Raw genomic sequence first — 41,197 nt, forward strand, 5'->3', positions numbered from 1 at the left:
GGGTCGCTCCAATTGGTTGTTTGCAGGCTCACTGCGCGCCGGTCAACGCGCGGCTGCCGTCATGAGCCTGATCCAATCGGCCAAGCTCAACGGGCACGATCCCTACGCCTATCTGAAAGACGTCCTCACGCGACTGCCGACCCACAAGGCGGCCGACATCGCCGAACTGCTCCCGCATCGCTGGACGCCCAGCGCCACCTAGCTGGCAAGACGGGTTCACCGGGTGCTTACGAACCTCGTTCAGCAAGCCAGTCGCGAACCGAGCCTCCAAAAACAAACACCCCAGCTCTGTGTAAGAGCTGGGGTGTTGGAGGGGAGAGCCTGGCGATGACCTACTTTCACACGGGAATCCGCACTATCATCGGCGCGGAGTCGTTTCACGGTCCTGTTCGGGATGGGAAGGGGTGGTACCGACTCGCTATGGTCACCAGGCTATGACTTGTTGTCACGTTGACGAGGTCAACGGGACCAATATGGGAATGTAGATTTGGGGTTGTGAGTTGTGTGTATCAGGCACAAGGCGGACCCAGCCGGAAACATACCGGTTATAGGATCAAGCCGCACGGGCAATTAGTACTGGTTAGCTGAACGCATTACTGCGCTTCCACACCCAGCCTATCAACGTCCTGGTCTCGAACGACCCTTCAGGGAGATCAAGTCTCCAGGGAATCCTCATCTTCAGGCAAGTTTCCCGCTTAGATGCTTTCAGCGGTTATCTCTTCCGTACATAGCTACCCTGCGATGCCTCTGGCGAGACAACAGGTACACCAGCGGTACGTCCACTCCGGTCCTCTCGTACTAGGAGCAGCCCCCGTCAAGATTCCAACGCCCACGGCAGATAGGGACCAAACTGTCTCACGACGTTTTAAACCCAGCTCACGTACCTCTTTAAATGGCGAACAGCCATACCCTTGGGACCGGCTACAGCCCCAGGATGAGATGAGCCGACATCGAGGTGCCAAACACCGCCGTCGATATGAACTCTTGGGCGGTATCAGCCTGTTATCCCCAGAGTACCTTTTATCCGTTGAGCGATGGCCCTTCCATACAGAACCACCGGATCACTATGTCCTGCTTTCGCACCTGCTCGACTTGTCGGTCTCGCAGTTAAGCACGCTTTTGCCATTGCACTTTAGGTACGATGTCCGACCGTACCAAGCGTACCTTCGAACTCCTCCGTTACACTTTGGGAGGAGACCGCCCCAGTCAAACTGCCTACCATGCACTGTCCCCGACCCGGATTCACGGGCCAAGGTTAGAACCTCAAACAAACCAGGGTGGTATTTCAAGGACGGCTCCACCGAAACTAGCGTCCCGGTTTCAAAGCCTCCCACCTATCCTACACAGATCGGTTCAAAGTCCAATGCAAAGCTACAGTAAAGGTTCATGGGGTCTTTCCGTCTAGCCGCGGGGAGATTGCATCATCACAAACACTTCAACTTCGCTGAGTCTCGGGAGGAGACAGTGTGGCCATCGTTACGCCATTCGTGCAGGTCGGAACTTACCCGACAAGGAATTTCGCTACCTTAGGACCGTTATAGTTACGGCCGCCGTTTACCGGGACTTCAATCAAGAGCTTGCACCCCATCATTTAATCTTCCGGCACCGGGCAGGCGTCACACCCTATACGTCCACTTTCGTGTTTGCAGAGTGCTGTGTTTTTATTAAACAGTCGCAGCCACCATTTTATTGCAACCCCTTCGTCCTTCTGGCGCGAGCCAGTCAAACTACAAGGGCGTACCTTATCCCGAAGTTACGGTACCAATTTGCCGAGTTCCTTCTCCCGAGTTCTCTCAAGCGCCTTAGAATACTCATCTCGCCCACCTGTGTCGGTTTGCGGTACGGTCTCGTATGACTGAAGCTTAGAGGCTTTTCTTGGAACCACTTCCAATTGCTTCGCGACCTAAAGTCGCTCGCCCCACACCCTTGAATCACGCACCCGGATTTGCCTAAGTGCCATCTCCAATGCAGGGACCGGGACATCCAACACCCGGACAACCTTCCGCGATCCGTCCCCCCATCGCATCATACGACGGTGCAGGAATATTAACCTGCTTCCCATCAGCTACGCATCTCTGCCTCGCCTTAGGGGCCGACTCACCCTACGCCGATGAACGTTGCGTAGGAAACCTTGGGCTTACGGCGAGGGGGCCTTTCACCCCCTTTATCGCTACTCATGTCAGCATTCGCACTTCTGATACCTCCAGCATCCTTTACAAGACACCTTCACAGGCTTACAGAACGCTCTCCTACCATGCACTTACGTGCATCCGCAGCTTCGGTATATTGCTTAGCCCCGTTACATCTTCCGCGCAGGACGACTCGATCAGTGAGCTATTACGCTTTCTTTAAAGGGTGGCTGCTTCTAAGCCAACCTCCTGACTGTTTTAGCCTTCCCACTTCGTTTCCCACTTAGCAATATTTAGGGACCTTAGCTGGCGGTCTGGGTTGTTTCCCTCTTGACACCGGACGTTAGCACCCGATGTCTGTCTCCCGTGATTGCACTCTTCGGTATTCGGAGTTTGCTATGGCGGGGTAATCAGCAATAGACCCCCCAACCATGACAGTGCTCTACCCCCGAAGGTGAGACACGAGGCACTACCTAAATAGTTTTCGGAGAGAACCAGCTATTTCCAAGTTTGTTTAGCCTTTCACCCCTATCCACAGCTCATCCCCTAACTTTTCAACGTTAGTGGGTTCGGTCCTCCAGTACGTGTTACCGCACCTTCAACCTGGCCATGGATAGATCACTTGGTTTCGGGTCTACACCCAGCGACTGAACGCCCTATTCGGACTCGCTTTCGCTACGCCTTCCCTAATCGGTTAAGCTTGCCACTGAATGTAAGTCGCTGACCCATTATACAAAAGGTACGCCGTCACCCGTTTCCAGGCTCCGACTGTTTGTATGCATGCGGTTTCAGGATCTATTTCACTCCCCTCCCGGGGTTCTTTTCGCCTTTCCCTCACGGTACTGGTTCACTATCGGTCGATTACGAGTATTTAGCCTTGGAGGATGGTCCCCCCATCTTCAGACAGGATTTCACGTGTCCCGCCCTACTTGTCGTACACCTAGTTCCACAATACTGTTTTCGCATACGGGGCTATCACCCACTATGGCCGGACTTTCCATTCCGCTTTGCTAACAATACTGCTAAAGAGTACAAGGCTGATCCCATTTCGCTCGCCACTACTTTGGGAATCTCGGTTGATTTCTGTTCCTGCAGCTACTTAGATGTTTCAGTTCACTGCGTTCGCTTCCCTTGCCTATGTATTCAGCAAGGGATGACCCATTCGGGCCGGGTTTCCCCATTCGGATATCTGCGGATCAAAGCTTGTTTGCCAGCTCCCCGCAGCTTTTCGCAGGCTACTACGTCCTTCATCGCCTGTAATCGCCAAGGCATCCACCACATGCACTTATTCGCTTGACCCTATAACGAGTATGTCTCGCTATAGGCTGAGTTCTCGCGTTGTGCCGTATTCCAAGACAATCTCATCGATTGCTCTGGTAATACTGGTTGATACAATCACAACCCAGTGTCGCGTTTGAGTGTGCGTCTCATCAACGCACCGCGACACCTTTACTACATTCCATATTGTTAAAGAACAGCCGAACTTTTACGCTCGTCTTGGCTAGGCCAAACGCAAACACCATCGACACAGCGTCGATGCTTGCGTTTGGTAACCAAAAGGTAATGGTGGAGGATGACGGGATCGAACCGACGACCCCCTGCTTGCAAAGCAGGTGCTCTCCCAGCTGAGCTAATCCCCCAGTCACGGCAGAGAACAACTTCCACCGTCCGTAACTTGGTGGGTCTGGTAGGACTTGAACCTACGACCCCCGCCTTATCAAGACGGTGCTCTAACCACCTGAGCTACAGACCCTTGGCTGTAACATCAAACAAACCGATAAGTGTGGACGCCTAACGTCGGATGCACGCTCTTAAAGGAGGTGATCCAGCCGCACCTTCCGATACGGCTACCTTGTTACGACTTCACCCCAGTCATGAACCCTACCGTGGTAATCGCCCTCCTTGCGGTTAGGCTAACTACTTCTGGTAAAGCCCACTCCCATGGTGTGACGGGCGGTGTGTACAAGACCCGGGAACGTATTCACCGCGGCATGCTGATCCGCGATTACTAGCGATTCCAGCTTCACGTAGTCGAGTTGCAGACTACGATCCGGACTACGATGCATTTTCTGGGATTAGCTCCACCTCGCGGCTTGGCAACCCTCTGTATGCACCATTGTATGACGTGTGAAGCCCTACCCATAAGGGCCATGAGGACTTGACGTCATCCCCACCTTCCTCCGGTTTGTCACCGGCAGTCTCTCTAGAGTGCCCTTTCGTAGCAACTAGAGACAAGGGTTGCGCTCGTTGCGGGACTTAACCCAACATCTCACGACACGAGCTGACGACAGCCATGCAGCACCTGTGTCCACTTTCTCTTTCGAGCACCTAATGCATCTCTGCTTCGTTAGTGGCATGTCAAGGGTAGGTAAGGTTTTTCGCGTTGCATCGAATTAATCCACATCATCCACCGCTTGTGCGGGTCCCCGTCAATTCCTTTGAGTTTTAATCTTGCGACCGTACTCCCCAGGCGGTCAACTTCACGCGTTAGCTACGTTACTAAGGAAATGAATCCCCAACAACTAGTTGACATCGTTTAGGGCGTGGACTACCAGGGTATCTAATCCTGTTTGCTCCCCACGCTTTCGTGCATGAGCGTCAGTGTTATCCCAGGGGGCTGCCTTCGCCATCGGTATTCCTCCACATCTCTACGCATTTCACTGCTACACGTGGAATTCTACCCCCCTCTGACACACTCTAGCCGTGCAGTCACCAATGCAATTCCCAAGTTAAGCTCGGGGATTTCACATCGGTCTTGCACAACCGCCTGCGCACGCTTTACGCCCAGTAATTCCGATTAACGCTTGGACCCTACGTATTACCGCGGCTGCTGGCACGTAGTTAGCCGGTCCTTATTCTTCCGGTACCGTCATCGACCCCAGGTATTAACCAGAGCCATTTCTTTCCGGACAAAAGTGCTTTACAACCCGAAGGCCTTCTTCACACACGCGGCATTGCTGGATCAGGCTTTCGCCCATTGTCCAAAATTCCCCACTGCTGCCTCCCGTAGGAGTCTGGGCCGTGTCTCAGTCCCAGTGTGGCTGATCGTCCTCTCAGACCAGCTACTGATCGTCGCCTTGGTGGGCCTTTACCCCACCAACTAGCTAATCAGACATCGGCCGCTCCTATAGCATGAGGCCTTGCGGTCCCCCACTTTCACCCTCAGGTCGTATGCGGTATTAGCTAATCTTTCGACTAGTTATCCCCCACTACAGGGCACGTTCCGATGTATTACTCACCCGTTCGCCACTCGCCATCAATCTAGCAAGCTAGATCATGCTGCCGTTCGACTTGCATGTGTAAGGCATGCCGCCAGCGTTCAATCTGAGCCAGGATCAAACTCTTCAGTTCAATCTGCTGTTTTCGCTCTTTACGAGCGGTCGCTCACTCTCAGAATCTGACTTGAACTTTCGTTCAAACCTTACTTCTGTGCGAGCACTTTATTACTTGTTAGCTAGCGGATCGAAATCCGCCGCACCCAGTATTAAGCGCCCACACTTATCGGCTGTTTGCTTGTTAAAGAACTTCGCGATCAACTTTGTTTATCGCGTCGCTGCGTTTTCTGCAGCAGAGAAACGAGATTATGCAGAGCTTTTTTGTCGCTGTCAACAACTCGTCGAAGAATTTTTATCCACCAACGCGCCGCCAACCACCACCGAATCTCCAGCCAACCGTCAACCACCCAATCGACCGCAAACCCGCTCTACACCTGCTTCTCCACCACTTAACACCACCACCGCCACTTGCGTTTCGGCGCTGTGTTTTGCAGCGAGGGGCGAACTATAGGCGGGTTTCCCGAACAGCGCAAGCCCTTTCTTTTCGCGGGGTCTTTCTGCACTTTTCGAGGGGCTACAGCGCCTTGTGAGACCGTACCCAGCGCAGCCCCCGTCCTGCCCGCTTCCGCGCGGCGCTGGCGCGCTTGTGAAAGGCGCTCACTATAGATAGCGGCGGCGGCTCGTCCAATAAGTCGGCAACGCAATCAAGGGAAACACTCGCATCGTGAACCTCGCCCAAGGCGTCTTGCAGTTTGCGCAAGTGACTTCGGTAGCGCTTGGCCGCGTGGGCCCCAAGCGCCGGGTAGAACGCTTCATATAGATAGCGCCACTGCTTTGCGGCGATGCGGGCACGATGCAGTCGTGGTGCAGACGATCGCTTGGGGTGACGCCCGCGACGAATCAGCTTCTTTCGGAGCGCTCCGGCCCGGGCGCGAGCAAAGCGGGAATGCCGCCCAGGCTCGCCGTCCGCATGAAAGGCAGCGACTGCCTGCTCCAGTTCGAACAACATTTCCGGCACGTCCGGCGAGGCCAGCCCGGCACGCAATTCCCCCCAAGCGCGGTTGCGCACCTCTTGGGACTTCTCAAAAGCCTCGTCCAGCCACGCCCGGCCGGCCTTGTCGCTATCGAGTAGGGACGCCTGGACGGCGGGGAGCCAATCGGTGAGCAGCACATCCCATTCGCGCACTGGGCCAGTGGATGCGGCAAGCGCTCGCAAGCGGGGCTTCCACTTGGCAACGAAGCTGGCAGGCAGGACCGGCGCAAACGCACCCAAGCGGAACGCAGCCGACGCAGGGTGACGCGGAACTGGTGAAGATCTTCGTCGCTGGGACTGGGCGCAGCCAGCTTGGCAAGGGCGTCGCGCAGCGCAGCGATGTGTTCAGTGACGATACCCCCGAAGATCGAAAGGATAGCCGCATGTGAGTGCTTGCTCACAATGCTCTCCGTGTGACGAGTCTGGATGACAGGGAAGCACGCAAGGTGCGCGCCTTGTCATTTCACTGTAGTGGAACGGTCGAAGACCGCAGAGAAGCTGGATCAAACGTCAGCGCGTTTCGCTGGCGACGATCACGTCCACCTCGGCGGCGCGGAGGACTTCGGCCATCGGCTCAGGCACGGGGACGTCGGTGAAGAACTTGTCGATCTGCGAGACATGGCCCAGGCGGACAACAGCGCGGCGACCGAACTTGGAGTGATCGGCCACGAGCCAGACTTCGCGGGACTGCTCGATGATGGACTGGGCGACGCGCACTTCACGGTAGTCATAGTCGAGCAGCGTGCCGTCTTCGTCGATGCTGGAGACGCCGATGATGCCGATGTCGACGCGAAACTGCTTCATGAAGTCGATCGTGGCCTCGCCAACGATGCCGCGGTCGCGGTTGCGCACGAGGCCGCCGGCGACAATGACCTCCGCGTCCGGGCTGCCGGAGAGGATCGACGCGACGTTCAGATTATTGGTGATGACACGCAGACCGCGGGGCCCGTTCTGGCCGACCAGTGCCTTGGAGACTTCTTCGGTGGTCGTTCCAATATTGATGATGAGCGAACGGCCGGGCTCGACGTGGCGCGCAACGACCTCGGCGATACGCCGCTTGGCGTCGATGTGCAGGACCTGGCGCTGGTCGTAGTCGATGTTTTCGACCGACGAAGGCAGGCCGACGCCGCCGTGATAGCGCGCGAGCAGGCGCTCGTCTTCGAGCTGCCGGATATCGCGACGGATGGTTTGCGTCGTGACGCCGAGCACGCGGGCAAGCGCGTCGACGGAGGCATCGCCGTGTTGGCGGACGTATTCGAGGATCTGGCGGTGTCGCGGAAGCATCAAGTCACGAAATGAACACAAACGAACACATATGAGCGGATTAGGCGATTCCCTATGTTGCTTTATTTTCGCCCTTCACTAAACTATCCGCCAACGCGTCACTATTCGCAAGGAAAGGCGCGAAAATCAACAGATTCAAACCCATGCAACTCACTGACGCGTCGCATCTGGACTGTGATCTGCTGGTGGTCGGAGGCGGCATCAACGGCGTGGGTATCGCGCGTGATGCCGTGGGCCGTGGCCTGTCGGTGGTCTTGTGTGAAAAGGACGACCTGGCCCAGCACACCTCTTCGGCCTCGACCAAGCTGATCCACGGCGGGCTGCGGTACCTCGAATATTACGAATTCAGCCTGGTGCGCAAGGCACTGCAGGAGCGCGAGGTGCTGCTGCGCATGGCGCCACACATCATGTGGCCGCTGCGTTTCGTGATGCCGCACGATGCCGCGCAACGTCCGGCGTGGATGATCCGCGCTGGCCTCTTCCTCTATGACCATCTGGCACGCCGGCGCTTTCTGCCGGGCTCGGAGTCGATCAAGCTGGCGCGGCATCCGGCCGGCAAGCCGCTCAAGGCTGGCTACACGCGGGGGTTCGTCTATTCCGACGGCTGGGTGGACGACGCCCGCCTGGTGGTGCTCAATGCCCGGGACGCGGCGGACCGCGGCGCACAGATCTTCACCCGCACGCGCTGCTTGAACGCGGAGCGCCGCGCTGATGGGTGGCACGCCTCGCTGGCTGGCCCGGACGGCATCCGCTCCGTGCGCGCAAAGGCGATCGTTAATGCCGCCGGGCCGTGGGCGGCGGAGTTCGCCCGTTCTGCGCACGCGCTGCCGAGCACGCGCGGCCTGCGGCTGATCAAGGGCAGCCACATCGTGGTGCGGCGGATGTTCGATCACCCGTTCGCCTATATCTTCCAGAACCCGGACGGGCGGATCGTATTTGCGATCCCGTACCAGAACGATTTCACGCTGATCGGCACGACGGATCTGGAATACAAGGGCTCGGTGGACCAAGTGGCCATCGATGCCGGCGAAATCCAATACCTGTGCGAAATGGCCAGCCGCTATTTCACCCGGCAGCTGACGCCGAGCGATGTGGTGTGGAGTTACTCCGGGGTGCGGCCGCTGCTGGACGACAGCGCCGCCAACGCCTCGGCCATCACGCGCGATTACCTGGTCGAATGCGAAACCGGCGCCGACGGCGCGAACGCCCCGCTCATCAACGTGTGGGGCGGCAAGATCACGACCTACCGCAAGCTGGCCGAAGAAGCGCTGGACCAACTGGCCCCGCATCTGCCGCTGGCCGGCAAGCCTTCGTGGACGGCCACCGCATCGCTGCCGGGCGGCGATCTGGAAGCGCCGGGGCAGCTGGTTGCCGAATACACCTTCGACGATTTTGTGGCGCGCCTGCAAAAACGTTTGCCGTGGCTGCCGACCCTGCTGGCGATGCGCTATGCGCACCAGTACGGCACGCGCGTGAACACGCTGCTGGCCGGCGCCACGCGGCTGGAAGAACTAGGCGCCGAAGTAACGCCCGGGCTGTACGAAGCCGAAATCCGCTACCTGATCGAACACGAATGGGCCCGCACGGCGCAGGACATCCTGTGGCGGCGGACCAAGCTGGGCCTGCACGCCAGCGATGCCGACCGCAGCCGGCTGGAAGTCTGGCTGGCGCGGCATCTGCCGGAAGGCGACACCACACCAGTGGCAGAACGAGCGCCCTGAAGCACCGGGACCCGCCGCCCGAGCCAAGACATCAAGAAATCAAAGCAGTAAGACGGGAGACATCAATTGATTCTGGAACTGGACCAGGTTACGGCCATGGTCGGGGCGCAGACGCATCTGTACCCGACCAGCCTGCGGCTGGCGCCCGGCGCCATCAACGTGCTGCTGGGGCCGACGCAAGCCGGCAAGACCACGCTGATGCGCATCATGGCCGGGCTTGACCGGCCGACCACCGGCCGCGTACTGGTCGACGGCAAGGACGTGACGGGCGTAGGGGTGCGCGATCGCAATCTGGCGATGGTGTACCAGCAATTCATCAACTACCCGGCGATGACGGTGTACGACAACATCGCCTCGCCGCTGCGCCTGCAGGGCACCAACAAGGGCGAGATCGACTCGCGCGTGCGGGCCGTCGCCGCCAAGCTGCACATCGAACATCTGCTGCAGCGCCTGCCGGCCGAGCTGTCGGGCGGACAGCAGCAACGCTGCGCGCTGGCGCGGGCGCTGGTCAAGCGGGCACCACTGGTGCTGCTGGACGAACCGCTCGTCAATCTCGACTACAAGCTGCGCGAAGAATTGCGTGCCGAGTTGGCATCGCTCTTCGCTGATGGCGGCACGACCGTCGTGTACGCCACCACGGAGCCGCAGGAAGCGCTGCTGCTGGGCGGCCACACCGTCGTCATGCATGAAGGCCGCGTGCTGCAAGACGGCCCGACGCTCGACATGTACGAAGTGCCGGTGTCGGTCAACGCAGCGGCCATCTTCAACGACCCGCCGATGAACGTGCTGGACGCCACCGTGGTGGAAGGCAACCAGATCCGCCTGCCACAAGGCATTGACGTTGCATGGACGCGCCCGCTGCCGATGACGGCCGGCACGCGCTGCCGCATCGGCCTGCGTCCGAGCCACATCCGCCTGGCGCCGCGCAACGGCGGTGCCGTCGCGCTGCCGGGCACGGTGGAGTTGGCCGAGCTGTCGGGCTCCGAAACGTATCTGCACGTGCGCGCGCACGCCGCTGGCCAGTCGAACACGATCGGCCTGGTCGCGCAGTTGCCGGGTGTGCATGAGTTCGAACTGGGCGCGGCGCTGGACGTATTTGTCGATCCGGCCGAACTGTTCCTGTTCGACGATGCGGGCAAGCTGGTGAGCGCGCCCAAGCAGGGAGGCGCACATGGCACGCATTGAATTCCGCAATCTGGGCCACAGCTACCGCCCGAATCCGCAAGCGCTGTCGGACTACGCGCTGCAGCCGATGAACATGACCTGGCGCGACGGCGGTGCGTATGCGCTGCTGGGACCGTCGGGCTGCGGCAAGTCCACGCTGCTGAACATCATCTCGGGGCTGCTGACGCCGTCGGAAGGCCAGGTGCTGTTCGACGACCGCGACGTCACGCACGCCAGTCCGCGCGAACGCAACATCGCCCAGGTGTTCCAGTTCCCCGTCATCTACGACACGATGACCGTGTTCGACAACCTCGCCTTCCCGCTGCGCAATCGCAAGACGCCGGAAGCCGAAGTGAAGAAGCGCGTGGAGGAAGTGGCCGAGATCCTCGAGCTGCAGCACGCGCTCAAGCGCCGCGCCTCTGGTCTGGCGGCCGACGCCAAGCAGAAGATCTCGCTGGGCCGCGGCCTGGTGCGCAAGGACGTGGCGGCCATCCTGTTCGACGAGCCGCTCACCGTCATCGATCCGCACCTGAAGTGGCAACTGCGTCGCCAGCTCAAGAAGATTCACCAGCAGCTCAAGCTCACGCTGATCTACGTGACGCACGACCAGGTGGAAGCGCTGACCTTTGCCGACGAGGTGGTCGTCATGACCGAAGGCAAGGTCGTGCAGCAAGGCGGGCCGGAAGCGCTGTTCGAGCGGCCGGACCATACCTTCGTCGGCTACTTCATCGGCAGCCCGGGCATGAACCTCTACCCGGTGACGGTGGATGGCGAGGTGATTGCGCTGGGTGATCAGCGCCTGTCGGTGGGGCGCGACACGCTTGCCACGCTCAAGAACGCAAACGGTTCGCTCAAGCTCGGCATTCGGCCGGAATTCGTGCAACTGGCCGCACCCGGCGAAGTCGGCACCGTCGCCGCCAACGTCCATCAGGTGCAGCAACTGGGTACGCACCAGTTGCTGACCGCCAGCCTCGGGGAAGCCGGCGGACTGCCGATCAAGGCCAAGCTGCCCAACGAAGTGTCCGTGACCGAATCGCGCGTGTGGCTGCGCCTGGATGCGCCGCAGACGCTGTATTACAGCAATGACGAGAGGATCGGCCGATGAACAAGCCGCTCAACAACAAGGCGTGGTTCCTGATCCTGCCGGTGTTCCTGTGCGTGGCGTTCTCCGCCATCCTGCCGCTGATGACGGTGGTGAACTACTCGGTGCAGGACATCATCAGCCCCGAGCAGCACGTGTTCGTGGGCGTGGACTGGTTCCGCCAGATCCTGCGCGACGGCGATCTGCAGGACGCGCTCACGCGCCAGCTGATCTTCTCGCTGTGCGTGCTGGCCGTGGAAATTCCGCTGGGCATCGGCCTGGCGCTGTCGATGCCGTCCAAGGGCTGGAAGGCGTCGGCCGCACTGGTGGTGCTGGCCATGCCGCTGCTGATTCCCTGGAACGTGGTGGGCACCATCTGGCAGATCTTCGGGCGCTCCGATATCGGCCTGGCCGGCTACTGGCTCAACCAGATGGGCATCGATTACAACTACACGTCGCACTCGTTCGACGCGTGGATCACTGTGCTGATCATGGACGTGTGGCACTGGACGCCGCTGGTAGCGCTGCTGGCCTATGCCGGCCTGCGCTCGATCCCGGATGCGTTCTACCAGGCCGCCGAGATTGACGGCGCCAGCCGCCTGGCCGTGTTCCGCTACATCCAGCTGCCGAAGATGCGCGGCGTGCTGATGATCGGCGTGCTGCTGCGCTTCATGGACAGCTTCATGATCTACACCGAACCGTTCGTGCTGACCGGCGGCGGCCCGGGCAATGCCACGACGTTCCTGTCGCAGTACCTGACGCAGAAGGCGGTCGGCCAGTTCGACCTGGGCCCGGCGGCGGCATTCTCGATCGTGTACTTCCTCATCATCCTGCTGTTCTGCTTCGTCCTCTACAACTGGATGCAACGCATGGGCAGCGCCAGCACGGCCGTGGGAGACGACCATGCCTAAGCAGAACCACAACAACGAACACAAGCGCAGGATCGCGCGCGCGATCACGCTGGCGGTATACGTGGCGTTTGCCGTGCTGCCGCTGTACTGGATGTTGAGCATGTCGCTCAAGACCAATGAGGAGACGCTGGCCGGCTTCTCGATCTGGCCGAAGCTCGTCACGTTCGACAACTACAAGATCATCTTCACCGATCCGTCGTGGTACTGGGGTTACATCAACTCCATCATCTACGTGACGATGAACACGGTGCTCTCGACCGTGGTGGCGCTGCCGGCGGCCTACGCCTTCTCGCGCTACCGCTTCCTGGGCGACAAGCACATGTTCTTCTGGCTGCTGACGAACCGCATGACGCCGCCCGCGGTGTTCCTGCTGCCGTTCTTCCAGTTGTATTCGACGGTCGGCCTGATGGACACGCACCTGGGCGTGGCGCTGGCGCACATGCTGTTCAACGTGCCGCTGGCGGTGTGGATTCTCGAAGGCTTCATGTCGGGCATCCCGCGCGAGATTGACGAGACGGCCTACATCGACGGCTACAGCTTCCCCAAGTTCTTCCTGAAGATCTTCCTGCCGCTGATCAAGGCCGGCGTGGGCGTGACGGCGTTCTTCTGCTTCATGTTCAGCTGGGTGGAGCTGCTGCTCGCACGCACGCTCACCTCGGTCGATGCCAAACCCATTACCGCGGTGATGACGCGCACGGTATCGGCTTCGGGCATGGATTGGGGCGTGCTGGCCGCAGCCGGTGTGCTGACGATCATTCCCGGTGCGCTGGTGATCTGGTTTGTGCGGAACTACATCGCGAAGGGCTTCGCGATGGGCCGCGTCTAAAACAAGAACGGGAGACACAGCCATGTTCAGCTGGATGGCCTGGACGCCCGAAGTGGCGATCTTCTTTGGCTGCATCGCCTTGATGCTGGCCAGCATGACGGTCTGGGAGGTGGTGCGGCCCACAGTGGAGCGCAAGGGCTTCCTGCCCATCGCCACCACGCGCGGCGACCGCCTCTTCATCGGCCTGTTGACCGCGGCCTATATCAACCTGGCGTGGGTTGGGCTCACGTCGGAGGAGACCGGCGCCTGGGGCGGCTTCATTGCCTCGATGGTGGTGCTGGCGATCGTGATGTGGCGCGGCTGATGCCGGTGCATCGTCCATGAATTTGCAGGTCCGGGAGCATCTGCGCAGGCTGATGCTCCCACGCCCAATTTGACGTACGGGCACAGGCATTCCATCACGCTCCCCGCGTCGGAATGCCGGATGTTTTCGCTGCGGGGAGAACAACAAGCCAACAAGCACGAGGAGATACCGATGAAAACATCCTGGCGCATGACGCTTCAGATCAGTGCCATTGCACTGGCGAGCGCCCTGGCAGTCGGCGCAGCCCATGCCGGCGAAGCCGAAGCCAAGAAGTGGATCAGCAGCGAATTCCAGCCCAGCACGCTGTCGCAAGACAAGCAGATGGCGGAAATGAAGTGGTTCATCGACGCCGCGGCCAAGCTCAAGGCAAAGGGCGTGACCGAGATCCACGTCGTGTCGGAAACGCTCGACACCCACGCCTATGAATCGAAGACGCTCGCCAAGGCCTTCGAAGAAATCACCGGCATCAAGGTCAAGCACGACATCATGCAGGAAGGCGATGTCGTCGAAAAGCTGCAGACCTCGATGCAGTCGGGCAAGAGCATCTATGACGGCTGGATCTCCGACTCCGACCTGATCGGCACGCACTATCGTTACGGCGTGATCATGCCGCTGTCGGACTACATGGCCGGCGAAGGCAAGGAGTTCACCAACCCGGGCCTGGACCTGAAGGATTTCATCGGCACGAGTTTCACCACCGCGTCTGACGGCAAGCTGTACCAGTTGCCCGACCAGCAGTTCGCCAACCTGTACTGGTTCCGCGCCGACTGGTTCGCGCGCAAGGACCTGCAAGACAAGTTCAAGGCCAAGTACGGCTACGACCTGGGCGTGCCCGTCAACTGGACGGCCTATGAAGACATCGCCAACTTCTTCACCAACGACGTGAAGGAGCTGGACGGCAAGCGCATCTACGGCCACATGGATTACGGCAAGAAGGATCCGTCGCTCGGCTGGCGCTTTACCGATGCGTGGCTGTCGATGGCCGGTTCGGCCGACAAGGGCATCCCGAACGGCCTGCCCGTCGACGAGTGGGGTATCCGTGCGGAAAACTGCGCGCCGGTAGGCGCCTCGACGTCGCGCGGCGGCGCCACCAACAGCCCGGCCGCCGTGTACGCCCTCACCAAGTACATCGACTGGATGAAGAAGTACGCGCCGCCCGAAGCGACCGGCATGACCTTCAACGAAGCCGGCCCCGTGCCCGCGCAAGGCCACATCGCCCAGCAGGTGTTCTGGTACAGCGCCTTTACCGCGCCGATGACCAAGCCGGGCCCGGTCGTGAACGCCGACGGCTCGCCGAAGTGGCGCATGGCCCCCTCGCCGCACGGCCCGTACTGGAAGGACGGCATGCAGAACGGCTACCAGGACGTCGGCTCGTGGACGTTCTTCAAGTCCACGCCGTTCGAGCGCCGCTCGGCCGCGTGGCTGTACGCGCAGTTCGTCACGTCGAAGACCGTGTCGCTCAAGAAGTCGATCACCGGCCTCACGTTCATTCGCGACTCCGATATCCACAGCGACTACTTCACCAAGAACGCGGCCAAGTACGGCGGCCTGATCGAGTTCTACCGCAGCCCGGCCCGCGTGGCCTGGACGCCGACCGGCAACAACGTGCCCGACTATCCGAAGCTGGCGCAGCTCTGGTGGAAGAACGTCGCCACGGCCGTCACGGGCGAGAAGACGCCGCAAGGCGCGATGGACAACCTGGCCAAGGAAATGGACCAGGTGATGGGCCGCCTGCAGCGCGCCGGCATGAAGAACTGCGCGCCCAAGCTGAACCCGGAAAGCGATCCGTCGAAGTGGCTGTCGACCGAACACGCCCCGTGGAAGAAGCTCGACAACGAGCGACCGAAGGGTGAGACGGTGGCCTACGACAAGCTGCTGGCTGCCTGGAAGGCAGGCAAGGTACGTTAATTCGCGCGTGTCCGTCGGTCGCCAACACGGGGCCGGCGGGCTACCATGCTTGCATTCGTTTCACATGCCGCGGGGCCGGCTGATCGTGCCCGGCGGTCACTCTTTTCTGCCTTATGGAATACCTCCTCGCGCTCGACCAGGGCACATCCAGCTCACGCGCCATCGTCTTCAACCGCGCCGGCCAGATCGTCGCCAGTGCCCAGCAGGAGTTTCCGCAGCATTTCCCGCAGCCCGGCTGGGTCGAGCATGACCCGTTCGACATCTGGAACAGCCAGCTCGCCACCTGCCGCGCCGCACTCGAACAAGCCAAGCTCTCCGCTGCCGACATGGCGGCGCTTGGCATCACCAACCAGCGCGAAACCACCATGGTGTGGGAGCGCGCCACGGGCAAACCGATCTTCAACGCCATCGTCTGGCAGGACCGCCGCACCGAAGCCATCTGCGAAAGCCTGCGCGCCGAGGGCCTGGAAGACGAGGTGCGCAAGCGCACCGGCCTGATCATCGATCCGTATTTTTCGGCCACCAAGCTGCGCTGGATTCTCGACCACGTGGACGGCGGCCGCGAGCGCGCGGCACGTGGCGAACTTGCCTTCGGCACCATCGACAGCTGGCTCGTCTGGCAACTCACACGCGGCCGCCTGCATGTGACCGACGTATCGAACGCTTCCCGCACGATGCTGTGGAACATCCACACCGGCGAATGGGATGCGGACCTGATGCGCGCGCTCGACATTCACCCGAGCCTGTTGCCCGAGGTGCATCCGTCTGCGCATCAGTTCGGGCAGACCGATGCCGACTGGCTCGGCGCCTCGCTCACCATCGGCGGCATTGCCGGCGACCAGCAATCGGCGCTCTTCGGCCAGGCCTGCTTCAAGCCGGGCATGGCCAAGAACACCTACGGCACCGGCTGTTTCATGTTGCTCAACACGGGCGACAAAGCGGTCCAGTCGCACAACGGCCTCATCAGCACGGCGGCATGCCAGAGCGGCACGAAGCGCAGCTATGCGCTCGAAGGCAGCGTATTCGTCGGTGGCGCGGTGGTGCAGTGGCTGCGCGACGGCCTGCGCGCCATCCAGCGCTCCGCCGACGTCGAAGGCCTGGCCGCCTCGGTGCCCGATTCCGGCGGCGTGGTGTTCGTGCCGTCGTTCACGGGCCTGGGGGCACCGTACTGGGACCCCACCGCGCAGGGCGCCATCGTCGGCCTCTCGCGCGGCACAACCATCGGCCACATCGCACGTGCGGCGCTCGAATCCATCGCCTTCCAGAGCACCGCATTGCTGCAGGCTATGACGCGCGATGCCGTTTCCACCATCTCGGAACTGCGCGTCGATGGCGGCGCCTCGGCCAACAACCTGCTCCTGCAGTTCCAGGCTGACCTGCTCGGCATTCCGGTCGTGCGTCCGGAGATCATCGAGACCACGGCGCTGGGGGCGGCTTACCTGGCGGGCATCGCCACCGGCTTCTATCGTGATGAAGCCGAGGTCGCCCAGCAATGGCGTGCCTCGCGCACGTTCCACCCCGTCATCAGCCGCGACGAGGCCGCACACCGCATCGCCCAATGGGAAATGGCCGTTGCGCAGGTCCGCCTGCCGACAACGCGCGGCCACTGAAGGCAAACCCGGCAACCAGAAAAAAGGCGACCCTCGGATCGCCTTTTTTCATGGTTCGGCCGGCGGCTTACTTGCCTTCGCTGTTCGGCGTCTGGGCGGGCCCGCCTTGTTCGCTCATCGCTTCCTTGCGCTTGGCGCGAGCTTCCTTCTTCTCGGCCTTGCGGTTAGCCTTGGCAGCCTTCTTTTCTTCCTTGTAGGCAGCCTTGGCGTCGGACTTGCGAGCCTTGTATTCGTCGCTCGCGGCCTTGTCGTCAATGCGCTTCTGAACCAGCGGGTCAGACGACGAAGTGGCCGGCCCGTCTTGCGGGGCGGTCTGCACGGTGCCGGTGGTCTGCGGTGAAGTCTGGGGTGCCGGCGTCATCTGTGCGAAAGCAGCCGACGCAGCAAACGTGGCGGCAACGGCAAGGGCGGTTTTCAGGCGCTGTTCAATCATGGTTGAGCTCCTTCTTTTACAAAAACACGGAATGGACGGACCACATAAGCGGCGCGCGAAGCACCCGAAGTGATCTCGGCGTACATCAACGGCGCACGCCGGGCGTTGCAAATCACAACACCCATCCCTTCGCAAGAAGCGCTCCCGGCCCATCGACTACACTGCGCGCTCTCTCTTCCCTCACTACGCCGTGTCCGATCCCGCCCCCGATTTCGTCCTGCTCGATCCACCCGCCGACGCCCTGCCGTTGGACGCGGACGCCGTTGCCCTTCATGTCGCGAGCGTGCAGCGCTGGCTGGAAGACGCCGTCATCGGCCTGAACCTCTGCCCGTTCGCCAAGGCCGTCCACGTCAAGCGGCAGGTCCGATACGCCGTCAGCCGCGCCACGATGGACGGCGACGTGCTCGACCACCTGCGTGCCGAAGCCGATCTGCTGCACACCACCCCCGCCGCACAGATCGACACCACGCTGCTGATCGTCCCCGCCCTGGCCGATTTCCTCGATTTCCACTCGCTTACGGAGCGCGCCGAATCGCTGCTCGCCAAGGCCGGCTACGAAGGCGAGCTGCAACTGGCCAGCTTCCACCCCGATTTCGTCTTCGCCGATGCCGAGCCGGACGACATCGCCAACGCCACCAACCGCGCGCCCCTCCCGATCCTGCATCTGCTGCGCGAAGACAGCATCGCCCGCGCCGCCGCGGCCGTGCCCGACGCAGCGGACATCTACGAGCGAAATATCGCGACGATGGAAAAGCTGGGCCCCGAAGGCTGGGCAGAAATGGCAAAGAAGTTCGGCAAGACACCGCCCCGCGATTAACCAACTGACCAAAGGCAGCGACGGTTTGGCCGTCCCTGCCCTAGATGGCGCCTTGAATTTCTGTGAGCGGGCGGAAAAAGGAAGGAGGCCTGTCTGAGCGCAGCGAGTTTGCCTCCTTCCCCGCACGGTCACATAAATTCAAGGGGAAGTCGCCATCTCGGGCGCGCATTTCTTTGCTTACTTTCTTTGGGCAAGACCAAAGAAAGTGAGTCAGCCCCGGCAGGGGATGAAACAAGAGATGGACCGGCACCAGCCATAAAAGCCGACGCCCCAAGAAACGACGCTCACACGCCTCGATCCACCGGCGGCGTCCACTGATACGCCCAAGTCTCAGAAAGCAACCGCTCCCCCGACTGCAACGTCAGCAACAACTCAATCGGCGCATTGCTCGCATCCGGCACCACATCAAACATTGCCCGGACACCATCGATGCTCGCCAGCGGCCGCGCCGACGCAATCTCCACCCGCCCGCGCGAGGCGCGTATGACAGGCTCCACAGTCGACCCCGCCGTGCTGCGCCCCAGCCGCGACAGCTCACCGCCGGCAAAGTCGACGACAAACCGCCACGAGAAGTATTTGCGCGGCTGCCCCACCACGCCGCCAATGCCCGTACGCGTCGCCACCACCCGCGCCAGTGGCGAGGCCGCTGCGGGCTGCGCGCCCCACGTCAGCCGATAACCGAACGCCAGTTCCTGCCCGGCATGCGGCGCAACGGCGGGCCGCCAGAAGGCGACGATGTTGTCGAAGGTTTCATCGTTGGCCGACAGCTCCACCAATTCGACCGCGCCCTCGCCCCAGTCATGCGTGGGCTCGACCCACACGCTCGGGCGCTTCTCGTAGAACACGCCGTCATCCTGGTAATGATCGGGATTGCGATCGCGCTGCAGCAGGCCGAAGCCACGCGGGCTGTCGTCGGCAAAGCGCTGGCTGCGCAGCACGGGCGGATTGGCCAGCGGCCGCCAGATCCACTCGCCCGAGCCACGCCAGATGGCCAGGCCATCGGAATCATGGATTTCCGGGCGCCAGTCCGATGCGCGCCAGCGACGTGCGGCGCTATGGCGATCGCCGGCGCGGTCGGTGCGGTCGTTCTCGCCGTAGAGGAACATGCTGGTCAGCGGCGCGATGCCCAGACGCTCGATCGGCTTGCGCACGTAGAGCGTGGCGGCCACGTCCATCACGAGCGTGTCGCCGGGGCGGATGTCGAAGCGGTAGATGCCGGCCACGCTCGGAGAATCGAGCAGCGCATAGACGCGCGCCGTATCGGCATCGGCGGCCGGGCGCACCAGCCAGAATTCAGTGAAGTCCGGAAACTCTTCTGCGCGAGGCAACCCCGTATCAATCGCCAGGCCGCGCGCCGACATGCCGTATTGCCACTGCCCGCCGACGGCGCGAAAGTAGCTGGCACCCAGGAAGGCCGTCACATCGCGCGTCGGGTCCGCCTTGGTCGTCAGCCGAAAACCGGCGAAACCGAGATCGGCCGGCAGCGCCTGGTGATCCAGTCCGCTCTTGCCGTAATCGAACATGGCCGGGTCGTAGGCAATCAGGCGGGCATGGCCGTCCACCACCTCGTGCATCTGGACAGCCGACTTGAAGAACAGCCCGAGGTGGAAGAACTTGGCCTCGAACGGCAAGTGCTGGCCGGCCCACAATGCGTGATCGGGGCGATAGCCAATCGATTGATAGCCGTCCCAGCCAAGCGTGACCAGCGGCTTGGGCAACTGCGTGCTGCGGGGCCGGTATGGCCTTGTGGCCAAGGCCCGGGCACGCGCCAGCAGGCGGGCTTCGTCAAACGGTTCGGGGGCGCCAGCGGCGGTGCCGGGCGTGGCGCTGCGGGACAAACCAGGAGCCAGGGCAAGCAGCCCGGCGGCCAACTGCTTGAGCAGGTCGCGACGGTGCATGGATGGGGGCAGGACCAGGGGATGAGCCAGGGGTGATTCATCTTCGCACAACCCACGCCCAGGCAGCATCCGGTAAAAACCTTTCATTGGACCCACAACCCTGCGCCGTGACCGGGATTGCGCCAGTTGTGCGTGGCGCGGGGCCGCCAGTTGGAGCACAATCCCGGGTCTGTTCGCATGTACAACGCATATACGTCGCCTATGGTGAACAGAACAGATTCGAGCAATCGGCCTGGCTAAACGGGTCGACGCCCGCCACGATCATCACGGCGCCCATGCTTTCACAATCCTCCACGCCCCCGCTGCCCGATACGGCCTCGACCGAACCGTCCCCCGCCATTGCGGCTGCGCTGGAGTCATTCGGCCGCTACTACGACGACGTCCTGCTGCCCATGTGGCTGGGGCCCGGCTGGAATGCACAGGCCGGCCTCTGCTATGAGGCGCTCATCGTCGACAACGGCGCGCTGGTGCCGGCATCCACCGCGCGCTACCGGGCGATGGCGTGTGCGCGGCAGCTGTATACCTTCGCGCGTGCCACACAGCTCTCCAGGCGCCACCGCGATCTCTGCGCCGAACGCGCCGCTGCCCTGTGCCACGCGCTGGACACGCGCTTTCGCGACACGATCCACGGCGGCTGGCTGTTTGCGATCGACAGTGCGCTGGCCCCGCACGACACCACCAAGGATCTGTACACGCACGCGTTCGTGCTGTTTGCCGCCGCACACTGGCTTGCCGTGAGCGGCGACCCACGTGCGGCCGCGCTGATGCATGACGCGCACGACGTGATCGCCCGCAGCTTTGCGCGGGCCGGGGTCAAACCGCTGCCGGTCGCGTCCATGGACGCCAGGTTCAGCACCACGCTGGCCGGCGTCGCGCAGAACCCCGTGATGCACCTGACCGAGGCCTACTTGGCCGCCGCCGCGCTCGACGAACCGCCCGCCTGGGCCGAGACCGGGGTGCGCACGCTGGCCGAGGGCATCCTCGCGCGCTTCATCGACACGCGCACGGGCAGCATCGCCGAGTTACCGATCGACGAGGCCAGCACCGACAACCGCATCGAACCCGGTCACCAGTTCGAATGGTTCTACCTCGTACGCGCGCACGCCGATGTCTTTACGCGCTCCGAAGCCGGCCTCCATCTGGCCGAGAGCCTTGCCCGCGCGGTGGACGCAGCCTGCGCCGACGGCGTGGATGCCGACACCCAGGGCGTGTGCCTGTCGCTCAATCTGGACGGCACGATGCGCGACGCCAGCCAGCGCATCTGGGCGCAGACCGAATACGGCCGCGCCCTCGCGCTGTGCACCGAAACGCAGGGCGCCATGCTCGCGCGCCTGCTGCCGGTGTGGTCGGCGCGCTTCCTGCACGCACAAGGCTGGAACGAGGTCATCGACCCGGCCGGCCAGCGCCTGCGTGCCGACATGCCGTCGAGCACGCCATACCACATCACCACCTTTTACGAGGCGGCCCGCAGTTCGCTGTCCGGCTCGCCCGCACGTTGTACCCAAGCTGTTGAATGACATCCACCATGCATACCACCAACCCCAATGAATCCAAGGCTCGCACCGTCTTCCGGGTGGTCAGCGGCAACTTCCTGGAGATGTACGACTTCATGGTCTACGGCTATTACGCCAAGGCCATTGCCGACACCTTCTTCCCCGCCGGCAACGAGTTCCTCTCGCTGATGCTGTCGCTGGTGACCTTTGGCGCCGGCTTCCTGATGCGGCCCCTGGGGGCAATCTTCCTGGGCGCGTACATCGACCGTCACGGCCGCCGCACAGGGCTGATCGTCACGCTGGCGCTCATGGCCTGCGGCACGCTGCTGATCGCGCTGGTGCCAAGCTACGCCACCATCGGGCTGGCGGCGCCGCTGCTGGTCCTGATCGGCCGTTTGCTGCAGGGCTTTTCGGCCGGCGTGGAGCTGGGCGGTGTGTCGGTCTACCTGGCCGAAATCGCCACCCCGGGCAAGAAGGGCTTCTTCGTGAGCTGGCAATCGGCCAGTCAGCAGGTGGCCGTCATGTTTGCCGCGCTGCTGGGCGTGCTGATGTCGTACCTGCTGCCGCCGTCTGAGATGAGCGCCTGGGGCTGGCGCGTGCCGTTCCTGATCGGCTGCCTGATCGTGCCGTTCCTGTTCATCATCCGCCGCTCGCTGCAAGAGACCGAAGAGTTCCAGAAGCGCAAGCACCGTCCGGACCTGCGCGCCGTGTTCCGCTCGATGGGCCAGAACTGGCGCCTGGTAGGCGCGGGCACGCTGATGGTCGTGATGACCACGGTATCGTTCTACCTGATCACAGCCTACACGCCGACCTTCGGCAAGAGCGTGCTGCACCTGTCCGACATGGACAGCCTGATCGTCACGCTGTGCGTGGGCGCCTCGAACTTCTTCTGGCTGCCGATGATGGGCGCGGTGTCTGACCGCGTCGGCCGCCGCCCGCTGCTGATCCTCTTTACCGTGCTGATGCTGGTGACGGCCTACCCGGCCATGCAGTGGCTGGTTGCTGCACCGTCGTTCGCCCGCATGCTGACCGTGCTGCTATGGCTGTCGTTCCTGTACGGCAGCTACAACGGCGCGATGGTCGTCACGCTCACCGAGATCATGCCGCCGGAAGTGCGCACCACCGGGTTCTCGCTGGCGTACAGCCTCGCCACAGCCATCTTCGGTGGCTTCACCCCGGCGATTGCCACATGGCTGATCCACGAAACGGGCAACAAGGCGATGCCGGGCGTGTGGGTGTCGTTCGCCGCGCTGTGCGGGTTGATTGCCACGCTGGCGATCGTCAAGCCGGCGGGCAGGCATGAGCATGGGGCGGGCACGGCGCCTGTGGCCTGACGGGCATTTGGGATGAAGGAACGCCTCTTGGAGGGGAATCTCTCTGAGGGTCGTTTTGATTTTCGGCTTTTGTTTTCTTCTGGGATTTTTTTGTGGCCCCCCCCTTTCGTTCCCTGCCGGGACCGACTCACTTTTCTTTGTCTTGCCAAAGAAAAGTAAGCAAAAGAAAGGCGCGCCCGAGATGGCGACACCCCCTTGAATTTGTGTGACCGTGCGGGGAAGGAGGCAAACTCGCTGCGCTCAGACAGCCTCCTTCCTTGATCCGCCCGCTCATCAAAAATTCAAGGCGCCATCAAGGGCTCAACGTCAAAAGAGAAAGGCCAACCCGTCGCGCGGTTGGCCTTGTCGTTTGGGCTGGCGCCCAGAGGGTGTGGCTTTTGTCTTTTGACTTTCCTGCCCTAGATGGCGCCTTGAATTTCTGTTGCAGGGAAGAAAAAGGAAGGGAAACTGTCTGAGCGCAGCGAGTTTTTCCCTTCCCCTCCCTGCGACAGAAATTCAAGGAGGGGGTCGCCATCTCGGGCGCGCATTTCTTTGCTTACTTTCTTTGGGCAAGACCAAAGAAAGTGAGTCAGCCCCGGCAGGGGATGAAACAAGGGATGCACCACAAAAACAAAACCAAAACCCCAGCGAAGTTCACCGGGGTTCTAATCTACTCAGCAACCCGCCGAGCAATATGCTCCAATGCCTCCTCCACCTGATCAATCAAAATCAGGCAGAGGTCCCCCGGCTGCAACCGCCCCAGCGCGGTGTCGATAGCCAGAAATTCACCACGGATTTCATCAACACGGCTCGTGCGTGACGCACCCTGCAACCCTTCACGCAGCAGCGCAAGCACTTCACCATCGGCGCGCCCGCGCTGGCATTGGTCTTCATACAGCACGACATCGTCAAACACGCCGCCAAGAATCTGCGTCTGCTTGCGGATATCTTCGTCGCGGCGGTCGCCGGCCCCGCTGATCACCACCATGCGACGCTGCGCCGGCATGGTGGCTACCGCGTTACACAGTGCCTGGATGGCATCCGGGTTATGGCCGTAGTCGGCGATGAGCGTGGCGCCCTTGTAGTCGAACAGGTTGAAGCGCCCCGGCGCGGTTGCGGCGTCGTTCACAAACGTCGCCAGCCCGCGGCGGATCACCGTCCAGTCGATGCCAAGCGCCCATGCCGCCGCAATCGACGACATCGCGTTTTCCACCTGGAATCCGATCGTGCCGTTGCGCGTGAGCGGAATGTCGGCCAGTGCGATGCGCGTTTCGTTGGCACCTTCGGCGGCTACGATCTCGGGGCCATCGACAAACACCACGCGCTTGCCCTGCGCGCGGTGCAGCGCCAGGGTCGGCAGGCCCGGATCGTGCGCGAAGAACGTGACCGAACCAGGGCAGCCCTCCGCCATGCGCGCGACCATCGGGTCGGCGGCGTTGAGCACCGCCATGCCGCGCGGCGCCACGTTCTGCACGATCACGCTCTTGAGCACGGCCAGGTCTTCCACCGTGCTGATGTAGTTCAGGCCCAGGTGGTCGCCTTCGCCCACGTTCGTCACCACGGCCACATCGCAGCGGTCGAACGCAAGACCTTCGCGCAGCAGGCCGCCGCGCGCGGTTTCGAAGACGGCGGCATCGACATCCGGATGCAGCAGCACGTTGCGCGCGCTGCGCGGGCCGCTGCAGTCGCCGGTGTCGATGCGCTGGCCCTGGATGTACACGCCATCGGTGCCGGTCATGCCCATGCGCAGACCACTGGACGCCAGCAGATGGGTAATCAGGCGCACGGTCGTCGTCTTGCCGTTGGTGCCGGACACCGCCACCACGGGGATGCGGCCGTCGTCGCCATCCGCAAACATCGTCGAGACAATCGCCTCGCCCACGGCACGGCCCTTGCCGTACGACGGCTGCAGGTGCATGCGCAAACCCGGTGCGGCGTTGACTTCCACGATGCCGCCGGCCTGGTCCTCGAACGGCTTGAGCATGGTTTCGCACACGGCGTCTACCCCGCAGATGTCGAGGCCGACCATCTGCGCGGCCGCGACGGCACGCGCCGCGATAGCCGGGTGCACGTCGTCGGTCACGTCGGTGGCGGTGCCGCCCGTGGAAAGGTTCGCGTTATTGCGCAACACCACGCGCGTGCCCTTGGGCGGCACGGCGTCGGCGCTCAGGCCCTGCTTGGCGAGCGTGGCCAGTGCAATGTCGTCGAAGCGGATTTTCGTGAGCGACGTGGCATGTCCTTCGCCGCGGCGCGGGTCGCGGTTCACTTCGTCGACCAGCTCGCGCACGGTGTGCTTGCCGTCACCGATGACTTGCGGCGGGTCGCGGCGCGCAGCTGCCACCAGGTGCTTGCCCACCACGAGCAGACGGAAGTCATGGCCGGGGATGTAGCGCTCGACGATCACGTCCGAAGAAATGTCGGCCGCCGCTTCGTACGCCGTCATCACTTCTTCGCGCGTGCGGATGCGTACGGCCACGCCCTTGCCCTGGTTGCCGTCGCGGGGCTTGACCACGACCGGGCCGTGGATTTCCTGCGCGGCTTCCCAGGCTTCCTCGGCGCTGCGCACCGAACGGCCCAGCGGCACTGGCACACCGGCCGCATGCAGCAGGGCCTTCGTGAGGTCCTTGTCCTGCGCGATCGATTCGGCCACGGCGCTGGTCATGTCGGTTTCGGCGGCCTGAATGCGGCGCTGTTTGCTGCCCCAGCCAAACTGCACCATCGAGCCCTGCGTGAGGCGGCGATACGGAATGCCGCGCACCACGGCGGCGTCGACGATGGAGCCGGTGCTCGGCCCCAGGCGTACGTCTTCGTCCAGCTCGCGCAGGCGGTGCAGTGCATCGTCCAGATCAAACGGCTGGTCGTCGCGGGCGGCCAGGCAAAGTTGGCCGGCCAGCTCGAATGCCAGTCGGCCCACTTCTTCTTCGGTGTATTCGACGACGACCTGATACGTGCCCGGTTCGAGCGTGGGCTCGGTGTGGCTGAACGTCACCGGGCAACCGGCGGCAGCTTGCAGGCCCAGCGCGGCGGCTTCCAGCGCGTGCGCAATCGATGGCGCATCGGCTTCGTCATCGGGGCGCATCGGGCCAATCGCCGGAAAGCGCGCGCGCAGGCGGTCTTCAAAGCCCGGCAGCTCGGCCAGCAGTTGGGATTGGTCCGAGCAGGCCACGATGGCCTCGATGGCCGTATGGCGGCACCAGAGATTTGGGCCGCGCAAGGCCCGGATACGAGAGACTTCCATGCAATCAGCTTTCCGTTGTGCTTTGGGCGTTCTTTCTGACTCAGGCCCGATCGTCAGTTCTGGGATTCGGCACGGCCCATCCACTGGTGTACCTGCTGGACGGTGCCCTCGATGGCACACTCATCGCATTGCAAAACCAGCAGGTCGCCTGCTGTGACCTGCGAGAGCGCCGCGTCCACGACATCCCGGCGCTTGGCCCCTTCGACGACGACTTCAGCCACGCGACCGCCTGCCTGCAACCCTTGCTTGAGCAGCGCGCGTGCTTGGCGATCGAACTCGGCATCGGTGCGCTTGACGCTGGCGTCTTCGCACAGCAGCACGCGGTCGAATGTCTGTCCGATAACCGTGCCTTGCGCCACCAGGTCTTCATCGCGGCGTTGCAGGCCGGCGCCGAACACAAGCGTGCGGCGTTGCGCCGGGAAGTTGTCCAGCGCAGCGGCCAGGGCTTCCAGTGCCGACGCGTTGTGCGCGTCATCCACCACGATCGTGGCGCCATGGTGCTGGAACAGCGTGAAGCGGCCCGGCACATCCACCTGCCCCACATCGAAGGTCATGATGCCGGCGCGCATCAGATCGTTCGAAATGCCCAGAGCCCAGCCGGTGGCCACAGCCGCCAGCACGTTTTCAAGCTGGAACGGCACGCGGCCGTCGTAGGTCAGGGGAATGGCCGACACGTCGGCCAGCGCCAGTTCGGTCGGGCCAGTAGCGAGCACCACCTTGCCGTCGCGCACGAACACGGCCCGTTTGCCAGCAGCGCGATGCGCGGCGATGGCCTCCAGATCGCCCGACAAGGCGAAGAAGATCACTTCGCCATCGCACAGCTCTGCCATTTCAACGAGGCGCGCATCGGCGGCATTGAGCACGCCGACGCCGGTCTTCAGCACCACGTCGATCTGCGTGCGCAGGACGCTGACCATGCGGTCTTCGTCTTCGACGTAGAAATCGCCCAGGTGATCGGGCTTGCCGAAGTTGGTGACGACGCCCACCTGGCAACGGTCATACGGCAGCCCCTGCGAGAGGATCATGCCGCTGTCGCTCTCGAACACGGCGGCTTCCACCGCGCGGTTCATCAGGATGCGATGGCAGGCGTCCCACGCGGCGCGGTCGGTACGCGCGCCGGATTCCACTTGACGGCGATCGAGGTACAGGCCATCGCTGCAGCCCAACCCCGTGTGCTTGCCCGACAGTTGCAGCATCTGCGCCACCAACTTGGCCACGACGGTCTTGCCGTTGGTGCCCGTGATGCCGACGATAGGAATGCGGCCATCGTCCTGCGTGCCATCCTTGTCGGAAAACAGGTGGTCGACAATCGCGCGGCCCACGGGGCGTGGTTCGCCCTGGGCCGGCCGAATATGCATCAGCAGACCGGGCCCGGCGTTGACTTCGACAATGGCGCCGCGCTGCTCGTCCAGCGGGCGCGAGATGTCTTCGGCCACCAAGTCTACACCGGCAATGTCGAGTCCGACAACCCGCGCGGCCAGCGATGCGTGCGCGGCCACGCTCGGGTGCACGCGGTCGGTCACGTCAAAGGCGACGTTGCCGTTGCGCTGTATCAGCACGCTGCGGCCCGCGGGCGGCACGGCGCTGCCGTCGGCATAGCCCTGGCGCTTGAGTTCGAGGCGCGCGGCGGAATCCAGGCGCACGCAGTTCAGCGGGTGTTCTTCGGTGTTGCCGCGGCGCGGGTCGGAGTTGATCTGCGATTCGATCAGTTCTTCGATGGTCGAGTTGCCATCGCCGACCACCGACGCGGTTTCGCCCATCGCCGCCGCCGCCAAGCGGCCGCCCACCACCAGCAGGCGGTGTTCGTTACCGGAGACGAAGCGCTCGACGATCACGCCGTTGCCTTCCTCGATGGCCACGGCGTAAGCGGTTTCCACCTCTTCGCGCGTCATCAGGTTCGTGAATACGCCGCGGCCGTGATTGCCGTCGTAAGGCTTGACCACCACCGGCACGCCGATGTCTTCGGCCGCATCCCAGGCGTCTTCGGCGCTGTCGACCATGCGCCCTTCCGGCACCGGCACGCCGCACGACTGCAGCAGGCTCTTGGTCAGGTCCTTGTCGCGCGAGATGGATTCGGCGATAGCGCTGGTGCGGTCGGTTTCGGCCGTCCAGATGCGGCGCTGGCGAGCGCCGTAGCCGAGTTGCACGAGATTGCCGTCCGACAGGCGGATGGACGGGATATTGCGGTCATCGGCGGCTTCGACGATGCAGGCGGTGCTGGGGCCCAGGCACTGTTCGTCCACCATGTCGCGCAGCGTTTCGACGGCGGCGTCCACGTCGTACGGGCGGTCTTCGATGGCCGCCATGACCAGATCACGGGCGGCGAACAGGGCAGCACGGGTCACGTCTTCGTGCCAGGCGCGGACGATCACCTTATAGACGCCGCGCACGGGTGTCTCGCGCGCCTTGCCGAAACCGCCGGGCATGCCGGCCAGGTTCTGCAACTCGAGGGTGACGTGTTCCAGGATGTGCCCCGGCCAGGTGCCTTCCTTCAAGCGCATCAGGAAACCGCCGCGCACGCCGGGGCTGCAGCGGTGCTCGATCAGCGTGGGCAGCCATGTCGACAGACGCTCGTAGAACCCCGGAATCGTGTTGGAGGGAGAGTCCTCCAGTTCACCAATATCGACCCATGCCTCCAGCACTGGCCGATATGTCCACATATTCGGGCCGCGCAGCGACATGACATCGAGAATCTCAATGTCCTTCTTCTTCATTGAATTTGCTTGGAAGCAGGGGGCGATGTACCCGTGAATTGGTCCGTGAAACCGAACCGTTACCTTTCAATAACGTTACAACGGCGTCGGCGTTGACGTCTTGAGCCCGGAGTGCGTTGTGCAGCGCACCAAATGCCGTGCTGGCGTGGCTATGTATACTTGCGAGCAAATTTTGCAGGCCGCAACAATTGCGACGCCGCACTCTTGCCTCGATTTATGTTCGTCCTTTTCCCGTTTTGGGCTGTTTTTTGGCCATTTGGACGCGCTTTTTGAATTCTTTGCGCCACTGATGACCCAGTCCTCCCCATCGTCCGCCCCCACCGTCGTCCGCGCTCAGGAACCCTGGCGTGTCGTGCTCGGCTCAAGCCTTGCTCCAGAAGAAACCGTCCTGGCCGGGCTGCAGCTGGATTTGGACGCGAGATTGCATTTTACCCAAGGGTGGCTGGTTGTTACGAACCGTCGCCTGATCGGCCAAGCCGTGGGTGAAAAGGATTTGCAAAGCTGGGACATCGCCCCCGGCATGACGCTGGCCCACAGCGACCACGCCGGCGTCGGCACGCTGGAGTTGTCCGACGGCCAGCGCCGGCTGGCAAGCTGGCGCTACACGCTGGGCCACAATACCGACGCGCTGCGGCTGGCCGATGCTTTCGACGCCCAGCGCAACGCCCTGACCACCGGCGCCAAGGCCGCGCAGCCCGACGCGGACATCTGCCCGACCTGCAAAGCGCCCCTCCCGGCCGGTGAAGACAACTGCCCGCAATGCAGCCGTGAACTGGAGCAGCCGCCCTCGACCTGGGCGCTGCTGCGCCTGTGGCGCTTCGCCCAGCCGTATCGGTGGGAATTGCTGGCCGGTTTCGCCCTGCTGCTGATCGGCACGGCCGCCACCCTGGTGCCGCCGTACCTGACGATGCCCTTGATGGACAAGGTGCTGATCCCCTACCAGAACGGGCAGCCGGTCGATTACCGCCTGGTGACGCTCTATCTGTCCGGCCTGTTTGGCGCCGCGCTGGTGGCCTGGGTGCTGGGCTGGGCGCGCACGTATCTGCTGGCGCGCGTGTCCGAGCGCATCAGCGCCGACCTGCGAACGACCACCTACGAGCACCTGCTCAAGCTGTCGCTCGAATATTTCGGTGGCAAGCGCACCGGCGACCTCATGGCGCGCATCGGTTCGGAAAGCGACCGCATCAGCGTGTTCCTGTCGTTGCACCTGCTCGATTTCGCCACGGATGTGCTGATGATCGCGATGACGGCCGTCATCCTGGTTTCGATCGACCCATGGCTGGCGCTCGTGACACTCGTGCCGCTGCCATTCATCGCGTGGATGATCCACCTGGTGCGCGACCGCCTGCGCCACGGCTTCGAGAAGATCGACCGGATCTGGTCGGAAATCACCAACGTGCTGGCCGATACGATCCCGGGCATCCGCGTGGTCAAGGCCTTTGCGCAGGAAAAGCGCGAGGTGACGCGCTTTGCCGAGGCCAACAAGCACAACCTGGCGATCAACGATCGCGTCAATGCGGTGTGGTCGCTGTTTACCCCGACCGTCACGCTGCTGACCGAAGTCGGGCTGCTGGTGGTGTGGATCTTCGGCATCTGGCGGGTGAGCCACGACGCCATTACCGTCGGTGTGCTGGTGGCGTTCCTGACCTATATCAGCCGCTTCTACACGCGCCTGGATTCCATGAGCCGCATCGTGTCCGTCACGCAGAAGGCGGCGGCCGGCGCCAAGCGGATCTTCGATATTCTCGACCACGTGTCGAGCGTGCCCGAGCCGGCCAGGCCCGTGCATCTCGAGAAGGTGAAGGGCGCGATCGAACTGCGCGACCTGGGCTTCCGTTATGGCAACCGCGCGGTGATCCGCGGCCTGAACCTGTCGATCCAGCCGGGCGAGATGATCGGGCTGGTGGGGCACAGCGGCTCGGGCAAGAGCACGCTCGTGAACCTGATCTGCCGTTTCTACGATGTGTCCGAAGGCGCGATCCGCCTGGATGGCACCGATATCCGCTCGCTGCCCGTGTCGGAATTCCGACGCAACATCGGCCTGGTGCTGCAGGAGCCGTTCCTGTTCTTCGGCACGATCGCCGACAACATTGCCTACGGCAAACCCGACGCCACGCGCGAAGAGATCATTGCCGCCGCGCGTGCCGCCCACGCCCACGAGTTCATCCTGCGCCTGCCGCACGGCTACGACTCGCTGGTGGGTGAACGCGGCCAGGCCCTGTCGGGCGGCGAACGCCAGCGTATTTCGATTGCGCGGGCCCTGCTCATCAACCCGCGCATCCTGATCATGGACGAGGCCACGTCTTCCGTGGACACGACCACCGAGAAGGAAATCCAGAAGGCGCTCGACAACCTCGTGCAGGGCCGCACGACCATTGCCATCGCGCACCGTTTGTCGACGCTGCGCAAGGCGGATCGCCTGGTCGTCATGGATCGCGGCCAGATCGTCGAAGTCGGCAATCACGATGAGCTGCTCGCGCGCGAAGGGGCGTACTACAAGCTCTATCAGGCGCAGGCCCGCAATGTCGATGCCGAAACCGATCTGACCAGCGACGGCGAGCGCGTGGACGCCGCGGCGCCGGCTTACGCGCAGTGATCCCCACTCTGAAATGACTGCGATGCAAACGCCCGATTTCGCCCTGAGCCGCAACGGCTTCGGCAAACTTGTGATGACCCTGGCCGACGGCACCGTGCATGAAGGCGTGGTGCCCGTGCGCGCGTTCCCGATCTCCGCCGCGGGCGAGGGCTTGAGCCTGATGAGCACGGACGGCCGCGAGCTGGCATGGATCACGCAACCCGACGCGCTGCCCACGCCAATGCGCGCGCTGATCGAAGCCGAACTCGGCGCGCGGGAATTCATGCCCGAGATCCGCACGATCGTCGGCGTATCGACCTACGCCACGCCCAGCACGTGGACGGTGCAGACCGACCGCGGCCAGACCGACCTCGTGCTGCGCGGCGAAGAAGATATCCGCCGCCTGACCGGCACCACGCTGCTCATTTCCGACAGCCACGGTATCCACTACCTGATCCGCGATCTGCTTGCGCTGGACAAGCACAGCCGCAAGATCCTCGACCGGTTCCTGTAAGCCCCATTCAGACGTTCAGCCGCGCAGCCGTTACCGGGGCGTTGGCTGCACGGCTGTCATCACCTCGTTGAGCAGGGTTTCGGCCTGTTTCCAGATTGCGCGCTGGTTGTAGTCGCCCGCCGTGGTGACGACCACCAGGTCTAGCCCGGGCACGATCCACAGGCGCTGGCCACCGTTGCCGATGCCGCCGATCCACGCGTATTCCGCGCTGCCAGCCGCCACCTTGCCGAGCCACCACTGATAGCCGTACTGCAAGCCCATGCCGGTGTCGATGTGCGGGCGCGTTGATTCGGCAATCCACTCGGCGGGCACGAGTTGCCGCCCGTTCCATTGGCCATGCTGCAACACAAGCTGGCCGATGCGCGCCAGGTCTCGGGGGCGCAGGCGCACCCCGGCAAACGCCAGCGGACGGCCACGGTAGTCGTCCACCCATTCCCAGTCGGTGATACCCAGCGGTTCGAGCAGTTGCTTGCGGGCGTACTCTGGCACAGGCATACCCACGCGCTCCGCCAGCAGTTGCGCAAGCACTGCCGTGTTGCCCCCGTTGTAATTGAACTGCGTGCCAGCCGCAGCCGCCATCGGCCGGTCAAACACGTAGTGCGCCTGAGACGTGTGCCAGAACAGCCCGAACTCGTCGTTGTTGAACAGGCTCGTCGCACGCCATTCGTTCCAGGCCAGGCCGCTCGACATCGACAGCATCTGCGAGAGCGTGATCGCCTCACGACCGTCGCGATTCAGATCCGCCAGCCCCGGAAACAGCGACAGCACCGGCGTGTCGAGCGGCGGCGTCTTGCCTTGCCCTTGCGCAATGCCCCACAGCAGGCTCGTCACCGATTTGCTGATCGAGCGGATGTCGTGAAGCGTGCTGGCATCGAACGTGCGCGTGGTGCGGAACAGATCCTTCACCCGCTCATCCTTGCCAGCACGATAGACCTCCGCCACCAGACGGCCGTGGCGCACCACGAGCAGGCTGTGGAAATTGATATCGGCGTCGGCAACATTGCGCAGGACGGTGCAGAGTTGGCCGGCATCGAAGCCGGCTGCGGCGGGGTCGGCTTCGACCTGCCAGCCGTCGTTCAACCGGGCGGGCGCATCGCAAGGTGCCGCCTGGGCGCCGCATACCGTGCAGACCCATGCCAAAGCGATGCCGATGCTGCGAAGTCGTCGCGCCATCCCAGCCCCCCAGGTCGATGTTCCGCCAAGTATCGTAGCCGGCACTTGAAGGTGCAAACCCGCTGCGATGAATGGTCGTTCTGCGCGTCTGAACGGCAATGGATCGGCCATCCGGTGGACCCTCCACCCACGTCGGAACCCGGGCCCGCGTTACCATGTCGGACCCTTCTTATTCATCAGTCACATCACAGGCACCTATGGTCACACGTCGAACCCTTCTTGCCTCCGCCTCGGTTACCGCCACGCTGGCGGCGCTCGGCATCACGCCCGAAGCACTGGCCGCCGATCGCGTCAAGCTGGGCGATGCCGCGCCGTTTTCTTTCGATGCGCTGATCGAGCGCGCCCGCACGATGGCCGGCAAGCCTTACACGCCCCCTGCAACGGCGCCGGCCGACATCCTGTCCAAGATCGACTACGAGGCACACGGCAAGATCAAATTCGACACCGCCCACGCACTCTTTGCGGACGGCCCCGGCCAGTTTCCGGTGACGTTCTTCCACCTCGGCACGTTCTTCCGCGCCCCGGTGCGCATGCACGTGGTGGAAAAAGGCGCCGCCCGCGAAATCGTTTACGACGAATCGTACTTCGACATGCCCGCCGACAGCCCGGCGCGCAAACTGCCGCGCGGCAGCGGCTTTGCCGGTTTCCGCTTCCAGGAAAGCCGCCTGGGTGACCAGAAGAAACTCGACTGGAAGAAGAACGATTGGGTCGCCTTCCTGGGCGCGTCGTACTTCCGCGCCATCGGCGAGCTGTATCAGTACGGGCTTTCCGCACGGGGCATTGCGCTGGACGTGGCGCAGGCCGGCAAGCCGGAAGAGTTTCCCAATTTCACGCACGTGTGGTTCGACACGCCGGCAGACAACCGCGCCGATTCCGTGACGATCTACACGCTGCTCGACGGCCCGAGCATCACGGGTGCATATCGCTTTGTCATGCACCGCACGAAGGGCGTGGTGATGGACATCGACACGGCCATCTTCCTGCGCAAGGACGTCGACCGTTTCGGCATCGCGCCCGCCACGTCGATGTACTGGTTTTCGGAAACCGCCAAGGGCACCGCCACTGACTGGCGCCCCGAGGTGCACGACTCCGACGGCCTCGCCCTCTGGACCGGCAATGGCGAGCGCATCTGGCGCCCGCTGAATGATCCGCCGCGCACGATGGCGTCTGCCTTTGGCGACAACAACCCGCGCGGCTTCGGCCTGCTGCAGCGCGATCGCGATTTCAACAACTACCAGGACGGCGTCCACTACGAGCGCCGCCCGAGCCTGTGGGTCGAGCCGCTGGAAGGCTGGGGCGAGGGCGCCGTGCAGCTTATCGAAATCCCGACCGACGACGAGATCCACGACAACATCGTCGCCATGTGGGTGCCGAAGGCACCGGCGCGTGCGGGCAGCCAGTACCGTCTACGCTATCGCCTGCACTGGCTGGCCGATGAACCGTATCCGACACAACTGGCGCGCTGCGTGGCCACGCGCATGGGCAACGGCGGGCAGCCGGGCCAGCCGCGGCCGCGCGGCGTGCGCAAATTCATGGTCGAGTTCAAGGGCGGTCCGCTGGAGAAACTGCCTTTCGGCACCAAGCCGGAGGCCGTGCTGAGCACCTCGCGCGGCACGTTCTCGTATGTGTTTACCGAAGCCGTGCCGAACGGCGTGCCGGGCCACTGGCGCGCCCAGTTCGACCTGACGGTCGACGGGAAGGAACCGGTCGACATGCGGCTGTTTTTGCGTGTGGATGGCAAGCCGCTGTCCGAGACGTGGCTGTATCAATATCACCCGTTCCAATCGCCGGTGGGGCCAGTGGCGTCCTAAACGCCGTCGCAGCGGTCCACAAACAAGGCGGGGATTCCCCCGCCTTTTTCATTACTGGTAGGACAGCGTCACCACCGCGAGCGCTGGTTCCACCCCCGGCGCGCGCGACAAGGTCAGCGTGCCGTTGTTTGCCGTCAGCAGGTTGGCCTTGAAACCGCCGTATTTGGCCAGGACGTCCGCCTTGCTGCGTGCATCGCCCACCCGCAGGGGGTTGAGCGACGATGCCGCGCGAGCCTCCACCGACACATCGACCGGCACGGCCCGCACCGCTGTCGAGCGAAAGTCGAGCACCACCTGATCGCCTGACGCAGAGCGACGCGCCTGCAAACCCTCGCCCGTGCCCGTCGCCTGCAGCGCTGGCAGCACACGGAACCCCGCCTCGACGATGGCGCCCGTGAAATAAATCACGCCGTCCTGGCTGCCGGCCGCAAGCGCGCCACTCGCTCCGACGGCCGCCGTGATGGCGACGGCCATTGCCTTGTAGACCCTGAACATAAGACCCCCGATGCCCGACCCTTGGGCGATGTGTCACATCCGCCCGTCTTCAGCCGGTCTGACGCAACAGTTTTTTACGATTTTCATCGTCCTCTGGATCGATCTGATTGGGGATTCCGAACATCCCTGATTGCGAGTCAGACAGGGTTCCTCGCAAATCCACCTCTCACGGTGCCGGCCACACCGCCAGCGCCTGCATCAACTGCTTGCCCAGCGGGACTCGCTTGGCCATATCGCCCTCGCGCGGCATGTCGATGTTCAGAGCAAAGGCATACACGTGGCCGGCACGCTCCACCCAGCCGACCCACCAACCGATCTCCGGCTGGTATTCGGTGGCGACGCCGGTCTTGGCATACAGCGCGGCATCGCCCTGCTGCTCGATCAACAGCATGCGCTGGACCATGTCCCACGTGCGCGGCTTCACCGGCAACTGCTTGAGCGCCATGCGGCTGGTGAAGCGCGCTTCTTCGAATGCGGAAATCTCCAGCGGGCCACGCAGCCAGAATTGATCGATCACGCTGCCGAGCTGGCGATTGCCGTACTCAAAAGCGTCCACATAAGCCTGCATGCGTTCAAGGCCGACACGCCGTGCCACCTCCTGGTATATCGGCACGGCCGACAGGCGGATCGCCTCGGGCAACGCCATGTCGTGCTCCCACTGCTGGTAAGGCTGCGGCTTGCCGCCGTAAGGCAGCACTTCCTGATCGTCGCGCACGGCCCCGGTGTCGAAGGCGATCAGGCTGTTCGGAATCTTGAACGTCGATGCCGGATGGATGCGCCGCGCGGCGCGCGCCGGATCGACGACATAGGTGCGGTCGGCGCCGATGTCCATCAGTACAAAGGTGCCCGAGACACCCGCGTCGTCGAACGCGCGCTTGAGGTCATTACGCACGACCAGCTCGGCGTGGGCGGTGGTGGTGCTCATCGCAACGGCGCAGGCCGTGAGGGCGGACGCGAAAGTCTTCGACCAGCGAGAGAACATGAAAGGCTCCTTGAAATGGGTAGATGGCTGCCGGCAACCGTCGATGCGCACAGGCACCGGCGCTGCGCATCGTAAGGAGCGCTCCGTGCTGCCGCCAGCGTGCACAACAAGCTGCACGTCACGCGCGTAACGCCTGTAACAATGGGTGTGGCGCACAATGGCGCCACGTTTCGCTTCGCCTGATTGTTTGCATGACGCCGCCCACCCTGCCCGCCCTCCATGTCGAGCTGACCACACCGCAAACTGTGGATGGACGACGCGCCCCGTTCCAGAGCCTGTGGCTGCTCGTGCGCCTGGCCTACGCGCATCGTCTGTCGCCGGAGCAACCGCTGGTGCGCCTGGCCGACCTGCGCGGCGCTGTGTCGGACGCCAGCACGCAGCGCATGATGATCAGCCGCGCCTTTCGCGACTGGCAGAACTGGGGCGTGCAGGCAGGCTGGGGCGAACAGCGCGACCGCGAGCCCCGCTTCCTCAACGCAGACAAGCGCAGCCAGGGCCCGTTCTGGCTTACGCCTGAAGACGCGGCGCGCGTGGTCTGCCTGGTGGAAGGACGGATTGCCGATGACACAGATGTGCGCGCCTTTCTCGGTATCGCCGCGCCGGAAAGCAGCACGGACAACAGCGCCGAAGCCAACGCCAGCGCGCTCTCCGGCCCTGCGCCTGGCACGCCCAACCCCGCGTTCTGGCACGCCTTTCTGACCGCGCGTCACGCCATGCGCGAAGGCCGACTGCTGCATGCGCTGAGCACCGGCACAATTGCCTCCGACACCGAGCGCGGCGGCGCCCTGCTCGCCTTGCGCCACGCTGGCGACGCCGCAGACAATGACTTCCAGCGCGCCCTCGTCACCCTGGGCGAGGCAATGGCCGCGCGCCGGCTGGGCGACTCGACACGCGCCAGCGCCCTGCTCTCGCAGTTGCGCGCGCACCGCCGGCAGCGCCATGTGCTGGGCAACGACTACCTCGCCGCCATGGAGCGCATCGTCACCGCATGGTGTGCGTATGACCGACGCGACCTCGACCTTGCCGCCGGCCTGCTCGCCCGCCTCGCCGATGCCGAGCCCGGTCGCAGCCTGCTGCGCTATCACCCGCAGATCCGTTTTGAGTGGAACAACTTGAGCGCCCTCATCGAGCGCGCCCGCCTGCTCTACGCGGATGCCGACGGCATTGCATTGGAGGCACGCGCACACGCCGCACAGCGCATCGTCGCGCAGTTCGAAACCGCGCTGGCTGCCGCGCTGGAAAGCCAGGCCTCCGACGCCGTGCAGCAAGTTGCCGCCAACCTCGGCATGACGTGCTGGCTGCTGCGCGACGTGCTTGGCAACGCGGTGCATGCCGACGGCACGGTCGATGCCGTCCGCTGGCTGGCCATGAGCGAATGGCAGGCGCTACGCAACGGCGGGCCGCTGCAATCGGCGTGGAACGCCATCGCGCTGATGCGCATAGCACGCGCCGACACAAGCCGCGCAGCGCTCAAGTTGAACGACCTCGGTACGCAAGCGGGCCCGTTTGCCGAGGCCTTTGACGCGCGCTACTGGCCGCAGCGCTGGTCCGACGTTGCCGCACTGCGTCTGCGCGAACACGACAGCGGCCGCCATCGCTACGGCCACGTGCAGGTGAGCGGGTTGCTGCTGGAGCTGGCGTGGTTTGCTCACGCAGACGGCGATCACGTTACTGCTCGCACGGCGATGAACCGCCTCGCGCAAGCCACGCAAGACCTGGCACCGCACGATCGCGCGTACTTCGTCCAGGCACTGAAGCAGCTGACGCAGATGGCGGATGCGCCGCCCTGAGCTGCACGCTGAGCCGCCCCCCCAGTAGATCGATGGATGAATAAATTCGTTGTATCCCTAATGATCCGTCGCTAGACTACGGTATATGTTTGATCACTGCCTGTACTTCAACACCACCGCTCTGGCGCGCTCGGTCGAGCGCGAATGGACGGTCGCGTATGCGCCGTTCAGCCTGACGCCGCCGCAAGGGTTCGTGCTGCGCGTGGTGCTCAAACGACCCGGCGTGCTCAACCGCGAACTGGCCGAGGTGCTGGGCATTGCGCGGCCCACTGCCACGCGTCTTGTGGACGGCTTGATCGCCAAGGGCCTGGTGGAACGCCAACCTTCTGCAGAGGACGGCCGAGAGTGGAACCTCTTCCCCACGGAAGCCGCCCGTGAACTGGAAACCGCGTTGCAGGCCGCCAGCGCCAAGGTGGCGCGGCGCTTGCGCGAGCATGTCGGCGCAAGCGCGTTCGACGATACGGTGCAGGCCATCCGTAACGTTCGGAGTACGCTGAACACGTAAGACAAACGGGGCGGCCATTGCCGCCTTTTTGATCGGAAAATAGTTGCATCACTACGGATATCACCAAGGAGCGCCTGCATGACTACCGTTCTTGTCACCGGCATCGAGCCGTTTGAATCCGACCCCACCAACCCTTCGTGGGACATCGCGCAGGCACTCGACAGCACGCAGGTGGACAGCGCGGTCATCGTGGCGCGGCAGTTGCCGTGCGTGTTTGGTCTCGCCAACGAAATATTGGTGGACGCTATCGAGGCCACATCACCCGCCCTGGTGTTCGCGCTGGGGCTGGCCACGGGCCGGACGGAGATTTCGGTGGAGCGCGTAGCCATCAACGTGATCGACGCACGCATTCCCGACAACGCGGGCAACCAGCCGGTTGATACGCCTGTGGTGGCCGATGGGCCAACGGCGTACTTCTCCACCCTGCCGATCAAAGCCATCGTGCATGCGCTGCGCGAGGCCGGCGTGCCCGCGGGCGTGTCGCAGAGTGCAGGCACCTACAACTGCAACCACCTGTTCTACGGTTTGATGCACCACATTGCCATGCGCGCGCCGCAGGTGCGCGGCGGCTTCATCCACGTGCCGACCACGCCCGAACTGGCAGCGCGGCATGCGGGCCGGCCGAGCCTGTCGATCGATACGCAGATCAAAGGAATACGTCTGGCGGTGCGTACGACGCTGGCCACGCAGTCAGATCTGAAGATGAGCGCAGGTGCAGTGCATTGACACGCGCACGCGAATGGCTGGCCGGCGCCGCGGACCTGGCACGCTGGCTCTTCGCGTGACAGTCCTCAGGCCACCAGCGGCATGAGCAACATCCGCGCAGCCAGTTCCTGCCGGAAACTTTCGAAGGCCTGCATGGCGGAATCAGCACCGCGCGCAGTGTTCTGCAAGCGGATGCCTTCCACCTGATGGATGCCCACCGTGGCAAACACATAACGCAGATATGGCATCAGGAAATCGGTCTGCGCGTGGGCGCCGTCAAAGTGGCCGCCTGAAGCGGATACCACCAGCACCGAGCGATCGGTCAGCATGCCCACCTTGCCCGTGGGCGTGCGGCGGAACGTGCGTTCGGGCCGCACCACCAGATCGATCCACGCCTTCAACGCCGAAGGCACCGTGTAGTTGTGCACCGGCGTGGAAATCAACACGGCATCCGCTGCTCCCAGTTCGCCGATCAGCGTTTCCGACAGCGCAAGCGCTGCACGGTGCGCTGCGGTGCGGTCGGCATCGGGCGTGAGGCTGGCCTCGACAAAACCGGCATCGGGATGCGGCAACGGCGTGGCCGCCAGATCGCGCTCGATGACGCGCAGGCCACCAACGGCCTCTGCCAATTGTGCGACCACCCACTTTGCGCCACGCCGGCTGTGCGAGCGATCGTCGCGCGGGCTCACGGTCACGTGCAGCAGTGTTGTCATCGCGCAGCCCCCGTTTTCGTGTTCATGCCAAAGCGCAAAGCGCCTGCAAGCAGCCCGTTGCGATAGTAGAAGCGATGGCCAAGCACGTTGGACAGCGGCGTATCGAGCACGAGCCGCGCACAGCCCAGGCGCTCGGCTTCGGCTTTGAGGTGGCTCATCAATACGTTGCCGAGGCCGCTGCTGCGCAGGTTGGCATCGGTCACCAGATCGTCGACATACAGGAACGGCCCGTAGACGAGGTTCTCCTGCTGCCGATAACCCGCCAGCGCTACCGGCACCCCGTCACGCCAGACGGCGATGAGGCGGTAGCCGTCTTGCACCTGCCGGCGCCAGCGCGCGACCAGCTCGTCGGCGTCGGCAAGATGCGGCCGCAGTTGGTGCATGACGGGAAAGCACGCACGCAAGGCAGCTTCATCTTCGATGGGGCGGACGGCGTCCATGGTCATGCTTGCTCCGCGGTCACGGCAGCCGGCACCTGCGGCGCAAAGCGCATTGCGACGGCAATACGGTTCCACGCCTGGATGTTGGCGACGGCGGCTGTGAGGAAGGCGACTTCCGTCCTGGAGAAATGCTCGAGCACGGCGTCGTATTCGTGATCCTCCACCCCGTGGTCGGCCGCGCGGGCCAGGGTGGTCAGCGCTTCCGTCCAGGCCAGCGCGGCGCGCTCGCGCGGCGTGAAGACCGCCGGCGTGTCGCGCCAGACCGCCACCAGATCGAGCTTGGCCGGCGCCACGCGCAGCTTGCGCGCCAGGTTCAGGTGGAATTGCACGCAGAACGCGCAG

At 63.4% G+C, this 41,197-nt stretch carries 29 protein-coding genes, 2 tRNA genes, 3 rRNA genes and 1 pseudogene; 18 read left to right on the top strand and 17 right to left on the bottom strand.

Annotated features, from left to right (window positions below; all coding sequences use genetic code 11):
* Positions 1–202, top strand: a 202-nt coding sequence (locus tag BEK68_RS23220) for a transposase domain-containing protein (protein WP_139111378.1), incomplete at its 5' end; no start/stop codon positions are given.
* 117 nt (positions 203–319) lie between these two features.
* Here BEK68_RS23220 and rrf read toward each other — a convergent pair.
* The 7 genes and pseudogenes from rrf to BEK68_RS23255 form a co-directional block, all read right to left on the bottom strand.
* A 5S ribosomal RNA gene (gene rrf / locus BEK68_RS23225) occupies positions 320–432 on the bottom strand.
* A 117-nt stretch (positions 433–549) separates the two neighbouring features.
* A 23S ribosomal RNA gene (locus BEK68_RS23230) occupies positions 550–3,428 on the bottom strand.
* 265 nt (positions 3,429–3,693) lie between these two features.
* Positions 3,694–3,769, bottom strand: a tRNA-Ala gene (locus BEK68_RS23235).
* A gap of 36 nt (positions 3,770–3,805) precedes the next feature.
* Positions 3,806–3,882: transfer RNA gene (locus BEK68_RS23240), tRNA-Ile, on the bottom strand.
* 60 nt (positions 3,883–3,942) lie between these two features.
* Positions 3,943–5,480, bottom strand: a 16S ribosomal RNA gene (locus tag BEK68_RS23245).
* The 16S, 23S and 5S rRNA genes sit together here with 2 tRNA genes alongside, the layout of an rRNA operon.
* Positions 5,481–5,978: 498 nt before the next feature.
* Positions 5,979–6,838 (bottom strand): annotated as a pseudogene (locus tag BEK68_RS23250) (CHAD domain-containing protein).
* Between the two features lie 109 nt (positions 6,839–6,947).
* Positions 6,948–7,721: a DeoR/GlpR family DNA-binding transcription regulator gene (locus BEK68_RS23255; protein WP_004637124.1), complete on the bottom strand. Its 774-nt coding sequence runs from the start codon at positions 7,719–7,721 to the stop codon at positions 6,948–6,950.
* 143 nt (positions 7,722–7,864) lie between these two features.
* Between BEK68_RS23255 and glpD the strand changes: the two genes are divergently transcribed.
* From glpD to glpK, 8 genes are all read left to right on the top strand, one after another.
* A complete protein-coding gene (gene glpD / locus BEK68_RS23260) occupies positions 7,865–9,442 on the top strand; it encodes a glycerol-3-phosphate dehydrogenase (protein ID WP_012436595.1) in 1,578 nt (525 codons plus the stop codon).
* Positions 9,443–9,508: 66 nt separating this feature from the next.
* Positions 9,509–10,627: an ABC transporter ATP-binding protein gene (locus BEK68_RS23265; RefSeq protein ID WP_012436596.1), complete on the top strand. Its 1,119-nt coding sequence runs from the start codon at positions 9,509–9,511 to the stop codon at positions 10,625–10,627.
* Positions 10,614–11,711, top strand: coding sequence for an ABC transporter ATP-binding protein (locus BEK68_RS23270; RefSeq protein WP_012436597.1), 1,098 nt, complete (start codon positions 10,614–10,616; stop codon positions 11,709–11,711). Before BEK68_RS23265 ends, BEK68_RS23270 begins: the two co-directional genes overlap by 14 nt.
* Entirely contained in the window at positions 11,708–12,598 is an 891-nt protein-coding gene (locus BEK68_RS23275) for a carbohydrate ABC transporter permease (protein ID WP_004637132.1), read from the top strand. Before BEK68_RS23270 ends, BEK68_RS23275 begins: the two co-directional genes overlap by 4 nt.
* Positions 12,591–13,424, top strand: coding sequence for a carbohydrate ABC transporter permease (locus BEK68_RS23280; RefSeq protein ID WP_012436598.1), 834 nt, complete (start codon positions 12,591–12,593; stop codon positions 13,422–13,424). Before BEK68_RS23275 ends, BEK68_RS23280 begins: the two co-directional genes overlap by 8 nt.
* A 22-nt stretch (positions 13,425–13,446) precedes the next feature.
* Positions 13,447–13,728, top strand: a complete 282-nt coding sequence (locus BEK68_RS23285; RefSeq protein WP_004637136.1) for a DUF2160 domain-containing protein — start codon at positions 13,447–13,449, stop codon at positions 13,726–13,728.
* 171 nt (positions 13,729–13,899) lie between these two features.
* Positions 13,900–15,636, top strand: coding sequence for an ABC transporter substrate-binding protein (locus BEK68_RS23290; protein WP_012436599.1), 1,737 nt, complete (start codon positions 13,900–13,902; stop codon positions 15,634–15,636).
* 113 nt (positions 15,637–15,749) lie between these two features.
* On the top strand, positions 15,750–17,246 hold the full coding sequence (gene glpK, locus BEK68_RS23295) for a glycerol kinase GlpK (protein WP_012436600.1): 1,497 nt from the start codon (positions 15,750–15,752) through the stop codon (positions 17,244–17,246).
* A 67-nt stretch (positions 17,247–17,313) separates the two neighbouring features.
* Here the strand turns inward: glpK and BEK68_RS23300 are convergent, their stop codons facing one another.
* Positions 17,314–17,679, bottom strand: a complete 366-nt coding sequence (locus BEK68_RS23300; RefSeq protein ID WP_012436601.1) for a hypothetical protein — start codon at positions 17,677–17,679, stop codon at positions 17,314–17,316.
* A gap of 190 nt (positions 17,680–17,869) precedes the next feature.
* Here BEK68_RS23300 and BEK68_RS23305 point away from each other — a divergent pair, with 190 nt between their 5' ends.
* The gene (locus BEK68_RS23305) at positions 17,870–18,496 is read left to right on the top strand and encodes a DUF1415 domain-containing protein (RefSeq protein ID WP_012436602.1); all 627 of its coding nucleotides are present in this window, start codon (positions 17,870–17,872) and stop codon (positions 18,494–18,496) included.
* Between the two features lie 284 nt (positions 18,497–18,780).
* Here the strand turns inward: BEK68_RS23305 and BEK68_RS23310 are convergent, their stop codons facing one another.
* Positions 18,781–20,394 (bottom strand): glucan biosynthesis protein, encoded by a 1,614-nt coding sequence (locus BEK68_RS23310; RefSeq protein ID WP_024542590.1) that lies wholly within the window; start codon positions 20,392–20,394, stop codon positions 18,781–18,783.
* A gap of 275 nt (positions 20,395–20,669) precedes the next feature.
* On the opposite strand from BEK68_RS23310, the gene BEK68_RS23315 reads away from it, so the two are divergent.
* On the top strand, positions 20,670–21,911 hold the full coding sequence (locus BEK68_RS23315; RefSeq protein ID WP_012436604.1) for an AGE family epimerase/isomerase: 1,242 nt from the start codon (positions 20,670–20,672) through the stop codon (positions 21,909–21,911).
* Positions 21,912–21,919: 8 nt separating this feature from the next.
* Positions 21,920–23,221 carry an MFS transporter gene (locus BEK68_RS23320; protein ID WP_024542591.1) on the top strand — a complete coding sequence of 434 codons (1,302 nt, stop codon included), beginning with the start codon at positions 21,920–21,922 and terminating at the stop codon, positions 23,219–23,221.
* Between the two features lie 649 nt (positions 23,222–23,870).
* On the opposite strand, the gene cphA (BEK68_RS23325) is transcribed toward BEK68_RS23320, so the two are convergent.
* Together cphA (BEK68_RS23325) and cphA (BEK68_RS23330) are read right to left on the bottom strand one after the other, a co-directional pair.
* Positions 23,871–26,438 carry a cyanophycin synthetase gene (gene cphA / locus BEK68_RS23325; protein ID WP_012430098.1) on the bottom strand — a complete coding sequence of 856 codons (2,568 nt, stop codon included), beginning with the start codon at positions 26,436–26,438 and terminating at the stop codon, positions 23,871–23,873.
* A 53-nt stretch (positions 26,439–26,491) separates the two neighbouring features.
* Positions 26,492–29,152, bottom strand: coding sequence for a cyanophycin synthetase (gene cphA, locus BEK68_RS23330; protein ID WP_012430097.1), 2,661 nt, complete (start codon positions 29,150–29,152; stop codon positions 26,492–26,494).
* A gap of 289 nt (positions 29,153–29,441) precedes the next feature.
* Here cphA (BEK68_RS23330) and BEK68_RS23335 point away from each other — a divergent pair, with 289 nt between their 5' ends.
* Complete coding sequence (locus tag BEK68_RS23335) at positions 29,442–31,748, top strand: ABC transporter ATP-binding protein (protein WP_012430096.1); 2,307 nt, start codon at positions 29,442–29,444, stop codon at positions 31,746–31,748.
* 22 nt (positions 31,749–31,770) lie between these two features.
* Positions 31,771–32,241: a DUF1854 domain-containing protein gene (locus BEK68_RS23340; protein ID WP_024542523.1), complete on the top strand. Its 471-nt coding sequence runs from the start codon at positions 31,771–31,773 to the stop codon at positions 32,239–32,241.
* Between the two features lie 30 nt (positions 32,242–32,271).
* On the opposite strand, the gene BEK68_RS23345 is transcribed toward BEK68_RS23340, so the two are convergent.
* The gene (locus tag BEK68_RS23345; RefSeq protein ID WP_012430094.1) at positions 32,272–33,414 is read right to left on the bottom strand and encodes a serine hydrolase domain-containing protein; all 1,143 of its coding nucleotides are present in this window, start codon (positions 33,412–33,414) and stop codon (positions 32,272–32,274) included.
* A gap of 197 nt (positions 33,415–33,611) precedes the next feature.
* Here BEK68_RS23345 and BEK68_RS23350 point away from each other — a divergent pair, with 197 nt between their 5' ends.
* Complete coding sequence (locus BEK68_RS23350) at positions 33,612–35,225, top strand: glucan biosynthesis protein (RefSeq protein WP_012430093.1); 1,614 nt, start codon at positions 33,612–33,614, stop codon at positions 35,223–35,225.
* A gap of 51 nt (positions 35,226–35,276) precedes the next feature.
* Here BEK68_RS23350 and BEK68_RS23355 read toward each other — a convergent pair whose 3' ends face one another.
* Positions 35,277–35,720: a hypothetical protein gene (locus BEK68_RS23355; protein ID WP_012430092.1), complete on the bottom strand. Its 444-nt coding sequence runs from the start codon at positions 35,718–35,720 to the stop codon at positions 35,277–35,279.
* Between the two features lie 166 nt (positions 35,721–35,886).
* Positions 35,887–36,702 carry an OXA-60 family carbapenem-hydrolyzing class D beta-lactamase gene (gene blaOXA / locus BEK68_RS23360; protein WP_012430091.1) on the bottom strand — a complete coding sequence of 272 codons (816 nt, stop codon included), beginning with the start codon at positions 36,700–36,702 and terminating at the stop codon, positions 35,887–35,889.
* A 191-nt stretch (positions 36,703–36,893) separates the two neighbouring features.
* Here blaOXA and BEK68_RS23365 point away from each other — a divergent pair, with 191 nt between their 5' ends.
* From BEK68_RS23365 to pcp, 3 genes are all read left to right on the top strand, one after another.
* The gene (locus BEK68_RS23365) at positions 36,894–38,492 is read left to right on the top strand and encodes a hypothetical protein (protein WP_012430090.1); all 1,599 of its coding nucleotides are present in this window, start codon (positions 36,894–36,896) and stop codon (positions 38,490–38,492) included.
* A gap of 85 nt (positions 38,493–38,577) precedes the next feature.
* The gene (locus BEK68_RS23370; RefSeq protein ID WP_004627946.1) at positions 38,578–38,997 is read left to right on the top strand and encodes a MarR family winged helix-turn-helix transcriptional regulator; all 420 of its coding nucleotides are present in this window, start codon (positions 38,578–38,580) and stop codon (positions 38,995–38,997) included.
* Positions 38,998–39,075: 78 nt separating this feature from the next.
* Positions 39,076–39,723 (top strand): pyroglutamyl-peptidase I, encoded by a 648-nt coding sequence (gene pcp, locus BEK68_RS23375; RefSeq protein ID WP_012430089.1) that lies wholly within the window; start codon positions 39,076–39,078, stop codon positions 39,721–39,723.
* Between the two features lie 65 nt (positions 39,724–39,788).
* Here pcp and BEK68_RS23380 read toward each other — a convergent pair whose 3' ends face one another.
* From BEK68_RS23380 to BEK68_RS23390, 3 genes are all read right to left on the bottom strand, one after another.
* Positions 39,789–40,415: an FMN-dependent NADH-azoreductase gene (locus BEK68_RS23380; RefSeq protein WP_012430088.1), complete on the bottom strand. Its 627-nt coding sequence runs from the start codon at positions 40,413–40,415 to the stop codon at positions 39,789–39,791.
* Positions 40,412–40,861 (bottom strand): GNAT family N-acetyltransferase, encoded by a 450-nt coding sequence (locus BEK68_RS23385; RefSeq protein WP_004627953.1) that lies wholly within the window; start codon positions 40,859–40,861, stop codon positions 40,412–40,414. The genes BEK68_RS23380 and BEK68_RS23385 overlap by 4 nt, the downstream gene beginning before the upstream one ends.
* Positions 40,858–41,197 (bottom strand): carboxymuconolactone decarboxylase family protein (locus tag BEK68_RS23390; protein ID WP_065851925.1); only part of this gene is annotated, 340 nt, incomplete at its 5' end. The genes BEK68_RS23390 and BEK68_RS23385, both read right to left, overlap by 4 nt.

The organism is Ralstonia pickettii (assembly GCF_001699815.1).
GTDB lineage: Bacteria > Pseudomonadota > Gammaproteobacteria > Burkholderiales > Burkholderiaceae > Ralstonia > Ralstonia thomasii.

Coding starts and splice junctions, on each gene's coding strand:
- BEK68_RS23255 (WP_004637124.1), bottom strand. CDS start 7,721: ATGCTTCCGCGACACCGCCAGATCCTCGAATACGTCCGCCAACACGGC.
- glpD (WP_012436595.1), top strand. CDS start 7,865: ATGCAACTCACTGACGCGTCGCATCTGGACTGTGATCTGCTGGTGGTC.
- BEK68_RS23270 (WP_012436597.1), top strand. CDS start 10,614: ATGGCACGCATTGAATTCCGCAATCTGGGCCACAGCTACCGCCCGAAT.
- BEK68_RS23275 (WP_004637132.1), top strand. CDS start 11,708: ATGAACAAGCCGCTCAACAACAAGGCGTGGTTCCTGATCCTGCCGGTG.
- BEK68_RS23280 (WP_012436598.1), top strand. CDS start 12,591: ATGCCTAAGCAGAACCACAACAACGAACACAAGCGCAGGATCGCGCGC.
- BEK68_RS23285 (WP_004637136.1), top strand. CDS start 13,447: ATGTTCAGCTGGATGGCCTGGACGCCCGAAGTGGCGATCTTCTTTGGC.
- BEK68_RS23290 (WP_012436599.1), top strand. CDS start 13,900: ATGAAAACATCCTGGCGCATGACGCTTCAGATCAGTGCCATTGCACTG.
- glpK (WP_012436600.1), top strand. CDS start 15,750: ATGGAATACCTCCTCGCGCTCGACCAGGGCACATCCAGCTCACGCGCC.
- BEK68_RS23300 (WP_012436601.1), bottom strand. CDS start 17,679: ATGATTGAACAGCGCCTGAAAACCGCCCTTGCCGTTGCCGCCACGTTT.
- BEK68_RS23310 (WP_024542590.1), bottom strand. CDS start 20,394: ATGCACCGTCGCGACCTGCTCAAGCAGTTGGCCGCCGGGCTGCTTGCC.
- BEK68_RS23315 (WP_012436604.1), top strand. CDS start 20,670: ATGCTTTCACAATCCTCCACGCCCCCGCTGCCCGATACGGCCTCGACC.
- BEK68_RS23320 (WP_024542591.1), top strand. CDS start 21,920: ATGCATACCACCAACCCCAATGAATCCAAGGCTCGCACCGTCTTCCGG.
- cphA (WP_012430098.1), bottom strand. CDS start 26,438: ATGGAAGTCTCTCGTATCCGGGCCTTGCGCGGCCCAAATCTCTGGTGC.
- cphA (WP_012430097.1), bottom strand. CDS start 29,152: ATGAAGAAGAAGGACATTGAGATTCTCGATGTCATGTCGCTGCGCGGC.
- BEK68_RS23335 (WP_012430096.1), top strand. CDS start 29,442: ATGACCCAGTCCTCCCCATCGTCCGCCCCCACCGTCGTCCGCGCTCAG.
- BEK68_RS23340 (WP_024542523.1), top strand. CDS start 31,771: ATGCAAACGCCCGATTTCGCCCTGAGCCGCAACGGCTTCGGCAAACTT.
- BEK68_RS23345 (WP_012430094.1), bottom strand. CDS start 33,414: ATGGCGCGACGACTTCGCAGCATCGGCATCGCTTTGGCATGGGTCTGC.
- BEK68_RS23350 (WP_012430093.1), top strand. CDS start 33,612: ATGGTCACACGTCGAACCCTTCTTGCCTCCGCCTCGGTTACCGCCACG.
- BEK68_RS23355 (WP_012430092.1), bottom strand. CDS start 35,720: ATGTTCAGGGTCTACAAGGCAATGGCCGTCGCCATCACGGCGGCCGTC.
- blaOXA (WP_012430091.1), bottom strand. CDS start 36,702: ATGTTCTCTCGCTGGTCGAAGACTTTCGCGTCCGCCCTCACGGCCTGC.
- BEK68_RS23365 (WP_012430090.1), top strand. CDS start 36,894: ATGACGCCGCCCACCCTGCCCGCCCTCCATGTCGAGCTGACCACACCG.
- BEK68_RS23370 (WP_004627946.1), top strand. CDS start 38,578: ATGTTTGATCACTGCCTGTACTTCAACACCACCGCTCTGGCGCGCTCG.
- pcp (WP_012430089.1), top strand. CDS start 39,076: ATGACTACCGTTCTTGTCACCGGCATCGAGCCGTTTGAATCCGACCCC.
- BEK68_RS23380 (WP_012430088.1), bottom strand. CDS start 40,415: ATGACAACACTGCTGCACGTGACCGTGAGCCCGCGCGACGATCGCTCG.
- BEK68_RS23385 (WP_004627953.1), bottom strand. CDS start 40,861: ATGACCATGGACGCCGTCCGCCCCATCGAAGATGAAGCTGCCTTGCGT.